This is a genomic window from Rhizobium sp. 01L419 (assembly GCF_056400025.1).
Genome location: NZ_JBFTSM010000027.1, coordinates 1 through 57671, shown reverse-complemented (window position 1 = coordinate 57671; position 57671 = coordinate 1). Strand labels below are relative to the sequence as shown.

Below are 57671 nucleotides of genomic sequence, written 5' to 3'. Positions count from 1 at the left end.
GTGAACACGTGTTCAAGAATATCCGCCAGCCGGTTCAGGTCTACACGGTTACCTTCGAGAAGCCGAGTTCCACCCGCTTCGTCGCACAGAACCGCAACACCTGCTTCATCGCTGTCCTGCCGTTTACCAACATGAGCGGTGATGCCGATCAGGATTATTTCTCCGACGGCATCACGGAGGACATCATCACCGATCTTTCCAAGATCTCCAGCCTGCATGTGGTGCCGCGCAACACCGTCTTCACCTATAAGGGCACGTCGGTGAGAGTGAAGCAGCTCGCCCAGGAGCTCGGCGTGCGTTATATGCTGGAAGGCAGCGTCCGCATTGCCGGCAAGCGTGTGCGCATTTCCGGCCAGCTGATCGACACGACAAACGGCGATCATCTCTGGGCCGAACGCTATGACCGTGACCTCACCGATATCTTCGCCATCCAGGACGAAATCACCAACGCGATCGTCGGCCAGCTGAAGGTGCGGCTCCTGCCGGAAGAGCGCAAGGCGATCGCCGCCGAGCCAACCGCCAATGTCGAGGCCTATACCTATTACCTGAGAGGCCGGCAGCTCTCTCACACCTGGACCAAGTCCTATCTGCAACTTGCCCGGCGCATGTTCTACAAGGCCGTCGAGCTCGATCCGGATTATGGCCGCGCCTATGCCGGCATCGCCGATTGCGATGCTGCAATCCGCGACTGGGCGCCGGACGACGTGCCCCTGGAGCGCATTCTCGCAATGAGCGCCAAAGCCCTGGAACTCGATCCCGACCTTGCCGAGGCCCATGCCTCCCGCGGCCTGGCGCTCCACCAGAACGGCGAGGACGACGAGGCCACGGCATCCTTCGAACGCGCACTTGCGCTTGATCCCAATCTCTATGAAGCAAATTTCCACTATGCCCGCATTTTCTTCATGCATGGGGATTTCGCCGAGGCAGTGCATTATTTTACCCGCGCCGCCGAAATCCGCCCCGACGATTACGTATCGCCGATCCATCTGATGTCCTCCTACCACTCTCTCGGACGGACGGTGGACAAGGACAGCTGGGCGCGCATAGGCATTGCGAGAGCCGAGCGCGCGCTCAATCAGAACCCGGAAAACTCCGGTCCCGCCCATCGCGGCGCCCTTGCCCTTGCCCATCTCGGCGACGCCGGGCGCGCCTGCGATTGGGCCGCACGGGCAATTGCCATCGATCCCGATGATATCGTCGCCCAGTATAACCTCGCCTGCGTCCATTCCGTACTGGGCCATGTGGAGCGCGCAATCGATATTCTGGAAGGTTTGCTGCCCCGCAGCTCGGTCTACCACATCAAGTGGTTCACCCATGATTCCGACTTGGACAACCTGCGTCGGCATCCGCGCTTCCAGACGCTCGTAACCGACGCAATCAAAGGGCGGGAGCGGATCGAAGCATAGGGGGGTCCGATAGAGGGAGAACCTCTTCCGGCCTCCTGGCCACCTGCTCTCTTACGGCACGGTCGTGTCCAGAGCGGCCTCGACGATGCCGCCGCGTCGCCTTGCGCGGCAGCCCGACCGTAAAGAACAAGCTCGCCAACTCTATTGACGGGAGCAAAAGCTCTGCGCGGACCGAACCTGTGCTCCCGGTTGATTGGCAGCCTCCTGGGATAACGGGCAAACCGCATTCTTCGCCATCGCCGCCTACACCAAGGTCCAGTTTGCTGTCTCTGCCACTCTGATAGTTCTGCGGGTTGAGAAGCTTAGAGCGAGGCCTAGCTTCCTTTTACCATCGACCCCGAAAACCCAAAAGCGTAGGAGCCTTTCGATGAAGTCCAAGGTAGCTGATGTACTGACAGAGGTGCTGCATGCAGCCGGGGTGAAGCGGATATATGGCGTAGTCGGCGACAGTCTGAACGGGCTTACGGAAGCGCTCAGAAAGAGGGGCGACATCGAGTGGATTCACACCCGCCATGAAGAGACAGCCGCCTTCGCAGCGGGGGCCGAAGCCCATCTTAGCGGCGAACTGGCCGTTTGCGCCGGAAGCTGCGGCCCGGGCAACCTGCACCTCATCAACGGTCTGTTCGACTGCCACCGCTCGCGCGTGCCCGTCCTTGCCATTGCCGCGCAGATACCTTCAGCCGAGATCGGCAGAGGCTACTTCCAGGAAACGCATCCCGAGCAACTTTTCCGGGAATGCAGCCACTACTGCGAGCTTGTAAGCCATCCGGAACAATTGCCGGCAGTGATCGAAACGGCTATTCGCACGGCCATCGGAAAGCGCGGCGTTGCAGTCGTGGTCATTTCGGGCGACGTGGCATTGACTGATTTCACGGCGAAGATTTCGACAGCGGCCGCACTCACGCTGTCCCAGCCGAACGTCGTGCCGGCGAACGATCAGATCGATCGACTGTCGGAACTGCTCAACAACAGTTCGAAAGTCACCCTTCTGTGCGGACGCGGCTGCGAAGGGGCGCATGACGAATTGATCGCCTTTGCAGATCGGCTGAAGGCGCCTGTTGTCCACGCGCTCGGCGGCAAGGAACATGTCGAGTGGGACAATCCCTTCGATGTCGGCATGACCGGCCTGATCGGCTTTTCTTCGGGGTACAAGGCCATGCTGGAATGTGACACGCTTGTCATGCTCGGCACCGATTTCCCATATCGGCAGTTTTACCCAACCGACGCCAAGATCGTACAGGTGGACATTCGACCGGAAAATCTCGGCCGCAGGGCCTCGCTGGATCTCGCAATCGTCGGCGACGTCAAATCGACACTGGCGGCAACGCTGCCGAAGCTGACGGAGCGAACGGACCGGGATCATCTGGATGCCTGCCTTGCCGCCTATAAGAAGGCGCGGGAAGGCCTCGACGACCTCGCCACCGGCAGAGAGGGCGGCAAGATTCATCCGCAATATGTGGCACGCCTTCTGAGCGAACATGCCTCCGACGATGCCGTTTTCACCTTCGATGTCGGGACCCCAACGATCTGGGCTGCACGTTACCTGAAAATGAACGGAAAGCGTCGCCTGATCGGATCCCTGGTTCATGGGTCGATGGCCAACGCCCTTCCTCAGGCGATAGGGGCACAGGCAACATACAAGGAGCGCCAGATCATCAGCATGTCCGGCGATGGCGGCTTTGCCATGTTGATGGGTGACTTCCTGACGCTCGTTCAGCAGAATCTGCCGGTGAAGGTCGTTGTCTTCAACAATTCTGTTCTCGGATTCGTGGCGATGGAAATGAAGGCTTCCGGCTTCCTCGAGACCGGCACCGAACTCAAGAATCCAGATTTTGCGGCGGTTGCTCGCGCGGCCGGAGTCCATGGCGTTCGCGTGGAAGATCCCGCCGAGCTTGACGGTGCCATCAGGGAAATCCTGGCGCATCCCGGCCCGGCACTGCTCGACGTCGTTACGAACACGCAGGAATTATCGATGCCGCCCAGGATCGAAGCAGCGCAGGTGAAGGGTTTCGGCCTCTGGGCCATTCGCGCGGTAATGAACGGCCGGGGAGACGAACTCGTGGACCTCACGGTCTCCAATTTCCTGTCTCGGTGACGGCGGACGCAGCCTTTCATAATCGGTCGGTAACAGGATAACCGACCGCGGGAGGAGCCCTCACCGGCGGCTTTGACCCCAACCGACATGTTGCAGAAGCTGATTGAACTTGGTTCAATTTAGATAAGCATCGCGCCAATCATTGCCAGAGCCGATCGTCGCGCCGGCCTCGTTGAATAAATGGACGAAAGGCTCGCGTATGACGATCGGGATCCGTTCGCCGGAGGCTGCCCGGCTGATGCCGCGCAGTGCCAGGGTGAAACCATTTCCGGCCGCCGTCTCGGCGTGGATGATCGTTTCCGAACCGAGGATTTCGGTGTCGCCGACCACGATTTGCAGGCTGCCTTCGCCAATTTCGCAATGTTCGGGCCTTATGCCGAACGTTACCGGGGCTCCATCAGGCAGATCGACCGGGCGACCGGGCAAGGGAATATGGGTGCCGTCCTCAAGCGAAACGCCCAACATGTCACCGATGCGCGCGATCCGGCCGGCAAGAAGGTTCATTGGCGGTGCGCCAAGAAAGCGGGCGACGAAAAGGTTTGCCGGGCGTGCATAAAGCTCGATCGGCGGGCCGACCTGTTCGATGCGGCCTTCGTTGAGCACGACGATCTGGTCGGCCATGGTCATTGCTTCAACCTGATCATGCGTGACGTAGACCATTGTCGATTTCAGCCGCCGATGAAGGCTGATCAGTTCCCCGCGCATCTTCACACGCAGCTCGGCATCGAGATTGGAGAGCGGTTCGTCGAAGAGAAAAGCCTTCGGTTCCTTGACGATGGCGCGGCCGATCGCAACACGCTGGCTCTGGCCGCCGGAAAGCTGGCTCGGGCGACGCGTCATAAGGTGCTCGATCTGCAGAATACTGGCCGCCTTGGCAACGCGGGCGGTGATTTCCTGCCTGGCGAGCTTCTGGTTCTCCAGGCCAAATTTAAGGTTCTGCTCGACGTTCATATGCGGATAGAGCGCATAGGACTGGAAGACCATCGCCATGCCCCGTGCGGACGGCAGAAGATGGTCGCAGCGCTGGCCGTCGATGCGGACTTCGCCCGACGTTACTTCCTCCAGCCCGGCCATCATGCGCAAAAGGGTCGACTTGCCGCAACCCGAAGGCCCGACAAAGACGGTGAAAGAGCCGTCGGCGATCTTCAGGTCGATGCCGTGGATAACTTCGAGACTTTGAAAGGCTTTTCGGACTGCCTTGAGTTCAATGCCGGCCATTACGCCACCGTTCCGAGTTCAATCGACTGGCCCGCCTCGACAGGCTTCCTCTCGGCAAGACGGTGTTTCAGCCCGTCCACCGAGATTTCAGCGGCGTTGAGGCTGCCTCCGAGCACCGCGAGACTGAGGCCATCGCCCTTGCGGGTCAATGTGCCGAATGCGCTGCCGGCCGACCAGAATAGACGATAGTCGCCTTGCACTTTCGGTGTGAAGACAAGTGTGCCGGCGACGAAATCGGCACGCAGGCCGGAGAAGGCGTTGACCAGCTGCCAGGCAGACATCGAGCGCGCATAGTAGGAGCCGCATTCGATGTCGTTCCAGGGATTGCGGCGGGAGCCATCATGGCGGTTGCGGGCACCGCAGACGATATCCATGCCCTCCTCGATGAGACCATGCATGATGAGGTGGGAGGCAGCCATATATTCAATGCCGGTCCAGACCTCCTCGGCATAGGGGGCCGCCACCATTGGCTGGCGGATGCCTTCAGGATAGGTTGCGATCAACAGCCCCGCCTCATCCTCATAGGCATAATTGCGGCAGGGATTGAAGTGATCTTCCAGCGTCGGGCGGAAGTTGTTCTTGTGCACGGATTTCAACGCGGTCCTCACCTTGTCGGCATCGAGGAAACCGCCGATGCCGGCAACCTCGGCATGCCATTGGCCGAGGATCTGGTCGGAGATGCAGCCCTCGCCCATCTGGTATTTGAGCTCCTGGAACTCCTCCGACCAGTAGGTTTCCATGAAACCGTCGGCAAGCACGCCGGCGGTGCGGCCGACATCGAAGGGCGTCAGCACGCCCTTGTCGGAGAGATCGATCTTCTGGATGAACCAGCGCCCGTTGAAGAGTTCGGAATTGATATAGGCCGCACCGGCTTTGCCCATGCGCGCCGTCTTTTCCGACAGCGCCGTATCGCCGAGGACCGCCGCCATTTCGGAGACGCCGAGCAGGGCTGCCACATACATGGAGGCGAGCCAGGAATTCGGGCCGAACAACTCCATATCGAGGGTCTGATGCTGGCGGCCGGACAGGATGCCGCTCTGATCGGGATCCCAACGATCGGGATTTTCGGGCGACCATGCATATTCGATGGCTCGTTTGACGTTCGGCCAGTAGCGGCGCAGCCATTCGGTATCGCCGCAAAGCTTCCAGTCCCGATAGGTCTTGATGATCGCGCCGAAATGCCCGTCTGCGCAGGGGCCGATGATGTCGAAACCTGAGCCGAGCGGCAGCTTCTGGCGGAAGGTCAGCCCGCCGGTCGGCAACTGGTTGTAGCTGAATTCGGTCTCGCGCAGCGTCCGCTCAATCGCCGGGAAAAGATGCGAGACCGCCTGCTGGTAATTCCAGACATGTGTGCAGGTGCCTTCGCAGGAGCCATCCTGCGTATGCTGGCCTTCCCAGGCCCAGAGCGCGCCATTTTCCAACCGGATGCAGGTGGCCGTGCGCAACAATGCAAGCGTCGCGCTCGCAGCATCCTTGACCTCCGCCGGCAGCGTCGTGTCGAACAATCCATCGCGGAAGGCGGCGGTTGCCGCACTCAATGCATCCCATCGCGTCAGCGCCTCAAAAGCACTTGCAGTCGAATCCGCCCATTGTGTCGCATAATAGTTCGTCCAGCTCGGCGTCGGCCGATCGGGAATGAGGCCGTCCGGCTTATCGCGATAGGCCCAGTAGACATCGCCCTGCGGGAAGTTCCAGGTAATGACGAAGCGCACCTTCCTGCGCGCACCGGGTGCCAGGATGAAGCGGGCGCCAAGCGTGGCATGTTCCGGCTGCAGGCTCATGTGCCGGGAGGCGCGCGGCTCGTCGTAATGCCGCTTCGGCAGACGACCAGGTCTTGCAAACTCCTTCCAGTAAACTGAGAGATCGTCGAACCACTGGCCACGATAATGATGGTCGGTGTGGTCGACGTCGTCTGCGTCCGTTGCGATCGTCAGATCGCCGCGTTGCGTCGCCGGCAATGTGGTATCGGACGAGGTCAGATGCAGGCTGCTGATCCCGCCTTCCTGCCTGAAGCTATGGATGCCGCTGTTCGAACCGTAATTGCCGAGCGTGCCGGCAAGCGTGTAGGTCAGTTCGTCCGCCGTATCATTGACGATTTCGAATTCGAACATCGCAACCGGCATCGAGGAATCGCGATCATTGTGCGGAATGAAGGGGCTCAGCGCCGAAAGCCTGACGCCACCCGGGAAACGCTCGTCCTTGAAGACCAGATCGGCTGTCGGAAAACGCCCGTAAAAATCGACCTCGTGGAAATGCGGCACGCCGACCAAAGTCTGGCGGTTAGCGCCGTGGCCGAAGCCATCAAACATCTTGCGCAGACCCGGCGCCCCGGAAGGGTTCAGATCGTAAGGCCCATTGAGCACACGGGCATCGACCAGTTCTCCGCCCCTTTCGGCCTTGATGGCAAAATGCGAGTAGCCGTTATAGCCCTGCAGCGCTGGGCGGTTGCGGATCGACCAATCGATCAGCCGGCCACTGCCGGAGATCGACAGGCCGCCGGAGCCGATGCCGCCGAGCGGAAAGGCGATATGGCGCGTGCGCTCGCCCTTATAGGCAAAGCGAGGTTCGATGGAGGCGAGATCATCCCACATGAAATCAATGTCCCTGAGGTTAGTTTTTGATGCCGCTCATCGTGATGCCTTCGATCACGAATTTCTGGGCGAGGAGAAAGAGGAGAACGACGGGCAGGATCGACATGCTCATGGCCGCCATCACCACCGAGAGGTTGCCGGAGGCCATGTAGCCGCGCAGCACGTCCATCGCGACCGGCAGCGTCAGCGATTCATTCGAGCTCAAGAGCACCTTGGCCTGGAAATAATAGTTCCAGGTCTGGGTGAAGGTGATGATGCCGAGGGCTGAAAGCGCCGGGCGAAGCTGCGGCAGCGATATCCGCCAGAAGATCTTGACATAACCCGCACCATCCATCAGTGCCGCTTCCTCCAGCGCCTTCGGCTGGCTGAGCATGAATTGCCGCACCAGGAAGATGCCGAAACTGGAGGTGAGATACATGAGCGCCAGCCCGATCGGCCGGTCGAGCAAGCCAAGCCGCGCATAGCCGAGATAGATCGGCAGGATCGTCACCTGAGCTGGAAACATCAGTCCGATAAGCAGGACAAAGAACAATGTATCGCGTCCGCGGAAGTTCAGCCTCGCGAACGCGAAGGCAGCAAGCGTGCAGGTCACCATCTGGCCGACGGTGACGATGACGGCGATCATGACCGAGTTGAAGTAGATCTCCAGGAACGGCACGCGCGAGGCCAGCACCTGCCGGTAGTTGGTGAGATCGAAATTCGGCGGCAGGAAGCTTGGCGGTAGCTTGTAGGCATCCGAAACCGGGCGGAACGACATCGAAAACAGCCATAGGAAGGGCAGCAGCATGCCGATCGCCATCGCCACCATGGTGGCGATGATCGCCCAGTCGATCCAGCGCCGGGCAGCGCGCGTCTGCATCATATTGTTCATTGCTGCACCCATTTGCGCGAGAGGATCTGCTGGATGGCGGTGATGACGAGGATGATCACGGTCATGACGACGGAGATCGAGGCGGCATAGCCGATCTGGAAACTGCCGAAGCCCTCCTCGACGATCTGGATCGACAGCGAGCGCGTGGCGTCACCCGGCCCGCCCTGTGTCAGGATGACGATCGATTCGAACACCTGCAGCGCGCCGATCGAGGCGTAGACGATGCAGAAGAAGACGACCGGCGAGATATAGGGCAGCGTGATGCGGAAGAACTGGCGCCATGCGGGCGTTCCGTCCATCACCGCTGCCTCCAGAATGCTCTTCGGCACGCCCTGGAGGGCAGCGATGAAGATGACCATGAAGAAGCCGGTATTCTTCCAGACGTCCATGATGATGATCGAGGTCATCGCCTGGCCGGCATCGGTCAGCCATCGCACACCCGGAAGGCCGATCAGCCGCAGGTAATAATTGATGACGCCGAGATCATCGCCATAGAAGTAGGTCCAGACGATCGAGACGAAAGCGGCGGCGATGATGACGGGCAAGAAGAAGGCGAGCCGGAAGAAATAAAGCAGCCAGCCCGGCATGGCGCGGTTCAGCGCCAGCGCCAGTAAAAGCCCGATCGAAACGTTGAAAGTGACGGCAAAGAGAGCGAAACGCAATGTGTTCCAGAGAATCTGAAGCGAGCGCTGGTCGGTAAAGAAGCGGATGAAATTGTCGAAACCGACCCATTGCGAACCGAGCATCGGATCGTAGTAGGCGAAGGCGAGGATCGTCGTGACGATCACAGGCGCGATCACGAAGGTCAGGTAAAGCACCGTTGCCGGCAGCACGAAGAGATAGCCGGTTGTTGCCTGTGCGCGGCTGAGCTGCGATGGCTGGCGTCTTTGAATGGTCGAGGTCATGGCATCTGGCTCGAATAGACGGACATGGTTTGTCAGCCGTCGCACGCGGGATGGCAGATGCCTTTGATGGCAACATGCCACCCGGCCGCGACGGCGGGAGGGCTATCGTGAGAACCTTGGATCGATCAGCCGCCCATGCGCTTCTTCAGCCGCTGGAAGGAGGCGTTGAGCTCGGCATCTGCCTGCTTCACGCCGTCGGCGATCGAGACCTCGCCTGCCATCATCGCGGTGTAGTAGCGGATGAAGATCTTCTCGACCTCCTGGAAATTGGCAGGCGACGGCACGGCCTTGGTGTTCGGCAGCGTCTGGTAGTAGAGCGCAGCACTTGGCGGGAAGCTGAGGAATCCCGGCGTCTCGGCGGCCGACTTGCGGCCGGGAACGCCACCACCCTTTTCGCCCTCCTCCTTCTGCGTTTCCTCGCTCGTCAGCTCGAGAATCAGCGCCTTGGCAAGGTCAGGCTCTTTGCTTGTCTTGGCGACAGCGTAGCCGCCGAAGCCGATCACGGTCGTGTCCCTCTCCTTGCTCGGAGGAACGGCGACATCCATGTTGAGCTTGTTGTTCTTGGCACTCTGGACGATCCAGTGGCCGCGGCTGATCATCGCCACCTGGCCGGCCATGAACTGGTTGTCCATCATATCCTTGCCGGGGATTGGCGAGACGCCGTCGACATGGATGAGGTCATGGAGGAATTGCAGGCTTTCGGCGACCTTGGGATCCAGCATGTTGGATGCCGTCCACTCGTCGTTGATGGCGCCGGTGCCATTCGAGAAGAACCATGGCTGGACGAAGAAGTTCTGGTTCGGCACCTCATAACCGAACTGGGTGACATTGCCCGACGCATCCTTGACCGTCAGCTTCTTGGCGACATCGCGGAATTCGTCCCAGGTCCATTTGCCGTCCTTCGGATAGGCAACACCCGCCTTGTCGAACAGATCCCTGTTGTAGTTGATCATGATGTTGTTCCAGCCGATCGGGATATAGTTGATATCCCCCTTGTAGCTCGACTGCTTGAAGAGGCTCGGAGCGAAGTCCGAAAAACCGGGATTGGCGGCGACAAAATCGTTGAGCGGCAGGAAGAGAGAGCGCGACGAGAAGCTCTGGAAAGTCTCGATCGCCGTGCCATAGACATCGGCCTGCTGGCCGGAGTTGAACTGGCTGAAGACCTTGGTGACATAGTCGCCCCAGCCCGTCGAAATCGGATCAACGGAAAGCTCGACCTTGACGTTGGGATACTTCTTGTTGAAACGCGCAATGGCGTTGGTCATGGCGGATAGCTCGGCCTCACCGCCGAAGCCCTGCATCTTCAAGGTCGCCGTGACATCGGATTGCGCAAAGGCGCGGCCGAGACTTGCGCCGACGGCAAGAGCGGCAGACGAAATCAGCAGCGAACGCCGCGATAACTCATGCATGTGATCCTCCCTTTGCGCCTCCTCCGGCGCGTTCCCAATTGTCCCGGCCTCCACCGGTCGAAACGTTTCGTATTCTTCCGCAGAAAAATCGCGGACCCAGATCCCTCCCGGTCCCGCGAGCTGTCATTTGCCTAGTCGAAACGTTTCGTATAAGAGCATCAGAACGGCCCGATGGCAAGAGGGTCCGAGAAAAAGCTCGGGAGGATGGGATGGCCACCATCAAGGATGTGGCGAAACGGGCGGGTGTCGCCATATCGACGGCATCGGCCGCGCTCAACCGGTCAGCCCCTGTGAGCGACGAGGTGATCGCCAAGGTCGAGGCGGCCGTTCGCGACATCGGTTATATCCCACATGCCGGCGCACGCAGCCTGCGCATGGGCCAGTCGCGGCTCATCGGCCTGATCCTGCCCGATATCACCAATCCGCATTTCGCCAAGGTCGCCAAGGTCGTCGAGTCCGCTTGCCTCAATGCCGGTTACATGGCAGCGGTCTATTCGACGAGCGAGGATCATGACCGCGAGCAGCAGATCCTGACCATGATGCGCATGCAACGCGTCGAAGGGCTCATCATCATTCCGACGCGCTCGGATGCCGAGCATGGCGCCCGCATGGTCGACAAGATCCATGTGCCGACGATCCTCCTCGACAGCTTCATCGAAGGCTTGCCCTATGACGTGATCAAGCTTGACAATATCGCCGCAGGCCGCATCGCCACGGAACATCTGATCGGCCTTGGTCACAGACGGATCGCCGTTACCGCCGGACGCAACAACATCGTCACAGGGGAAGATCGTCTTCAAGGCTATATGCAGGCCCATGCCGCCCACGGCCTGCCGGTCGATCCCGGTCTGTTGCTTCAGGGGCGTTTCGACCAGGCGCTGGCGCATGACAGCACAAGCAGGCGCATGCGCGAGCCGGATCCGCCGACGGCGATTTTCGCGCTGTCGAACATGATGACGCTCGGTGTCCTTAACGCGCTGCACGAAATGGGTTTCAGAGTGCCTGATGACGTCTCGGTCATCGGGATAGACGATTTCGATTTTGCAAATATCATGAACCCACCGCCGACAGTCGTTGCGGCTCCGGTGCTAGAGATGGCCCAAAAGGCGATCTCCACACTTCTCAGCGAGATCTCCGACAAAACGCCGCCAAGTGCTGCGCGGACGATCTTTTCCCCAAACCTGATCCTTCGAAAATCCTGCACGGCACCCGCAGCCGAGCGGGCCGACGCATGACCTGAGAAGCAACAGCCGATTGGCATTGGCGCGACGTCGCATACGATTGCGCCGCTTCATAAAAGCATCATGCGCATTTGCAATGAGAAACATCGAACTGCCCGCCATCCTCACTCATCACATGGATTATCTTCATGAAATTGTCCTCGGCCGCCGCCCGCCTGTCACCAACCGCCTCGCCCCGCCTCCTCGTACTCGCCGAAACAGCCCTCAAAGCAGGAGAAACGGCCCGCAATGCGCTCAGACGACGCACGGCCGCCGAGATGGTCCACAAGGCGCCGCGCGACTACCAGACGGAAATCGATGTCGCAGTCGAGCGGATCATCGTCGATGAGATGATGAGCGCATTCCCGACCTATGCGATCAAGGGCGAGGAAGAGGTCGGCAACCGCCAGGGTGGCACGGATGCGCCGGTCATCTATATCGACCCGATCGACGGCACGACCAATTTCGCCTGGGGCATCCCGCATTTCGGCATGACGATCTCGATCGCCGAGGCCGACCGCATCGTCGCCGGCGTCGTCTATGACGCCATGCAGGACGAACTCTTCAGTGCGGAGGCCGGCGGCGGAGCCTGGCTGAACGGCGAACTCATCCATTGCGCCGAGGTCGCCGATATCCAGAACGTGCTCGTGGGCGCCGGTCTGCCGATCCCCGGTCAGGTCAAGGCAGTCTCGGAAGAGCTTTATTTCAATACGATCAGGCGCCTCATGGCCAATACAGCCGGCGTGCGTCGTCTCGGTTCGGCAGCGCTTTCAATCGCCTATGTCGCCTGTGGCCGGTTGGATGGCTTTTTCGAGGACGGCCTGTCAGTCCATGACTTCGGCGCCTCGGCGCTGATGGTCGAGGAAGCGGGCGGCATCGTCACGCGCTTTTCCGGTGCTGCCATCAGCGGCAAAGGCGATATCCTCGCGGCAAGCAAGGCACTTTATCCCTGGCTACAGGAAGGCTTTCAGCCGAAGGCCTGAGGCATTCAGGCCGTAAAGAGCGGTTGCACGGATGCAGCCGCTTCGGCAGATGCTGACTGATGGATCAGGGCATTATCGCGGAAGGCGAAGAAGCCGGAGCAGCTGGGAGCAACGACCATCCCTGCCCTGATCATATCGGTCGGCGCAACCATTGCCTTCAGCCTGATGCCATCGGCAAGGTCGATATCGACGATCTTGTGCATGCCGAAATCGGTAACGCGATGGACGATCGCATCTGCCGGCCGGCTGGCGGGACGCACCGTCAAGGCTTCCGGACGCATTGCGAGCGTCACTGGACCATCCGCAACGGGAACGGAAAAGCTAAAAAGCGGGTGCGTACAGACGCCGTTGCGGATCTCGCTCTCAACGAAATTCATCGAGCCGATGAAGCCGGCGACGAAAGCCGTCCGCGGCTCGCGATAGATGACGCTCGGCGGCGCGACCTGCTCCGTGCGGCCGTCGCGCATGACGACGATGCGGTCGGCAAGCGCCAGGGCTTCATCCTGACCGTGGGTGACGAACAATGTCGTGATACCAAGCCGCTGCTGGATGTCGCGCACCTCCTCCCGCAGTCGCTCGCGCAGATGCTGGTCGAGACTGGCGAAAGGCTCGTCGAGCAGCAGGATCTTCGGCTCGAGGACGAGCGAGCGGGCAAGTGCGACACGCTGCTGCTGCCCCCCGGAAAGCTGCGTCACTGCACGGCGCCCGTAATCGGCAAGGCCGACGAGGGCAAGGGCGTCCTCGACGCGCTGGCGGATTTCGGCCTTCGGCAGGCGCCGCAGCTTAAGGCCAAAGGCGATGTTGTTGAAGACATCCATATGGGTCCAGAGAGCATGACTCTGGAACACCATGCCGGTCGGGCGCCGCTCCGGCGGCAGGTTCGTCACATCCCTGGCGTCGATACGAATGCTGCCTTCGCTCGGCCGCTCGAAGCCACCGATCATGCGAAGCAACGTCGATTTGCCGGAACCCGATGGGCCGAGCAGGCAGACGAGTTCGCCGTCACCGACCTCGAGCGAGAAGTCTCGGACGGCAAAGGTGTGGCCGAAACTCTTCGAAACGCCTTCAATCACCAGATGCGCCATTCTTGAAACCCTTTCTGTCGGCGCTCAGGCGCCGAAGCCTCGCGCGAAGGCGCCGGTGCCGACGACGCGGCGCGCGAACATCAATGCCGCAAAGGACGGCACCCACAGCATGACGGAGAGGACCGCGCCATATTGCACGACGATCTGGTTGTTGATGAAGCTGATCATCAGCACCGGCATGGTGCGGATCTCCGGCGCTCCGATCAGCCATGCGCCCTCCGTCTCATAGAAAGTACCGACGAAGGTCAGGAGCAGGGCCGCGGATATGGTCGGCGCGGCCTGCGGCAAGGTGATCGACCAGAAGACGCGAAGCGGCGTTGCGCCGGCATCGCGTGCAGCCTCCTCCATGCGCCGATCGACATTCTGGAAGGCGGCTACCGGGATCCAGATCATCAACATCAGTGTGCCGACGAGTTGGATCAGGACCACGCCCCAGAAGGTACTGATCAACCCCATTTGCAGGAAGATGCCGGCGATCGCCACCAGCAGGCCGAATTTCGGAAAGGCATGCGAGGCGAGAAACGAGAGGAACAGGATATTGCGCCCGGGAAAGCGCATTCTTGCGAAGGCGTAGGCTGCCGGAAGGCAGATGATCGCCGAAAGCACTGTCACGGTCGCAGTCAGGCGCAGGCTGAGGAACAACGCATCCCAGACATCCTTGCGGGCCAGCGTCTGCGACCAGAAACGCAGGCCGAACTGTTGGGGAATGACCGAAGGATAGCGCCAGATTTCGGTGAAGGCCCAAGTGGCGACGACCAGCAGCGGCAACGCGATGAACAGCGTCAGCAGCAGCGAAAGAGCGAGGCCCGTCCAATCGAATTTCAAGGCAGTCGACTGGCGCATCATCGGCCCTCGCGATTGCGGGCGATCGACCAGACGTAGAAGGCGCCGAAGAGAAGGCAGAAGCCGAAGGTGATGACCGCCTGCGTCAGCGCACTCAGCGGATCGTTCATGTCGGCAAAGGTGCGCTGCATGAAAGGCCCCATCATCTCCGGTGAGGCTGGACCGAGGACATAGGGCAGCGTGAAGGCCGAGAATATGCCGAGAACGGCGAAGGAGGCGGTCACCAGAAGCGAATTTCCCATGCGCGGCAGAATGATCGAGATGAAGACCCTAAAAGGCGTTGCACCGACATCGCGGGCCGCCTCGATGGAGCTGTTGGAAACAGACGTAAGGCCGGCCGTCAGCATCAGCACGGTCAAAGGCAGATTGTCCCACACGAGACCAATGACCGGTCCCCAGGGGGTCAGATAAGGGCTCGGCAGCTTCGGCAGGCCGATGGCATTGAGCAGGATGTCGACCGTCCCGTTCGGCCCGATCGTGCGGATCAGGGCGTAGGACAGGATGATCGAGGGCACGAACATCGGAAAGATCGCCATGCCCTGAACATAGGCGGCGAGGCGACCGCCGGAAAAGCGCAGGTAAAGCGCAATCGGAAGTCCGATCGCAAGCAGCAGCAGGCCGCACACCAAGGTCGTCCAGAGCGTCAGCCAGAGATTGTTCAGGCTGTAACCATCGGTGAAGAAGAAATGGTAGGAGGCGAGTGAAAACTCGGTCGTCCCGTCCGGCTGGCGGATGAAGACGGTGGTAGCGACTGCCGAGAGGATTGGAAAGATAATCAGCCAGCCGACCAGAAAGACCGGCATGCCGACCAGGAGGAGCCCGTAAAGGCTCCCCCTGCCGAGAGGCTGAGCGCGGCGCGCGACCGCAGGCTGCAAGGCATCCATTGCCATCAGGTGCGGCTGATTCCGGGAGCGACGTTGCGGTACCAGCCGTCGTTGATCGCCTTTTCCCAATCGCCGCCCGGGAAGGTCGGGATGGTCGCCGGGATGACGTCGGCATATTTCTTGCGCAGGTCTTGGGAAATGTGATCCCAGGAAACGCCCGGGAAACCGCCGATCTCGGTAATAATGGCTTCCTGCATCTCGCTCGTCAGCATGAAAGCCGCGAGCTTGAGGGCGGCGTCCTTGTTGGCGCCGTTCGTGAAGATCGTCATGGCCGAGAAGCCGCCGCAGAGCGCAAGGTCGGAGAGCTGTACGAGACCGGTCGTCTCGGGCAGGACGCCCTGCGAGATCGCCTGCAGGACCTGGTCGGACCAGACGGGAGCCATGGTGACGACGCCCTGAGCGAGCAGCTGGATCGACTGCGTGTTGCCGGCGGTATAGGCGCCCTTCTGATAGAGCGACGGCGCGAGATCGTTGAGGATCTGCCATGCCGGTGTCAGCGTCTGGCTGGCATAGTCGGCAGTGAAATTGTCGATCTTGAACTTCTTCGGATCGCGGCCGTTGGCTTCATGGATGGCGCGGCGGACGAAATTGCCGCCCGAGCCACCCTTGTCCGGACGGTTGTAGATGAACTGGCCGGGATTGGCCTTGATCCAGGCGGTCAGTTGTTCCCAGGTCTTCGGCGCATCCTTCGGATCGAGCTTGGTCTTGTCATAGGCAAGCAGAACCTGCGAGCCGCGATAGGGCAGCCCGTAGGGCGTGTCGAAAGCGAGAGGATTGACCCGGTCGAAGCCCTGGACATTCTCGGCGGAGAATTTCACCCAGAGACCGGCATCGATGCCGCCGGCCGGGAGGCGCGGATCGAACTGTTCGAAGAGGTCGGCCTGCGGATCGGTCTTGGTCTGCAATGCCGCAAGCGCGCGGTCGGCGATGGCGCGAAGGCCGTTATTGTCGCCGGCATCGGTGATCTTGAGCGCCGCTTCCGGATGAGCCTTTTCGAAAGCCGGACGGATGATGTTGTTCCAGAGGTCGACGATATTGGAATCCGAGCCGCTGTAGAGGTCAATCGTGCCTGCGGCGGCCGAGGCGAAGCGCGGAAGGGCCAGAAGGCCCGCAGCCGCCGACGATGTGATCAGAAATTCGCGCCTATTCATATCCTGTCTCCCTTCGCTGTCGAGGCAAACGCCCCTGATGAGTTCAGAGACTTGCTAGTCCTGGCGCGTAACATCGGAATGACAGAAGGGAGGAAAATGCACACGTGTGCCAAGCCCAGCAGACAGGTCTCTCCGTCCACCGAATGGCAGGCTAAAGCCCGACTGCGTGAAGCTGTAGAACCGCAAGACCGTCATGCGCAATTTGTCGTGGCGGCGACGCCTTGTCAGACTGCGGTGGCCCTCGAATGAGGACCACCTATTTCGATGTCGTCAGCGTACGGATTTGAAAGCCGCTCTCACTTCCTCGGCGAAGATCTGCGGCTGCTCCCAGGCGGCAAAATGCCCGCCCTTTTCGACCTGATGATAGTAGGTCAGCGAGGGATAGGCCTGCTTGGCCCAGCTTTCAGGCGCGCGATAGATCTCCTTCGGAAATACCGTGATACCGACCGGGACTTTGATGTCTTTCGTCTTCTGCGCCTCTGCACTGAAGTTGTTGTTGTTGTTTTCCCAGTAGAACCGCGACGACGATGCGCCGGTGTTCGTCAACCAGTAGAGGGTGATATCGTTCAGCATCTCGTCCTTGGAGAAGACCCGTTCAGGAACGCCGCCACTGTCACTCCATTGAGCGAACTTCTCGTAGATCCAGGACGCCAGGCCAGACGGCGAGTCGGCGAGCGAGTAACCGATTGTCTGCGGCCGGGTCACCATCATGGCGCCATAGGCAGCGTTCCGTCCGAAGAAGGTGCTCAAAGAGTTATAGGCTTCTCGCTCCGGTGGCGACAGTTCTGCAGGGGCCGCGTCTCCGCTGTTGATGGCCTTCATGAGCTCGCCTGGAACCGTCGCAGGCATATTGAGATGAATTGCCAGCAAGCCCTTCGGCGCCTGGCGCGCCAACGCGTCGGAAATCACCGAACCATGATCCCCGCCTTGGGAAACATAGTGGTCATAACCGAGCCGCTTCATCAGGACGTCCCAAGCGCGGGCGACCCGGTCCGGACCCCAGCCCTGATCGACTGGACGTCCGGAAAATCCGTAGCCCGGTATCGAGGGGATGACGACGTCGAACGCATCTTCTGGCCGGCCACCATACGCGGTCGGGTCGGTGAGAGGTCCGATTGTCTTGATGAATTCAAACATCGATCCGGGCCAACCATGGGTCAGAACGATGGGCAGAGCGTTGGGGTGGCGTGAACGGACATGGATGAACTGGATGTCGACACCGTCGATCGTCGTGACGAACTCCGGCAGCGCATTCAGTTCCGCCTCAGCCCTGCGCCAGTCGTACTGGGTACCCCAATAGCGAACCAGCTCCTGGACCTGTGATAGCTGGATACCCTGGGAGGTGTCGTCGACCGTCTCCTTGTCCGGCCATCGGGTGTCAGCGATGCGTTTGTGCAGGTCGTCGAGTTGCGACTGCGGAACGTGGATCTGGAATGGGCGGACGCTTTCGTCTGTGCTCGTCGCCTTCGCGCCAACACTCGACGTAAGATCGGCGGCATAGGCCGGAAAAACATAGGCTGCCGGAACGAACAGCAGAGAACCAAATGCTATGGCGATTGCTCGATCCGCGATGCGACGCCGATCTGTAACATTGTCGGTCTTTGTCATGAAACACTCTCCTTCGATTTCTGCCGCAGTCGCGGCGCCCGTTAACGAAGAGCGGTTTCAAGGATTGACGTGTCCGGCATATTTCGAAAATCGAACGAAGTGTATCAGCGTGTAGGGGTGACGCGCCGGGACGCAAAATTGGCAGATTGCCGATGGTTCTCTCCGGGCATATTCTGCCGGAGTTCCGCGGTCGGCTGCATCTGGCGGGAGCGCCTCCGGCATCCCACCAAACAGCGAAAGCACGGCGGCTTGTCGTCACGAAGATTCTGGCCGCAAAAGCAGGTTGGAGATCCCTTTGGAAGATCGAACAATTCGAAAGAGATTGGAGCGCCATTGGGAGGCGTCTGACGCAAACGATTTCGACGTCGAACATGAAATCTATCACGAGGATGCCTTGCTGGATTATCCGCAATCTGGAGAGCGGATTCACGGCCGACGCAACATTCAAGAAAGCCGGTTCGTCCAGCCAAATAAAAAGCGGTTTACAGTCCGGCGAAGTGTCGGCAGCGGAGATCTCTGGGTCACCGAATTCACACTCACTTATGACGGTAAGCCCTCTTATGCCGTCAGCATCATGGAATTCCGCGACGGTTTGGTGGTCCGTGAGACGCAATATTTCTCAGATAGCTTCGAGCCATCATCCTCGCGGGCACATCTTATAGAGCGGATGACGAAATAGACCTAACCCGGATAGGACAATGTGCATCAACTGTCGACGTAAGCATTGGCGTGTCGTTGGGGCCGGGAAAGTGGCTGTGTTCGTCCAGTAGCTGAGTGTGCGGAAAGCGCGACCCGGATTTGTGGCGCGCGCTTCCCTAGCGCTTTCAAGGCAAGCCTGTCATTTCAACGGAACCGATCAGGGATAGGCTGTCGATCCATCCGGCTTGCGGGTGATTTTCCGCTCCCAATGAATGTAGTCTTCGGTCTGCAATGCCTTTTCATCGATTTCCAGACCCCAACCCGGACGGTCCGGCCGCAATTCCATATGGCCATCGACCGGCATATACGGATCGGCCGCCCATGGCGCGTGGACATGGGGCTTGAACTCCAGGACCTTGAAGTTCGGCTGTGCGGCGCAGAAGTGAATGTTGACCGCGGTCGCGAGCGGCCCCATCGGGTTATGCGGCGCGACGGTTACATAGTGGGCCTCAGCGATCGTTGCGATCCTGCGCATTTCCGTTACACCACCAACGACGCATATGTCGGGCTGGATGATGTCGGCGCCACGGGCCGACAACAGGGAAAGGAACTCGAAGCGATTATAGAGCGATTCCCCCGTGGCCAGCGGGACGGAAACCTTCGACTTCAGTTCGGCCCATGCCGGAATGTGTTCCGGCCGGATCGGCTCTTCGTAGAAGAGCGGATCGTTTGGCGCGATCGCCGCCGCAAGCTGAACAGCTTGATAGGGCTCGAAGATCTTCGCATGGGCATCGAATGCGAATTCGAAATGCGACGGCGTGATCTCGCGTATCCTGGCGAACCAGTCTCCGGTTTCCTTTACAAGCTCGCCCCAGCGGCCGGCATGCAGGTCGCGGCGGAAGGGGCTGAGCTTGAAAGCCGTGTAGCCGTATTTCTCGTTCAGTTCCAGGGTCTGGTCCTGCGCCGTCTGCGGGTCGGGGGCAGTATAGACGCCGCAATAGACCCGCACCCGATCGCGGACGTTGCCGCCAAGCAGCATATAGACCGGAAGGCCTGCGGCCTTGCCGGCGATATCCCAGAGCGCGTGATCGATCGCCGAAATGGCCGCAAGTCCGAGGGCGCCCGGCGGAAAACGGCATTGCTGATTGAGCTTCAGCACAAGGAATTCCACTCGGCGGGGGTCCTCCCCTTCGATCTGGTGGAAGAGATAGTCGAAAAGCGGCGGGAGCGCCCAGTCGGGGCCGTGATTGTAACATTCCCCCCAACCGGAAATGCCTTCGCTCGTCTCGATTTTCAGAAGCAGCCGCGGCCGGTCGTCGACGCGCTGCATGTAGGTCTTGAAGCCGGTAATATGCATGACGTTCTTTCTCAGGCGGCGCGGTTCTTGCCGCTCACATTGTCAACGATTGCGCGCAGTTCGGCGCGTTCCGCGTCCGTCAGGCATTCGACGCCGGGAAGGCGAACAGGGCCGACATCGGTACCGAGCATGCCAAGCGCCTCCTTGACGACGGTGACATTGGCGCCGTTCAGATATTTGGTGCGCAGCACTTCGAAACCGGCGATATCGTCGATCAAGGCACGCGCAGCGGCGTAGTCGCCGGCTTCCAGTGCCTGATGAATGGCATGCGAGCGCTCAGGGAAAACGTTGACGAGCCCAGAGGTAAAGCCGCGAGCACCCATGGCGTAGAAGGCCGGTGCCCAGCCTTCTGCCAGACCGCAAACCCAAATCGCCGGCGCATCCTTCGTCGAACGGATGACTTCAGCGAGCAACATCAGGTTTCCGGAGGCAAACTTGATGCCGGCAATATTGGGATGCAGGGCAAGCTTGCGGAAATCGGCGACTGAGAAAGTGTCGCTGCGGACATAGGCAATGACCGGAACAGTGGATGCCTCGGCGAGCTCCAGGAAATACTTCGCCTGATAGCTCGGGCCGGCAAAGGGGTCCATCGGGTGGTGGCCCATGATCGCGTCGGCGCCCTCGGCAATTGCATAACGGGCCAGAGCTTTGGCGTCCGTCAGCGAGCGACCAACAGCGGCACTGATAAGAGCCTTGCCATCCGCTGCCTTGATCGTGGCAGCATGGACCATCTTTACTTCATCCATCGTCAACGTGAAGAATTCGCCGGTATTGCCGGCGGCCATCAGATTGTGAACCCGGGCGGAGGCGAGGCGCGCGATCAATGCGGAAAGCTTGCCGAGGTCGATGCTGCCATCCGTCTTGTAGGGGGTCACAGGCACCCCGGAGATACCCGTTAAGGCCTTGCGAATCTTGTCCATTGCCACGGTCACGTCAAATGTCCTCTTTCTTCCTGAATACGATGGTGAGGTAGGTTTCGCCGGAGCGGACGACGTGATCGCGCATCACCCGCTCAGCCTTGTCGCTGTCGTTCGAAACGATCGCAGCGGCAATGGCAGAGTGTTCGGCCAGCGCCTTGTCGCGCTCCTTGTTGTCGGAATGAATGATGCGCCGAATGCTCGCATCGTAGAATTGCTGACGCTCGATCATGCGCGACAGGTATTGGCAGCGCGAGGCGATGTGGATCTGCTCGTGAAAGGTCTCATTCAAGGCGATGAGATCGTCCGCCGCGCCATCGGCCGTGGCCGCTTTCATCAATGCGACCGTATCCCTGAGCTTCGCAGCTTCTTCCTCGGTGATCCGCTTGGCGGCGAGATGCGCGATCATCGATTCCAGTGCGGCGCGCGCCAGGATCATTTCCTCCGCCCATCCGGCGTTGAACCGGATCAGCACTCCGCGGCGCGGCAGTGTTTCAACCAGTCCTTCGGTTTCGAGCTGCCGGAGCGCCTCTTTGATCGGAGTAGTGGAAACACCGAGCTGCTCGGCGAGCTGGCGTTCGTTCACACGTTCGTCGGCACGAAAGCGGCCGGATAGGATCGCCGCCCTGAGCGTCTTGTGAACGTGATCACGAAGGGTCGTCAGGAACCGCGGGTCGATCTTCTCTATACGGTCGTCGCCCGCTGCGCCCTCCACCTTATTTTTCATAAGCCGAAAATTCCCCCGTTGACGACAAAACCGTTTTGTGAGATCTGATATACCAGATTTCAGATCGATGTCGATATCAAAATTCGCTCTGATGTGATTGCAGAGATACCCGGGAGGAAGAAAATGAAGATCCAAAGACGCGGACTGTTGATCTCGTCGGCGCTTGTTGCCGCGAGCCTGATGATGCCGTTGGCAGCAGCTGCAGCCACCCCAAAGGACCAGCTGGTTATTGCAACGAACATGTCATCGATGCGTGGCCTCGATCCGAACGAAATCAATCAGTTGGAAGCTGCTGAAATAGTCGCGAACCTTTATGAGCGGCTGATCGTGCTGCCGGCTGACGATATTACCAAGCCGGCTCCGGGTGTCGCCGAGAGCTGGAGCGTCTCGCCCGACGGCAAGACCTTCACCTTCAAAATCCGCTCCGGCATTACCTTCCATTCCGGCAATCCGCTGACGGCGAAGGATGTCGAGTGGTCGCTGCGCCGCCTCGTCAAGCTTGGGCTTGCACCATCCGTAGACCTTCGCCAGTGGGGGTTTACCGACAAGAATGTCGACGATCTGATCAAGGCGAGCGACGACACCACCGTGATCCTCCAGACGCCCGAACTCTGGAACCCCAACTTGATCCTCTATTCGCTGGCGAGCTTCTCAACCTCTATCCTGGACAGCAAGTTCCTCGCCGAGCATGAAAAGAGCGGCGATTTGGGGCGCGAGTTCCTGCAGGCCAACGACGCGGGCTCCGGGCCCTATGCGCTGCGCACCTGGCGCGTCAACGACCTGTTGATCGCAGATGCCAACAAGGACTACTGGCAGGGTGCCCCGAAGATGCGCCGCGTCGTTCTGCGCCATATGCCGGAATCCTCCGGCCAGCGCCTGCAGCTTGAGGCAGGTGACGTCGATGTTGCGACCCGTCTGTCCTCCACCGATCTTGCAGCCGTCGAAACGGGCGGCAAGGCCGACATCCAGAAGACGCCTGGCTTCGGCTTCTATTACCTTGCTTTGAACCAGAAGGACGAGATCCTCTCCAATCCCAAGGTTCGCGAAGCCTTCCGCTATCTCATCGATTATGACGGCCTCGCCAACACCGTCATGAAATATTACGGCATCAGGCAGCAGACCATCATTCCGGCCGGCCTGCCGGGTGCGAGCGACGTCAATCCCTACAAGCTCGACATCGAAAAGGCCAAGCAACTGCTGACTGAAGCCGGCTATCCGAATGGCTTCTCGAAGGTCTATTACGCAACGCCAGTCACCCCGGAATATGAGGTTGCACAATCCCTGCAGGCCAACGCCGCCAAGGCTGGCATCAAGCTCGATCTTCAAGGGGGCGACCATATCGGCAAGTTCCGCACGCGCGAATTCGAAATCTTCTCGGCGCGATCCGGCGAACGCCTGCCGGATCCGCACGCGGTCCTCCAGTCTTATGCGACCAATGCGAATAATTCCGACGATGCCAAGCTTACGGGCCTGAACGCCTGGCGCACCGCCTGGGATGTGCCGAAGGACATCCAGGACATGGTAATTGCGGCCGCCCACGAGACCGATCAGCAAAAGCGTGCCGATCTCTATGCGAAGATCAACAAGGCCTACCTCGAATCGTCCCCGCCGCTGATCACCTCCTTCCTGCGCACCGATGCAAAGGCGGTTCGCAAGGAAGTGAAAGGCTACACCGGCCATTCGACATGGCTGACGCGCTGGGACACGGTCTCCAAGGGCGAATGACCTCCTCCAAGGGAGAATGACGTGAGCATCTCACAAACATCCTGGGCCACATCGGGCGGTGGAGCGGCTGCGCTCGACGCAGTGCGAAAGCTGGCGACATCCTTCAGCGTCATCCTGACGACGCTTCTTGGCCTGCTGGTCATCACCTTCGTCGTCGGGCGCATGGTCCCGGCTGATCCGGTCATTGCTGTTATCGGCGATCAGGCCGACCAGGCGACCTATGAACGGGTCTACAAGGAAATGGGGCTGGACCAGCCGCTCTATGCCCAATTCGCGACCTATCTCGGCAATGTCGCCCAGCTGAATTTCGGCCAGTCCCATGTGACCAAGAACCCCGTGGCAAGTGACCTTGCCCGGGTGTTCCCGGCGACACTGGAGCTTGCGACGCTGGCAACGATCATCGGCGCCGGCCTCGGTATTCCGCTCGGCATCATCTCCGCCGTCCGCAAGGGTACCTGGGTCGATCATCTTGCAAGGATCGTCGGATTGCTCGGGCATTCGACCCCAATCTTCTGGCTCGGCACCATCGTCATCCTGGTCTTCTACGCCAAGTTCGGGCTCATTCCTGGCAGTGGCCGGCTTGACGTCTACAATGAGGGCCTCGTCGAAGGGCCGACCAACTCCATTCTCGTCGATGCGATCATTGCCGGCGAATGGGAGGTTTTCCGCGATGCCTTGTTGCATGTCGCAGCCCCTGCCCTCATCCTCGGTTATGCGGCCATGGCCTATCTCAGCCGCATGAGCCGCAGCTTCATGCTGGAACAGCTTCGGCAGGAATATGTGCTGACGGCAAAGGCAAAGGGGCTCGGCCAGCGCGCCATCATCTGGCGCCATGCCTTCCGTAACATACGGGTTCAGCTTCTGACTATCATCGCGCTTGCCTATTGCGGCCTGCTGGACGGCACGGTTCTCATCGAGACCGTCTTTGCCTGGCCCGGCCTCGGGCAATATCTGACCTCGGCTCTCTTCTTCGCGGACATGAACGCGATCCTCGGCAGCGTGCTTCTGATCGGCATCATTTCGATCGTCATCAACCTGCTGTCCGATATCGCCTACCGCTTCCTCGATCCGCGTACCCGGTGACATCATGGCGACACGTTATTTCAACGATCTCCACAATTGGCTGATCAACGAGGAATTCACCTCGACACGGCAGGCGCGTTTCCACAAGGCCTACGTCCTATGGCTCAACCTTCTTGCCAATCCGCTGGCCTTTGGGGGGTTCCTCGTCGTGCTTGCACTGGTGCTCATCGCAGCCTTCGCGCCGCTGCTTGCCAACTACGACCCTATTGCCCAGGATTTGACGATGGCGCTGAAGCCACCGTCTGCCGCAAACTGGTTCGGAACGGATGAGTTCGGCCGCGACGTATACTCGCGCATCGTCTTTGGCGCACGCACAACGCTCTATATCAGCATTCTCGTAACGGTCATCGTTGCGCCGATCGGCTTTGTGATCGGTGCGGCGGCCGGCTATCTCGGCGGTTGGGTGGATGTCGTCCTGATGCGCATCACCGATATCTTCCTTTCCTTCCCAAGCCTCGTTCTGGCATTGGCATTTTCCGCAGCCCTCGGGCCAGGCATCGAAAATGCCGTCATCGCCATTGCGCTCACGGTCTGGCCACCGATCGCCCGACTGGCGCGAGCCGAGACGCTGACATTTCGTGCCGCCGACTTCGTCGTCGCTGCCGAACTGCAGGGCGCCGGCATGCGCCGCATCCTGCTGCATCACATCGTGCCGCTCTGCGCCCCTTCGATCATCATTCGACTAACGCTCAACATGTCGAGCGTCATCCTGACAGCCGCCGGCCTCGGCTTCCTCGGCCTTGGCGCCCAGCCGCCGATGCCTGAATGGGGCGCCATGGCTGCGTCGGGCCGGCAATATCTGCTCGACGCCTGGTGGCTGACGACGGTCCCCGGCATCGCAATCCTCGTGGTCAGCCTCGCCTTCAACCTGCTGGGCGACGGCCTGCGCGACATTATGGATCCCCGAAATGCCTGATCAATCCCAGCCGATCCTTTCGGTCAAAAACATGTCGGTCCAGTTCCCGACCCTTTCGGGCGTCGTCACGGCCGTGAAGAACGTCTCCTTCACTGTCGGGCGCGAGAAAGTCGGCATCATCGGCGAATCCGGCTCGGGAAAGAGCACCACCGGACGCGCCATCATGCGGCTGCAGCCGGCGACCGCAAAAGTGGTGGCCGACGAAATACGCTTCGAGGATATCGATCTCATGCGCGCCAGCGAGGCCGATATGCGCTCGATCCGCGGGCGGCGCATTTCGATGATCCTGCAGGACCCGAAATACTCGCTCAACCCGGTCATGACGGTCGGCGAGCAGATTGCCGAAACCGTCATTCTCCATGAGCGTGTCGGTCGCCGTGAGGCACGGGCACGCACACTCGCCATGCTGGAACGGGTCAACATTCGCGATCCGGAGCGAGTCTTCTACCTTTATCCGCACGAAGTCTCCGGCGGCATGGGACAGCGTATCATGATCTCGATGATGCTGATTTCCTCGCCGTCACTGATCATCGCCGACGAGCCGACCTCGGCTCTCGACGTGACGGTGCGCCAACAGGTCCTGTCGATCCTCGACGATCTGATCACCGAGCGCAACATCGGCCTGGTCTTCATCTCGCATGACCTCAACCTGGTGAAGAGCTTCTGCGATCGGGTGATCATCATGTATGCCGGGCGTATCGTCGAAGAGCTCGAAGCTGCAAAGCTTGAGGAGGCAACCCATCCCTATACGCGGGGTCTCCTCCAGGCGCTGCCGAGCCTCGATCATCCCCGAGACCGCCTTGAGGTCCTGAGGCGCGACCCAAGCTGGGCGGAGGCATGAACATGATGATCTCAGTCAAAAACCTCGCGGTTTCCTTCGGTCGCGGCCCTTCCGCCAAGCAAGTGGTCAAGGACGTCTCCTTCGACGTTGCTGCAGGCGAGACGTTCGGCCTCGTCGGTGAAAGCGGCTGCGGCAAATCCACTGTCCTGGGTGCGCTGGCCGGCAGGATCAAGGAGTGGGGCGGCTCGATCGCGATCGATGGAGAGGCAATCGCTGTCAAGCGCTCAAAATCGCAGCTTGCCAAGCAGCAGATGGTATTCCAGGACCCCTTCGGCTCGCTTCATCCGCGCCACACGATCGGCCGCACGCTTCTCGAACCACTCGAAATCCATGGCGTCGACCGGCGCAGGGAGCGCGTGGAACAGGTGCTGCGCGACGTCGGCCTGCCTGCCTCTTTCTACCATCGTTTCCCGCACCAGCTGTCGGGGGGGCAGCGCCAGCGCGTTGCAATCGCCCGCGCATTGATCCTCAAGCCCAGCGTGCTTCTCCTCGACGAGCCGACATCCGCACTCGACGTCTCCATCCAGGCCGAGATCCTCAATCTGCTGAAGGACCTGCGCGAAAGGGAAAAGCTGACCTACATTCTGGTCAGCCACGACATGGCTGTGATTGCTCATCTCTGTAATCGGGTCGCCGTCATGCAGGGCGGTATGTTCGTGGAAATCGCCTCGAGAGACGCTTTGCTCAGCGGAAATGTTGAACATCCCTATACGCGCACGCTTCTCGACGGCAGCAGGGGCTACCAACCCACGCGCCGCGCCGGATAGTGCGGGAATTTGCGGTACGCGACGACGTGAAAAGGGCAACCGTAGGAGCTTCAGCGGAAGTGGCCGAGTTTTGGGGTCAAGGGCTATCAAGGTGGCATGTCGGCCCCCTCATTTCGAATCCAAGTCTGAGCCCGATACTCTGATCGCCCAAGAGATCGCATAAGTCCGATCATCCCGGGATTTCATGATGCCGGCGGCCCTGTTCTCAGGGCACCGCTGCATTGATCGTCTTGCCGCATTGCAGCGACTCGCTAAGCTATTGATGTAGGCTTACGGGAGGTTGACTTGGCGGAAGGAGATTCGTCATGCACGAGCAGGTCGCGAGCGTTGCAAGTTACGGCGCCGAGCCGGGTTTGCGTTTCGCCGTGCTTCTTGACGGAAGCGGCGGTTGTCGCACCCTAGATATGGAGGCGGTGCGCCGATGGACGCCGGATGACGGCGTCGTCTGGCTGCATTTCGAGCGTGACCATCCGGCGGCTGCCGAATGGGTCACAACGAGAGGCGGATTCGATCCTCTGGTTGCCGACGCCCTGCTGCAGGAGGAATCGCGCCCGCGCGTCGAAAACATCGACGACGGACTGCTGATTATTCTTCGCGGCGTCTGTGCTGCGCCGCCCGAAGAAGCAAAAGCCGGGCCGGCCGAAATCGATCTCGTCCCCCTGCATGTATGGGCCGACGAGCGCAGGCTCGTGACCCTACGCGACAGCGGCCATTATATAACCGCCTTGCGCGATATCCGCCTTGCCCTCGACAAAGGCAAAGGCCCCAAACAGACGGGGGAACTGCTCGCTCTCGTCAGCGAAAAGCTGGTCCGCGACCTAGAGCCTGTGCTTGACACGATGGACGAAGAGGTCGACGAGCTGGACGAGCTGATCTTTCACGGCGAAGCCAGCGAAGTTCGCGAGCGGCTGAAGCAGCTTCGTCGCCGCTCCGTTCAACTTCGACGCTATCTTGCCCCTCAGCGCGACGCCTTGAACCGTATCGAACACGACGATGCGCCGTGGCTGAAGGAGCGTGACAAGCTGCGTTTCCGCGAGGTCATCGACAAGCTGATGCGCTTCATCGAATATCTCGACGCCATCCGCGACCGGACCGGCATTCTTCATGACGACCTGTCCACGGTCATCAGCGAGCGGATTGCCCGCAACTCCAACCGACTCGCCGCACTCGCCGCCCTGCTACTGCCGCCGAGCGTGGTGGCTGGTCTTTTCGGCATGAATGTCGGCGGCATCCCTGGTGTCAACGATACCTGGGCTTTCGTCATTATCGTTGCCTTCGTCGCGGTCACGTCGGTTGCGACGCTGATGGTCCTCAAGCGGATTAACTGGCTTTGAGTGGGTGAAGGCAAGGTTCCAGAGCCGACCTTTCGGCCGGCTTCGCTCTCCTTGTGTCCAGGCTGAGTTCGGATCGCTCAGATCCCGGCATACCACTCGTAGCCGCGGTCCTCCCAGTAGCCACCATTGCCGCCCCACAAGCCGGCAAAACTGTCGACGATCTCAATGCGCATGATGTACTTGGCCTGCTTGTAGCCGAGTTGTCGTTCGACGCGCAGACGCAATGGCGCTCCGTGTCCGACGGTCAGATCCTTTCCGTTCATCTGATAAGCGAGGATGGTCTGCGGATGGAATGCGTCGATAAGGTCGATGCTCTCATAGTAGCGGCCACTTCCATCAAGTGTCTTCTCCAACTCGTCCGCACAGTGGAAGACCGCAAATCGTGCGTTCGGTCTGAGCCCTACCGAGCTCAAGACAGAACCAAGCGGAACGCCGGTCCATTTCCCGATCGCGCTCCACCCCTCGACGCAGTCGTGACGGGTGATCTGAGTGCGCGCCGGACGCCTCTTAAGGTCAATGAGGGAAAATTCCTGGGGCCGGTCGACGAGACCGTCGATCTTCAATCGCCAGTTCGCGAAATTGCCTTCGGCGAACTCGGTATAGTCCTCGCCATCTGGCGCGCTCGTGCCGTTCACCCTGAAAGTCGGAGAAATGTCCGTCTCGGCAAACTCGCGGGCGAGAGCATCGCGTCCCTGCAGCAGCCTTTGTGCCTTCATCGTCAGATTTTCGGCCGAGCGGATAACGCTACCCAAAGCCGCATTTTGGTCCAGTATGTCGCAGCCCGAGAGCGTGAGTGCAGAGGCGCCGAGCGTGCTGCCGATCAGAAAACGCCTGCGGGTCAGGAAGCTACGCGTCATGTATGTGGACCTTTCTCTCGAATGGCATAGCGACCCGTGATCATCGAGCGCATGTTGTTCCAGGTTCCCGACAGTACGATCATCGCCACATGCACGAACACGAAGAGCACGAGAAGCGTTGCGGTCATGAAGTGGATCGTGCGCGCCGACTGGCGCCCGCCGAAAATGTCCACCAGGATCGGCACGACGGCATCAAAGCCGGGGGACATTGTCAGGCCGGTCAGCAACATCGTCGGCAGCAGAATGACGATCACAGCGAGGTAGGTGAGCTTTTGGAGCGCGTTGTAGTGCTTCGCTTGTTCCCCTTCCGGGAAGCGCAGACGCGCGTGGTCGAGGATTTCGTGCCATAGATGGCGCGGGGAAAGGTCTCTGCGCGCCGGGGCCAGGTCCCGTCGAAAATGGCCGGTCAGGACGCCGAAGCCGAGGTAAAAAATGCCGTTGACGAGAAATAGCCAGGCAAAGAAGAAATGCCAGCGGCGGCCGGTTGCGAGATCCTGAAACGGCGGGATGGTCGCCCAGGCCGGAAACGCCCGCGGCGTCGGATCTCCCTCGAAAGTCGAGACGCCCAGGACACCGGTCGTCGGCACCTCGACACCAGCGATCCGGACGAAACCGTGCATATCGTCGCCCTGTCCGCTTGAGCCGATCGTCAGTACAGATGGATCCCCGTCTGCACCATAGTGTCCCCAGTACAGTTCGGGATGAGCGTTGAAAATCTGCAATCCACTCAAGAGCAGCACGCTCAGGCAGATCACGTTCAGCCAATGCGTCAGCCGCGTGACCAGGGAATGACGATGGATCATTAGGGTCCGGGGATACTGCATATTGTCGTTGTCGGGACTGTCGCTCATGGATGCGGCCCTCCGGTCGGGCTGAATTGTTGCGTATTTGCGATGAACAGCTGGATGCCGCCGGTCGGCCAATGGGGCGGAAGCTGACCGGCGGCGACGTGGCTCACATGGGGGGCACCACGCCATTCTTGCCAACGATAACGCGATGCGCGACTGTCCCGCTCGAAGCCTTCTCGGCCGGGATAAACACGACTGCTCCTGCGACCAGGTCGTCCTTGGTTGCTGGGGCGATAGTCACGACCGGAGTACCGTCCGGAATGGAGATCTTCTTTTCCTTGCCGTGGTAGGACACGGTAACGGTCCGGCCGTCGACGTCCTTGACCGCATCGGCGACGGTAGCATTGGTCATGCTACTGTTCGGCTTGAGGTCCCAGCCGAAGCTTCCCTCGCCGGCTCCCCTGAGTGCAGGCGGAAAGATCAGAACTTCAAGAGCGCCGTCTCCACCCTGCTCCTTCGGCAGGGAGGCGATGCCCACATAGTCTCCGGGCTGGATGTCGGAGACCTTCGCGTTGGCGACACTGGCGACCTGCCAGCCGTCGGCAAGAGCGACGTCAACGGTTTCTCCCTCGCGCGTCTTCACCTTCAAGGTAGCATCGGTGAAGTTGACGACACTGCCCCGGATGTTGAGTTCGGCCTTTTTGTCTTCGGCCTGGGCAGAGACCGGCGAAACAAGCGTTGCTGGAACGCCAACCAAGCCGGCGACCATGATTACTGGAAGAAGTCTGCGCAACATTTGAGGTTCCTTACCTACTAGTTGGTAGTTTCTGCGACGCTGTTTTGCCACGCATGTTCCCCGTCGACGCGCCGCCCGGTCGCCGGGAATTAGATCACCGCGGCCGCAGCCGCTGAAGACTTGGCTCAAGAATCAGCTCAAAGACAGCAGGCGTTCCATAGGCTCGGGCCGACAGCATGGCACCGTGAACGGTGGCCATGAAAGCCTCTGCCTCTACGCGCGCCGGGCACGAGATCACCAGGGCTCCTTGCTGGTCACCACGCTCGATGACCGATGTCAGCCATCCTGAAAGATGTTGGAAATAGGCGCGCACTTCGACCGCGACCTCCGGAGGAAGGGCCGGCAGCTCGCTTGCAAGAAGCGCGCAGACACAAAACGGACGGCTTGCATCCCCGATGCATTGAGCCCAAAAACCGGCATAGGTCTTCAGCAGCTCAAGCGGATCGCTAAACTTGCTTTCGACCTCGGCCAAGCCAGTCACGGCGTTTGCGCGGTAGCGGGCGACAAGAGCACGCGCCAGATCGGCCTTGCTTGGAAAGTGATGATGGATGCTGGCCTTGCGGATCCCGACAACCGCAGCGATGTCGGCGTAGCTGAACCCGTTATAGCCACCTGATACGATCAGCTTTTCCGCACTGTTCAGGATCTCGTCATAGGTATTCGAAAGATTGCTCATACGCTTGTATCTACCTTCTAGTAGGAAGATCGTCAACTGCGTATTCCTTCCTAATTCCGGAAGGTGCTCCAAAGCTGATGAACGGCGGCAGAGAGCCGCTATAGCCGCATCGATCACGGTAACAAGCATGGCGGGCTGGTGATCTCCCGCGACCTTGGCTATCTGCTCGGGGAGGAGGCGCCCGATGAGAAAGGCTTCTATGTTTTTACCGGAAGCGACCGTTCAACGATTAATTTCGCAGATCTATCGGGCACTCCCTCAAGGGCTTGCCCGACATATTCTTTCTCGGGGTGCAAAAAACGTCGATGATAGTCAGGATCATTCGATGGCTGCAGCGCTACTGCCGCTTGGCTGCGAGAGGCTGACACCCGGCTGGACGAGAATCTTCCCGCCCTCCGTCGTCGTGGCTATGATTCCGTCGCTGTAGATTTTGACGGAAGCAATCGTACCTTTGACCGTACCGTCTGCGCTTTCGATGTAGCTGCCGATATAGCTGCCGGCCTGGGCAAGGTTGGAGCCCGCCAGCAGGGCATCCAGCTTCTGATTCGTCTGGATCGTCTGCTCGACCTGCGAGAAACTGGCGAGCTGCGCCAGTTGTTGACTGGCGTCCACGGGGTCGGTCGGATCCTGGTTCTTCAGTTGCGCGATCAGAAGCTGCAAAAAGTCGTCATAGTTCACCATCGCTTTCTGCTGGGCGGTAGCCGTGCTACCCGCCAGAGAGGAGCCGACGCCTGTGAGAGGATTTGTCGTCATAGTCGATCTCGGTTGTTTGGGGTTAAGGCTTAAAACGGCCCCTTCCAGTTGGCGATAATTACCTATTAGTAGGTAGGCTGAAAAAGTGTCTTCGGCATGAGATAGTGTTGGATAGGCTCAGTTGGTTGGCGCAAATGAACGACGCGCCAGTGCTTCGGATGATGCGTCAGAGAAGCGCACAATTATCTACCTTCTAGTAGGTTTAGTGTCAACGTGTGAGAAATGGTGCTGACTGCCCGGTGCTCCGCTTTCACGCGGTGCTCACGATGGGCAGGCAACGTCCGACACGGCCGGCCCATCAGCTGCCCGACCGTATAAGAGAACGCGCAATATCAATGATGTCATCGCATGGGCGATCGGATCTTCGTCGTTCCAGACGACATCGATCCGATCTTGAAGTCGATGCCGAACCGCCAGCGACGAGCGACCCTAACCAGAAGCTGTCGAAGCATCTCTCGCCATGTCTTCCGTCGGATCGTGCTCCTCGAGTCCTTGGCGAAATCGCACCACATGCCTGCTCGCGCATAATGTTTGGGCTAGCCGATCAGCCCAGGGAATCGACATTTTCAGGCGCATCCGCCACGAGCCGTCGGGGACGACAAGCCGGCTGCGTCCGCCAACCACTCACCGACGGCGAAGACCCAGTGCCCCTTGGGCGGCTTTCACAACTGCGTCGGTCGTGATGCCGAACTTCTTGTAAACGTCGTCGATCTTTCCCGACGCACCGAAGCTGTGCATGCCCACGAACCGTCCGTCGAGCCCGAGATATCTGTCCCAGCTATCCTGGACGGCCGCTTCGACAGCCACCCGTGCGGTTCCTTCTCCAAGAACCTCACGCCTATAGTCTGACGTCTGCGCCTCGAACAACAGGCGGCACGGCATGGAGACGACCGCGGTTGGAATGCCTTCCGCCTGGAGCCTCGTCCTCGCCTCGACGGCGAGATGCAATTCCGATCCGGTCGACATGATCGTCAGCTCTCGAGCGCCGCCCACGGCTTCAAGTAGAACGTATCCGCCCTTTGCCGACAGGTTGAGAGATCCCGGTTCCTTTCTCAGAAGCGGCATGGGCTGGCGGGACAGCGCGATCAGGGCTGCCTGCCGCGGGGCGTCGAGAATGGCCTGCCAGCATTCGGCCGTCTCGATCGGATCACCCGGGCGGAACACGGCAAGACCCGGGATAGCACGCAGGGCGGTCAGATGTTCGACCGGCTGATGGGTTGGGCCGTCCTCACCGAGACCGATCGAGTCATGCGTCATCACGAAGATCGAACGCACCTCCATCATCGCCGCCAACCGGATGGACGGTCGGGCATAATCAGAGAAGGTCAGGAAGGTGCCGCCATAGGGGATCAGCCCACCATGAAGGGCGATACCGTTGATGGCCGCAGCCATGCCGTGTTCACGCACGCCGTAGTGGACGTAGGATCCACTATACTTGCCGGGTTCGATGTCGACCATGGACTTGGCGCGCGTGTTGTTCGACGGTGTCAGGTCCGCCGATCCGCCAATGAGCTCAGGGAGGGCTTCGGCAAGGTGGTTGAGAACAATCCCGCTCGCTTGTCTGGTGGCAAGGTCCTTGTCAGCAGACAGAAGCTCCTGTTTTGCTGCCTCTATCGCTTTCGTCCAGTCGGCAGGCAGCTCCCCTTTCATACGGCGCTCGAAGTTCCGGCGAACATCGTCCTTCGCCGTCTGGACCCGAACAGCCCAGGCCATTCGGGCGTTGCGTCCCTTCGCGCCGATCTTTCGCCAGGCTTCCAGAAGGTCGGATGGGATCTCGAAGGGTGGCGCAGTCCAGCCGAGAAGCTTGCGGGCGCCGGCAATTTCCTCTTCGCCCGGAGCATCACTATGGGCCTTCTGCGTACCGGCGCGGGTGGGAAAGCCGAAGCCGATGATGGTTTTGCAGGCGATCAGGGACGGGCGATCGGTGACCCGCTGCGCTTCGACGATCGCGTTTCGGATGGCGTCGGTATCGTGTCCGTCGATTTCCTGGACATGCCAGTTCGACGCGCGGAACCGCGCCGGTTGATCGTCGGATTCCGCAAGACTTGTCGCGCCGTCGATCGATATCGAATTGTTGTCCCAGAACGCAATCAGCTTGCCGAGCTTCAAATGGCCGGCGAGCGATATAGCCTCCTGGCTGATGCCCTCCATGAGGCATCCGTCGCCGAGGAAGACATAGGTATGGTGGTTTGAAAGATCGTCACCGAACCTGGCGTTCATGATGCGCTCGGCAAGTGCGAAACCGACGGAATTGGCAATGCCCTGTCCGAGAGGACCCGTGGTCGTCTCAATGCCCGTGGCATGATGATATTCCGGATGCCCCGCCGTCCTGCTGCCGACCTGCCGGAAGTTCTTGATTTCCTCGATCGTCATATCCCGGTAGCCGGTCAGGTAAAGCAGGCTGTAGAGCAGCATCGAGCCGTGCCCGTTGGAGATCAGGAAACGATCCCGATCAAACCAGTAGGGGTCTTCTGCATCGAAATGCAGAAAATCGGAAAAGAGCACGGTGGCAATGTCGGCCATGCCCATCGGCATGCCGGGATGCCCGCTCTTGGCCTTCTCGACGGCGTCCATCGAGAGAAACCGGATGCAATTGGCCATGTCGCGCAGATGCCGGTCGCGAGGCGCCGGTACTGACTTAGGGGATTCCGTCATGATCGTTTCCTCGGGAACTGGTGAAGGACACGCCGAAACATAGGGCCCGACGTGGACCGGGCTACTGCGACATGTTGAAACTTTGACCGAAACGTCTCATCCAAGGATTACATCGCCGCCACGGCCGTTTCCGAGCTCCCGTTGAGACAGGCGCTATGCGTCCCGGTCCCGCTATACGCGCGATCGAGTTCCAAGCGATCGACAACGGGTTCGAGATGCACAGCGATAATATGCCGGATACGGATGCGGCTAACCTTGCTGCAGCCGCCAGGTCCGGATTTCAAATGGCATGATGTCGGCAGGTCCGGCACGTTCGATCGGCTCTTCGAGGATGTTCAGAGCCCCGGAAGCCTGCCACCCTGCGGGCAAGGCGAGTTTCAGGCGACCGCGCCTGCCTGCCGGCTCGTAGAGCCGCAGGATAAGGCCGTCTCCCTCCTCCGCCGGTTTCAGCCCCGAAAAGGCGACCGGTGTGCCCTCTACGCCCAGCGGCGACAGCGTGCCCGCCGCGAGACCGCTTGCCTCGATGGTGACGAGCGGCTGATTGAGATCGATCGCTTCCTCCAGAACACCCCCTTCATGCCAGGCGCCTGCATGCGGCAGCAGCGCATAGGTGAAGCTCTGCTCGCCTTCGTCGGCAAGCGGATCGGGATAGATCGGCGAGCGCACGAGGCTCATGCCGATGACATTGCCGCGCGCACTGTGGCCGTATTTGGCATCGTTGAGCAAAGCGACACCAAAGCCCGGTTCGCTGATATCGACAAACCGATGAGCGGCAGCCTCGAACATTGCCTGTTCCCAGGAAGTGTTCGTGTGCGTCTGGCGCTCGACGATGCCATAAGCGCATTCGAAGGTGGCAGTGCGTGAGCGCACGGCGACCGGGTTCAGCGTCCTCAGCAGTGTGCGACGGTCATGCCAATCGATCGTCGTCTCGATATCGAGCCTGCGCGCGTTGGCCGTCAGCACGTAAAGCTGCCTGACCGTCGAATCCCGGTACCGGTAAACGACACGGATCGCCGCACGATGTGCCCCCTGCTCAACAAGGGTGATGCTTTCAGGCTTGTCGAGGCGGACGGCCTTTTCGGCATAGTCGGCATCGACGTCCCAGGCATCCCAGTTGCGCGGCTTGTCGGCCGGATAGACCCAGAGTTGGTTTGCGGCACCCTCGATCGCCTCCCTGCCCGTTGCCTTGTGAACAAGGCTCGAAACGGCGCCGTCCTTGCCGATCACGACAGACAAATGCTCGTTTTCGAGGCTGTGCGCGCCGGCTTTCAGCGTACCGGCGGGCTTCAATGCCTTGCGGTCAAAGATCGCGACGGAAAGAGGTGCGACGGGATCGGCAGATGACACGACCGTTCCATCGGACAGCCGAGCAGTCAGTGGCCGCGGTGCGAGCGAAGGATTGACGGCAACCACCGCATCCGTCACCCCGCCTGCCGGAAGCTGGGCTGATAGCGCCTTCAAAGCCTTGGCCTGCTCCGCCTTGGCATTGCCGATGGCGCCGTCGAGTTCCTGTTCGGCATCGATATAGACTTCGCGGATGCTCGAACCCGGCAGAATATCGTGAAATTCGTTCTTGAGGACGACGCGCCAATCCGCTTCCAGGCTTTGCGGTTTGGCAGCACCCAGCAGATGGGCGAGCGAAGCGAGCGTTTCCGCCGTGATCAGCGCCCGTTCGGCCTGGCGGTGCTTGCGCTTGACGCCGCTTTGCGTCGTCAGCGTCGCGCGGTGGAGTTCGAGATAGATCTCGCCATCCCAGACTGGAAGCTCCTTTTCCGCTGCAGTCCGGTGGGCCTCTTCGTAAAAGCCCTTCACCGTACCCCAGCGCGCTTTGGGGATTGCCGGAAAGTCACGCAGTTGCACTTCGCGTTCCACCATCTCCGGGGTAACACCGCCGCCGCCATCCCCGTAGCCGACCGCCAGCAGCGACGTGTCGTGCTGCGTCTTGCCGCGGAAATTCTTCCAGGTCGGCACGAAGCAATCCGGCCGCACGAAACCATTATAGCCCTGCATGGGATTGTCGAACGTATGGGTCAGGACCTTGCTTCCATCCAGCCCCTTCCACCAGAAAAGGTCGGACGGAATATGATTGCTCTCGCTCCAGTTCACCTTGATCGTGAAGAAGCTGTCGATGCCTGCAAGCTGCAGGATCTGCGGCAAGGCACCTGAAAAGCCGAAGCAGTCCGGCAGCCAGCAGACCGTGTGGCGCAAGCCGAAGTGTTTCTCGAAATAGCGCTGCCCATAAAGCACCTGCCGTGCAAGGCTTTCACCGGTCGGCATGTTGGTGTCGGGTTCAACCCACATGCCGCCGACAGTTTCCCACTTGCCCTCGGCGACCTTCGTCTTGATCCGCTCGAGAAGTTCGGGATCATCCTCCTCCATCTGCGCATAATAATGAGCGGTCGATTGATTGAAGCGGAAGTCGTCCGACCGCTCCATCAGCGAGAGCGCGGTGCTGAAGGTGCGGCGCATCTTCCGACGCGTCTCGCCATAGGGCCAAAGCCAGGCGAGGTCGATATGGGCATGACCGGTCAGCAGCAGTTCGCCGTTCGGCGGAAAACGCTTCTGCAGCTCCTTCAGTCGTGCGATCAGCTGACCATAGGCGGCGCCCACCGAAGCACTCTGCGCTTCATTAAGGCCGGCCGGGTTTGCCTCAAGCTCTGGCAATTCCCAGATCTTCTGCTGCATCACAGCACCGGATGTGCGCGAAATATAGGCTGACGTGTCCGAAGGCCAGTCGAGGCTGCGCAGCGCCTGTTCGGCCACATCGAGCAGGTGCGGCACGACCTCATGGCTTTCGAGTACGTCAGCAGCCTCGCCGATTTGCCGTAACAGGAGGTGCAGTTTGTGGACCGGCTCGTCCAGCCAGATCAGCCGCGCTTTGTTCAGCTTCGGCGTCCTGTTCGGCTCTCCAAAGGGAAAGCGTGCAACGCTGTCAGTGGTGATCGAGAACTCTCTGCCTTTGATCGAGAATTCCTGATGATAGGGGTCAAGTCCGAACGTCTCGGTCTGGCCGCCCGGATAGCGCAACGTGATCAAGCTCTCACCGCCGAGATCGAGCTGCAGGCGAACCTCATCGATTGGCCAGTCGCGCGGCGCTGTAGCGGAAGCCGAAAAATGAACCGTTCCCTTGCTGTTCGGCCAGTCCTGATGATGGGCGATCGGCTCGCCGTTAAAGGTCCAGCCGTCGATCACGACGCTTTGCCTGTCGCGCCAGTGAGCAAGCTCGGCTGTACGCACCTTCAGACGATCGAGGCGTTGGGCAATGGTGAGAGACATGGCGGGTCCTATGGAAATATCGGCAACTGACGAGCGGGGAGAAAACATGTCGCGCCAAACAGGCCGCAAGCACCGCATCCCGTCTCCTCCAACCGAGGCGCGTGGCTAGCCTTAGATTAAGTAACTTTGTTTTCACGTCAAGCGCACAAGAAAATAAGTTGCGAGAGTTTTAGCTGTGATACAGAAGCATTCAGGTGCTTAGGGAAGACGGTTATGCGGTATCTTCGATCCGGGCCGCGGCGACGTCAGACAGAAGAAACGGCCGTTGCGCGGGGAAAAACAATTGGTCTGCGATCAGGGGAAATCGCCGACAGAAATATCCGCGTCATTCTGGAGGCGATCCGCCGGCACGGTCCGTTGACTCGTATGGAACTCGGCCAGCATTCCGGCCTCACCGGGCCAGGAATTACCAACATTCTGCGCCGCCTCAGTGATGGAGGATTGGTGACGTCGCACCGTCGCAATGGCGCCGGCAATAGCGCAACCGCTACCGAATTCGCCCTGCGGCCGGATGGTGCGTTTTCGATCGGTGTCAGGGTTCGCCGTAACCGGGGCGAAGCCGTCCTTATCGATCTCAGCGGCCAAGTTCATGATCGCGAATACTTTCCCCTCACCTCAACGACGAGAGTCCCCTCAATCCTTTCCGCCACCCAAGCCATCATCGGCAGACATGCGGGCCTGCCGATTATCGGCTTGGGGATCGGGGCAAACGACTGGAGCGCAGAGGAAAGCGATGAGCTCGACGCAGCATCGACGCTTGCCCGTAGCCATGTGGAGAACGAGTGCACTGCAAGCCTGCTAGCCGAGCGCACCATCGGCGCGCCTGCCCCCGAAGGCGGACTGGCAATGATCATCATCGACGATGATGTCCAGGCCGGCTTCCTCGTTCGCGGCATTCCTTATTCAGGCATGCATGGACGCGCGGGCAGTATCGGCGAGATGCTGACCGGCCCCGACAATGTCCGCCTGAACACCGTAGTCGGCTTCGCTGCCCTGCGTGCGCTGGTCAGCGATGACGAATTCGAGCGCCTTATTGCGGGTGAGGAACCCTCGTCCCCTCAGTTGACGCAGTGGATCCGCGATGCCGCAAGCCACCTGCTCGACCCGATTATAGCGATGGCCGGCTTCATTGCTCCCGGCGTCATCATGATTGGCAGCGATCTGCCACGAAGCGTTATCGAGGCACTGATCCACCAGCTCTCCGTCGAACGCCGCGACACATCCAAACGGCCCTTCCTGACGCCGTGGATTTCGCCGATGAAGCCGGCAAGCTTCAGCGGCGGCGGCGTGGCGCTGGGGGCGGCATTATTGCCTTTCCTCCACGCCTTGCTGCCTCCGATTTCCGCCTGACGCCCGGTTTGTCGGATCAGGCAAGTGCCTCGTCCGTGTGGCTGATATCCGAAGCTAGCGCCTTGTCGAGCACCTTCTGGATATTCGCCGCTCTACGGAACGAAGGTTCCTGGGTTCTACCCGACCGGACGGCCTGCACGAACCGCTGGTAATTTGTCTCCACCGGATCGAAGGGAATGTCGCGCCATGTTGCGGTGTGAACATCTTCGCCGAGGCAGGCGCGAAGCGTCGACTTTCCGGTATCGTAGATCATCTCGATCGAACCGGTCTCGCCATAGACCCTGAGACGCAACTGATCCATCTGACCAGCAGCGGTTCGGGTCGCCTGGATGGTGCCGATTGCACCGGTCGTGAAGTCGACGTTCATGGTAAAACTGTCATTCGCATCGAGATCATATTCGCCGATCCTGTCGTCCGGCGCCTTGTTGAAAGTTTTCAGCCGCGCGAAGACGTGGGCGACGTCGAGACCCGAACCGTAGGACGCGAAATCTACAATATGGATGCCGATATCGCCGAGCGCGCCGTTCGACCCGTGCTTCTTGCTGAGGCGCCACAGCCATTTGCTCTCGCTCTTCCAGTCGCCCCAATGGCGCCCGACAAGCCAGCTCTGCAGATGCGATGCCTCGACATGCCTGACCTCGCCGATCTCACCGGCAAGCACCATCTGCCGGCCCGTCTGCAAGGCGGGCGAATTGCGATAGGTGAAGTTGACCATGCCGACCTTGCCGGCTTTCTCGATGGCATCGGTCATTTCCATCGCCTTGATGGCGTCGGTCGCCAGCGGTTTTTCGCAAAACACATGCTTGCCCGCCGCAATCGCTTGAAGCGTTGTCGGGTGGTGGATGCGGTCGGGCGTGACGTTGGCAACGGCATCGAACTCGCCCCAGGCAAGGGCCTCCTCCAGCGTGCTGAAATGGTTGGAAATGCCGTGTTCCGAACAAAAGGCCGCCAGCCGCTCGGGCACGACATCGACGCCGCCCACGACGCTGACGCCGTCGATCGCCTTGAAATTTGCAGCGTGCTGGTTGGCCATTCCACCAGTGCCGAGAATGAGTAAGCGCATCTTCTCCTCCATAGATATCGGGGTCAGCCACCTCACGTAGCCGAGACAAAACCTCGCCTGCGCCATCTCGGACGGCCGCAACGGCTCGGAGTTCTGTGATCTGGAAATGCGGCTGCGGTCCGCTAACTGGTGTTGAATGTCGCCGGCATCTTAATCCTCCCAAGCTGCGGCTTGACATCAAATCAAAGTAACTTAATCTAATTAATGCAGCATGGAAATGAGGAGAGGTCAACCGACCACCAGGCTGTATCCGTTTAAAATGGGGAGGAGACCCATCATGAAGAGAGCGTTCATCAGCGCATTAGCGCTGAGCACAATGTTATTTTCAGTGCCTGCCGGATTTGCCCAGGAGCTCGCGACAAAGGACAGGATCGGTGCTGCCGATGCGCCGAAAACCCTCGTCGTCCGGCTCACGAACGACAGTCCCAATAACGCCGATCCGGCAATTGCCGAAGGCTATCAGAAACTCTTCGTCGATTTCATCAAGAAGCATCCCGACTGGAAGCTGCAAATGCAGTTCATGTCGGCAGACATCGGCACCGAACAGGCAAAGATGCTGGAGCAGGCCAAGGCCGGCAATGCGCCGGATTGCGCGGCGGTCGACTCCTTCGTGCTCTCGCAGTTCATGGTCAACCATGTGCTCGCCGATTTCACACCCTATTTCTCGAAGGAAGAGATCGCCGACCTGTTCCCCTTCATCCGCAGCGGCATCACCGACAAGGATCAGACGATCCGTGCGTGGTGGTGGGATACCGACCTTCGCGTCCTCTATCGCAACAAGTCCATCGTTGCCGATGCACCGCAGACCTGGGACGATCTGAAAAAGGCCGGGCTTTCCTCCGTTGAGCAGGGCATGGAAGGTATCCTCTTCAACGCCGGCCGCTACGAGGGGTCCACCTTCGACTGGCTGGCGAACTACTGGGCGCTCGGCGGCAAGCTCGTCGACGATTCCGGCAAGCCGGTCTTCGGTGAGGGCGAAAACAAGGAGAAATTCCTCAAAGCCTTGAACTACTACAAGGACCTCGTCGATTCCGGTGCAGCGCCGAAGCGCGTGACAACCATCGGCAACTATGACGACCTGAACGCCGCCGCGGCGGCCGGAACCACCGCGCTCTTCATCGGCGGCAACTGGCAATATGCCCAGCTGAAGGTCACGCTCGACGAGGAAGAGTTCAAGAACTGGACCTTCTCGCCGATCCCCGGCCCGACCGCCGATCAGCGCTCCACGGGTACCGGCGGATGGACGATCGCCTCGTTCAGCAAGGACAAGGACAAGGTGGAGATGTGCGCCAACCTTGCCCGCGAAGTCTATATGGGACCGGCAAACGCGCTGCAGCAGCAGCTGCCGACGCGCAAGTCGCTCTTCGACAAATATGATGTCTTCGCGACCGAAGCCAACAAGACTTTTGCCGGGGCTCTCGTCAACGGTCAGGCCCGTCCAGGCGCCCCGATCTATCCGGAAATCTCCAACCAGATCCAGATCATGATGGGCGACGTGCTCTCCGGGACCAAGAAGCCGGATGAGGCTCTGGACGCCGCGTTCAACGCGACGATGGAGGCTTACAAGCGTCTCTAACGATTGAGATCGCGGCGACGCCCGTGACGGGCGTCGCCGGTCGTGTCAAACCCGGACAGAGAAGCCCAATGAGCCCCATTGCCATCGAGGTTGCCAGCCCGCCTCACAGCAGATCGTTCATGCGCCGTTTTGCCGGGGCACCATTGCCCTGGATCATGCCCGTGATCATCGTCATCGGCATCTTCTATCTCTACCCTGTCATCGACGTGTTCCGTCTGTCGTTCACCAACGCAACGCTGATCGGTGACAATCCGGTCTATACGCTTGGCACGATTACGAACGCGCTGACTTCGCCACAGCTGCCCGACATCATGTGGGCAACCCTGATCTTCGTCGGCGGCAGCGTCATCGGCCAGCAGATACTGGGTCTTGCCGTTGCCGTCGTCGTCATCAGAGGCGAAAAGCGCGGCCTGTTCGGCACGACCATCCTGCGCACCACCGCACTCATCGCCTGGGTCGTGCCAGGCATTGCGGGCGGCATCATCTGGCAGATGCTGTTTTCCGAAGCCCCCTATGGCGCGCTGAACAGCATCTTGCGGCTCATGCACCTGCCTGTTGTCGCGTGGCTTTCCGATCCCGCGATCGCCCCATGGTCGGCGCTGATCTCAAATATCTGGCGCGGCACGGCCTTCTCGATGGTCGTCATGTACGCCGCCCTCAAAGCGATCGACCCCTCGCTCTATGAAGCGGCCGATGTCGACGGCGCAACGGGCTCACAACAATTCCTCTTCATCACCCTTCCCCAGTTGCGCGCGGCCATGCTCGTCAACATGATCCTCATAACCATCATGACGCTCAACACCTTCGACGCGATCATCACGCTGACGGGCGGCGGACCCGGGCGCGCCACCGAGGTCATCTCGCTCTATGTGTTCAATATTGTCTTCCGCAATTACGACCTTTCCGGCGGGAGTGTGCTCTCCGTACTGATGCTGATCATCAGCCTCGGACTTGCCTTTGTTTACGCATCGTTCCTGCCGAAGGAGGAAGAGCAATGAGCAGGCGCACCGGCACACGCTTCGGCGACTTCCTGAGCTACCTCTTCATGCTGGCGATGTTCGTCTTCTTCGCCGGTCCCCTCTCCTATCTCCTGTCGATGGCCTTGCGTGACAGACGCGAAATCTATCGCGGCGTAGCGCGCTACATCCCGCACAATCCGACCATCGACAATTTCGTTACCGTCCTCAACAACAGCTACTTCCCGATCTATCTGTGGAACGGCCTGAAGCTCGCAGCCTTCAGCGGTTTCGGCGTCCTGATCGTCGCCTTGCCCGCAGCTTACGCATTTTCCCGCTTCCAATTCAGGGGCAAGGGCCTGTCGATGATGGGGCTTCTTCTGTTCCAGATGATCTCACCGTTGGTCATCATGGTGCCGCTCTACCGCTACATGAACCGTCTCGGCCTGCTCGACACGCATTTTGCGGTCACGATGGTCTACATCGCTCTCGGCGTACCGCTCGCGACGTGGCTGTTGAAAAGCACAGTAGACAGCATTCCGCGCAGTCTCGACGAGGCGGCAATGATCGACGGATGCAACCGGTTTTCGGTGTTTTGGCGGATCATCTTGCCACTTTCGGCGCCGGGCATCGCTTCCGTCTTCATCATCACCGTAATTGCGGGCTGGTCGCAATTCCTCGTGCCTTTTCTTCTGCTCACGCAAAACAATCTGATGCCGATCGGCGTCGGGATCTTTAACTTCCGTGGCATGCAGACCGACTCGTCCATCCAGCTGCTCGCGGCCGCCTGCCTGATCTCCGTCGTGCCGGCGATCGTGGCGTTCCTGTCGCTCCAGCGGCTGATCCTCGGCGCCATGACCAGCGGCGCGGTGAAGGGGTAAGACCGGTTTGCGTATCCGTGGCTGACAGAGGATTTCGACCCATGAACCAAACGACCGGCGCCAGGCTGTCTCCCGACCTGACGGGGGCCAATGTCGAGGACGCGGGCGAGCACAACAGAGCCGTCGTGCTGCGTTGCATCCATCGGCAGGCACCAATTTCGCGCGCCGAGATCGCTCGACAGACCGGTTTTACGAAACCGGCGATCGCCCGGATCGTTGATCGCCTGCTCGACGAGGGCCTGATCATCGAAGCCCGCCGTCGGCATGGACTACGGGGCCAACCGGCAATCGAGCTCGAGATCAATCCCGACGCCTTCTTCGCGATCGGCATCAACATCGATCGCGATCACCTGACGATTGTCGCCGTCGATGCCGTCGGCAACGTACGCGCCCGCGTGCACCACGAAAAACGCTATGTGCGCCCGGCCGAATTCATGCAGCTAACGGCTGACGCGATATCGCATTTCCAGCGAAGCCGCCTGATCGACGACGCGCATCTGGCCGGCATCGGTCTTGCCATGCCGGACTGGCTCGGAGAGATCCCCTTCCTTGGCATGCCCGACGACTATTCGGAATGGATGGAATTCGACGTGCGCGCAGCACTCGAAAGCCTGACGCAGCATCCGGTCTTCATCGAAAATGAGACCAATGCCGCAGCGCTTGCAGAGCTCGACTACGGCCTCGGGGCGGAAAGCCGCAGCTTCTTTTATATCGCCATCAATGCCTGCCTGGGCGGAGGCCTTGTGCTCGATGGCAACGGCCATCGTGGCGCCATGGCGCTGAGCGGCGAAATCGGCTGGCTGCCGATTGCCGATGATCGGGACAAGGAAGCGCCGAAAGTCGATCTTCTCGGCGAGATGGTGACGATGTTTTTCCTCTACAAGTTTCTTGGCGAGCACGGCGTCCATGCAAGCCTGCCTCAAGACCTCCTGGCACTTGATGCACGCGGCAAAGCTCTGGTGTCGACGTGGCTGAAGGAAATGAGCGCGCATCTTGCAGTTGCGGTCAAGCATATCGGCATGATCGTCGATCCCGACGCCATCATCATCGGCGGCCGACTGCCGATCCGCATGATCGACGAGTTGCTGCGTTACGTTCACGAACATCTGACGGCCGGAGACACCACGTTGCCCTCACTGCATCGTGCCTCGATCGGCGAGGATGCTTCGGCGCTCGGTGCGGCAGCGATGCCGATGGGGGCAGCCCTGATGCTGGCATCTGCCGACGCAGTGCAACGCACCCGTTCGCCCCTCAAATTCATGGATCGCCTGAACAATTGAAACAGCCGGCAAGGCCGCTCGGAGGATTTTGATGAGGATTGGTTTTTACACGTCGACATTCAACGACCGGCCGCTTGAGGAAGTGGTGGATTTCGCAGCTTCTGCCGGTTTCGATGCGATCGAAATCGATGTCGGCGGCCATATCAAGACGCCGGAGAGGGTGCGGGCCGCCGTGGCACTTGCTCGCGACCATAATCTCTTCGTCTCCTCGATCATCTATTTCGGCAACCAACTCGATGCCAACACCGGCAAGCGCGGCGAGCTTCGCGCCCGTACGGAGGAATTTGCCCAGGCGATCGGCGAAGCAGGCGTGCCGATCTTCGTAATCTTTCCCGGACGCGACGAGGATGTCGACGACGAAGCCAACTACGATGATTTTGCCGAATTCGCCAACCGGCTGATCGCCAGGACGACGTCAAGCGGTCTTGTCTTCGCGATCGAAAACTGGCCAGGCCCCAAGGACAACTTCATCGGAACCACGCCGAAGGGCTGGCAGGAGCTCTTCCAACGGATACCCGACCGACGCTTCGGTCTCGAGTTCGATCCTTCACACCTCATCCGCATCGGCGTCGACCCCTATGCCGCAATGGACGCGGTCAAGGATCGCATCGCCATCCTCCACGCCAAGGATACTGCAATCGATACGGCCGCACAGCAGGCAGTCGGCTATCACGGCAAAGGCTGGTGGCAGTACAAACTGCCGGGCAAAGGCCTGCTCGACTGGCCACGCTTCCTGCGCCAGGCTCGCACCAACGGCTTCGACGGCAGCCTGTCGATCGAGCACGAGGACGCCGCCTACGGATGGCCGGGCAAGGATCTCGATGCACGAAAAGAGGGCGAACGCCTCGGCCTTGCCTACCTCAGAAACGTCTTGGACAAGCTTTGATAGCGACCTGGGAGGGAAAAAATGGCCCATGTTAGAGTGAACAATGCGCGCAAGGATTATGGTGCGTTCAAAGCCATCAAAGGCGTATCGGTCGATATCCGCGACGGCGAGTTCGTCGTTCTCGTCGGCCCCTCGGGCTGCGGCAAATCCACCCTGCTCAGAATGATCGCTGGTTTGGAAGACATCAGTTCGGGCGAGATCCAGATCGGCAAACATATTGTCAACGAGCTGGCGCCAAAGGATCGCGATATCGCAATGGTGTTCCAGAACTATGCCCTTTATCCACATATGACGGTCGCCAAGAATATGGGCTTCTCGTTGCGGCTGAAGCGCATGCCAAAGACGGAAATCGATCAGCGTGTCGGCAATGCCGCAAAGATCCTCGGCCTGGAAGCGCTTCTCGAACGGTTTCCGAAGCAGTTATCGGGCGGCCAGCGCCAGCGTGTTGCCATGGGCCGCGCGATCGTTCGAGACCCTGCCGTCTTCCTTTTCGACGAACCTCTGTCGAACCTCGATGCCAAGCTCCGCGTCCAGATGCGATCCGAGATCAAGGAATTGCATCAGCGGCTGAAAACGACGACGATCTATGTGACACACGATCAGATCGAGGCGATGACGATGGCGGACAAGATCGTCGTGATGAAGGACGGCGTGATCGAGCAGTCGGGCTCGCCGCTCGAACTCTACGACCGGCCGAACAACCTCTTCGTCGCCGGTTTCATCGGCTCTCCCGCCATGAACTTCATTAGGGGGAGCATGACGAACGATGGTTTCCGGACCGAAGACGGGCTCGTCCTGCCGAGCGAGCGACGCCCATCCGGCGCCGTCACCTACGGCATTCGCCCCGAGCACATCGCACTCGACCCCAACGGCATCGAGGTAACAACCGCCGTCGTCGAGCCCACAGGGTCCGAGACATTGGTGATTGCCCGTCTCGGCACGCAGACGATCAGCTGCGTCTTCCGGGAGCGGATCAGAGCAGCCCCCGGCGATATACTGCGGATCGCTCCGCTCCACGATGCCGTCCACCTGTTTGACGAAGGCGAGCAACGCATCACCGCAGGCGAACCGGTGCTGAACTAATTGCGTCCGACAAAACATAGACAACAAACCCTGATTTCGTCTGCCACCGCGAAGTCATCAAGGATCAGCGAGGGTGGCAAGCCGGGCTTCGATCTGTCTGGCTTGCCGGGCCAATTCGGCTCCGAAAACCTCGGCCAGTTGCGACGGCGGCCGATGGATCGGCCTCACGATGTTGACGGAAAACGGGATCGAGAACGACAACCGGCGAAGATGAATGCCGTTGCCGGCATAATCCAGGGCCGTCAGAGGGTTGACGATGGCCAGGCCAATTCCCTCCCGCACCATGGAGCAGACGGATACCGCGCTATGGGTCTCGATGACCATGTGCCGCATGATGCCGGCGTTTCGAAAAATCCGATCGATCTGTTGTCGGTAACTATCCGTCGCCGACAGGCTGACAAAGGATTGTCCTTCGAAATCGTCCGGTGAGAGAACAGCCTTTTCAAGAAGCGGGTGAGCGTCCGGCAGCACGCAGATCTCGTCGAGCGTCATGAGCGGGCTTACCGCCGTACCTTGAGGTGGATGGCCGACCTCCGTCAGGCCGAAGTCGTAGCGTTGTGCCGACAACCATTCCTCCAGCAGCGGCGACTCCTGCGGAACGATACTGATGCCCACGTTCGGGAACCGCTCGACAAAATGCCGGCAGGTCTGCGGCAAGAGCGATTGAGAAAAAACCGGCAGGCATAGGATGGAGAGCTGCCCCTGTTCGAACTGGCGCAGCGACGTCGCCGTGCTGATGATCCGGTCCAACCCGAAATAGGCGCGCTGCACTTCCTCGAACAATTGCAGAGCGTGCGCCGTCGGGCGAAGTCGGCCGCGCACACGCTCGAAAAGCTTGATCTGGATAAGATACTCGAACCGCGCCAGCTCCCGGCTGATCGTGGGTTGGGAGGTGGCCAACATGCCGGCCGCACCGGTGACGCTGCCGGTCGTCATGATAGCCCTGAAAACCTCGATATGCCGAAGGGTGACGGCCATGCCGACCTCATATCAGAATTGAATAGGATTTCCAAAAACTGATATTTTTCATATGCCCGCTTTTGTGGTCAACCCAGCAAGTGAAAACCGCATTGGCTGCGTGCGCGGCCCGCCATCTTTGGACAACCAGTGTCATGACCTTCATCTCTGCCGATCATCTCATCCCTCTCGCTCATGAGCATGGGACGCCCTTATGGGTGTACGACGCTCCGACGATCCGCAATCGGATAAGGCAGCTCGGCGGATTCGATGTGATCCGCTATGCACAGAAGGCGTGTTCCAACATCCACATCCTCTCCCTCATGCGTGAGGCGGGGGTGCATGTGGATTCTGTGTCCCTCGGCGAAATCGATCGCGCGCAGCGGGCCGGATTTTCCACCAGCGCGACCGCTGCTGGCGCCGCAGGCATCGTCTACACCGCCGATATTTTCGACCGCCCGACTTTGCGCCGCGTCGTCAACGACAAGGTCGAGGTGAATATCGGCTCCATCGACATGCTGCACCAGCTGGGGGAACTGTCGCCAGGTCACCGTGTCTGGCTTCGCGTGAACCCAGGCTTCGGCCACGGTCACAGCAACAAAACGAATACGGGAGGCGAAAACAGCAAGCACGGCATCTGGCATGCAGAGCTTACCCAAGCCGTCGAGCTGGTTCGGCGATATCGGCTGCATCTCGTCGGGCTTCATCTGCATATCGGCTCCGGCGTCGACTACCGCCATCTCGAGCGGGTCTGCCATGCGATGACCGGCTTGCTAATCGATCTGGATCACGATTTCGAGGCGATCTCCGCCGGTGGCGGCCTATCGGCTCCCTATCGTCACGGGGACAAGGCGATCGATACCGCGCATTATTTCAGCTTGTGGGATAGGGTGCGCAAGCAGGCAGAAAGCAAGCTCGGCCATGCCGTACGCCTGGAGATCGAGCCGGGACGCTTCCTCGTGGCAGAAGCCGGTCTGTTGCTGGCCGAGGTCCGCGCCACCAAACAGGTTGGCCGAAATCACTTCACCCTCGTCGACGCAGGTTTCAATGACCTGATGCGCCCCGCCCTCTATGGCAGCTATCACGAAATCTCGGTTCTCCCGCACGATGGCCGAAGCCTCAGCCCATCCGAGCTACGTCCCACTGTCGTAGCAGGCCCGCTCTGCGAATCGGGAGACGTATTCACGCAAGGGCCAGATGGTGTGGTGGAGACGCGGTCGCTCCCTCCTGCTCAGGTCGGCGATCTGCTCGTTTTCCATGGAGCTGGCGCCTACGGCGCCTCCATGTCGTCGAACTACAACAGCCGGCTTCACGCTGCCGAATATCTCCTGGACGGGGTAAACTCCCGGCTTATCCGTCGGCGCCAGACTACCGACGAGCTTTGCCAAATGGAATTGAGTGCGGGGCCTGCCGCGAAAGCGGCGTAAGCCCTGAAAACCCGGGAAGGATCATAAACGCCGAAGCCTTCGGCACCGGTACTGGAAGCCCATCGTCAGAGGTCGAGCACCAAATCGCCAGCGCTTTGATTGTGACCCTGACTGCTGATTTCGAGCTGCTTGGGGCCTGTTACCTCTTTGCGCTTCCTGGAACCCCTCTTCCTGCCTTTCGGAGGGAGCTCCCCTGACAATTCAAGGAGTTTTGCGGCAGGTGCCGCAGGTCCTGACATCGTCGTGGCAGCCTGCCCTTTCATCTTGTCGGGTTCGTTCTCAACGGCTGCGGTGGAAATGTCCGATAGCTCGATGTCGGATCGTATGTTGGCGTTCGACTTTGCAATTTTGATTGCTGGGGCAGCGTCCTGCTGCATCTTCGGCGCGAAACGGATCATGAATGCTCATCTTCCCATTGGTTCGCTTTTTGTTCTCATTGAAAAGCGTACTTGTCAACTGGCTTCCTTCCTGAACCTGCTCCGGCAGGAAGGGCCCAAAAGCCGTGCCGAGTTGGCAACAATCACGCAGCTCAGTCCGGCAGCCGTCACCTTCGTCGTCGGTGATCTCGTGGAGGAAGGCATCGTCGCCGAGGGAGAGGCGGTTTCCAGCTTCACCGGTCGTCGTCCCATCCCCGTGGAGATCAATTACGGGCACGGGCTGGCGATCGGCTTCAAGCTCATGGCCGATACAGTGGAATGCGTCGCGACCGACCTGGCGACGAGCCCTCTCGCCGCCATCAGGATCCCGATGCCGAGCCGCGCGCCGGATGATGTCGCAGACCTGCTGGCCGCAACGGTGCCGAGGCTCATCAGGCTTGCGGGACGCACGCATGCCAAGCTTACAGGCATCGGCATATCGATGCCGGGCGTCATCAACAACGAGCAGACGATGTGCATCAGAAGCCACCGCTTCGCTTGGGACAACGTTCCGCTGGCATCCCTTCTCGCCAATCGTGCGAATGTTCCCGTCTGGCTACGCCATCGCACAGCAGCTGTTCGGCCTCGGCCGGCAGCATCGCAACATGGCGGTGCTGGCGGTCGGCGTCGGCATCAGCTGCGCCCTCGTCATCGAGGGCAAGCTCTATCGCGGCGCCAATGGCGCAGCCGGCAAGTTCGGACATACGCTCTACGAGGAGAACGGCCGCCTCTGCGAATGCGGCAAGCGCGGCTGCCTGATGGCCTACCATTCCGAGGCCTCGATGTTGCGGCGCTGGCATGAGGCGACGGGTGGGGGCCAGGATCTGGGCACGCCCGAGTTGCGCCAGGCGCTTGCTGCAGAGGATCCGACGGCTGTCCGGATCGTCGAGGATTCAGGACGCAGTATCGGAACGGCTCTCGCCAATCTCGTCAACGTGACGGATCCGGAAGTGGACGTGGCGGGCGGAGAAGCTGTTTCACTCGGCGAACACTTTCTGGCGCCTCTGCAGGAGGCCTTGGCACTTAGAACCTTCAGGATGCCACCCCCCATTCTTCCCGATTGGGAGGACAATTCATGGGCACGCGGCGCCGCAGCGTTGGTAACGCAGAAGATGTTCGATTTCGAATCTGTCGGAGGCGTCACGAGACCCCTCCAGTCATTCGGATAGACGGCTTCCGTAGCGGGCGGCGACCGGGCCGAGAATGAATGATCTCACCCACGACGCCGGTCCCTGATGGGGCGGTCGACTAGGCAACGCTCACGCCGCATCATGCTCCAAGGCTGCCGACCCCGAGAGATCGAACTGCAATTCGGCAAGCTTGGAATATGCTCCGCCCTTGCGGATCAACGTGGCGTGCGTCCCCTCCTCGATCACCCGGCCGCCGTCGATCACCAGGATTCGATCCGCCTTGAGAACCGTGGCAAGCCGATGCGCGATGACAATCGTCGTGCGGTTGCACATCAATTCGTCGAGCCCCCTTTGCACCAGCATTTCGTTTTCGGCGTCGAGAGATGCCGTGGCCTCATCCAGCAAAAGGATCGGCGCGTTCTTCAGAACGGCACGGGCGATCGCAAGCCTTTGCCGCTGACCGCCCGACAGGGTGAGACCGCGCTCGCCGACCACGGTGCGATAGCCGTCCGCCAACTCGGAAATAAATCCGTGCGCCCTTGCCGTGGTCGCTGCAGCCGCGATCTCGTCCTCTGACGCGTCAGGTCTTCCGAGACTGATATTTTCTGCGACGGTCGTCGCGAAGATGGTCACATCTTGCGGCACGATAGCAATTTCCCCTCGAACTGCAGCGGTGGCGGCTGTGCGCACATCGCAGCCATCGAGCGAAATGTCGCCGGAATAAACCTTGTAGAAACCGAGCAGCAGCGAAAAGACCGTGCTCTTGCCCGAGCCGGAGGCACCCACAAGCGCGACTGTCTCGCCGGGCCGGACGCTCATCGACAGGCCCGCGAGGACTTGCCTGTCCGGAGCTCCCGGATAGGCAAAATGCAGATCCCGGATTTCGATCGCGCCTTTTGCGGGTTGGCCGAGCGGAGCGCGTGACACCGGGTCGCGCTCGCCGGCATCTTCATCGAGCAGTTCGAAAAGACGTTCGGCGGAACCTGCCGCCTGCGCCAGTTCACCCCAGACCTCAGATAGCGATCCGAGCGATCCGGCAGCAATGACGGAATAGAGCAGGAATTGGCTCAGGCTGCCCGCCGACAGCGTTCCGGATAGCAGATTGTGAGCGCCGATCCAGAGAACCCCGACGACGCTTCCGAAAATCAGCGCAATGGCAACAGCGGTCAGGAGCGCACGCGATCGGGCAGCAAAGACGGCACTGCGATAGGACGCCTCGACGTCATCAGCATATCTCTCGCTGGCCGCCGCCTCCCCGTTGAAGGCCTGCACCGTCCGACTTCCGGCGATCATCTCGCTGGCAAAGGCGGACGCGATCGCAAGAGCGTCCTGGGCTGCACGCGATTTTTTGCGAACCGAGCGGCCGAATAGGACAAGCGGCGCGACGACGAGCGGGATGGCACCCAAAATGATGGCGGAAAGTCCCGGGCTCGTGACGAACATCATCACCAGCGCACCGAGACACAGCAACGAATTGCGCAGGGCCACCGATGCGGCGAGGTTCAATGCGGACTTGATTTGCGCGGCATCCGCCGTCAGCCGCGATGCGATGTCGCCGGATTTGTTGGCGTCAAAAAAGCTCGCCGGCAAACGCGTTACGTTGCGGAAGGTTTTCACACGCAGGTCGCTGACGATGCGCTCGCCAAGCGTCGTAACGAAATAATATCGGCAAGCGCTTGTGACGGCGAGTGCGACAGCAAGCGCAAGAAGCATCAGGAAATAGCTGTTGACGAAGCCACCGTCGGACTGTCCGAAACCGTGGTCGATCATCCGGCGGACGGCCATCGGCAGTGCAAGCGAGATCATAGCCGCCGCCGCCAGCGAAACGAGCACCAATAGCAGCAAGCCCCGGTGAGGCCGCAACAGGGGCAGCAACCGGACGAGGCCGGAGACATCAGGCCTCTTTTTTCCGGACCGCGGTCGGGAGCCTGCAGTCACGTCGGTGGGAGGAGCGGCAGATCGGTCGTGCGCGGCAATCATCAAGGTGAGGGTCTCCTGGACTGGAATGCCTCCTTTTTGGCACTGGCGCGGCGACAGTCTTTGACCGCGATCAATTACCGGTCGGTTCCGCCGAAGCCTTCCCGCGGCAGAAGGTCCCACCAGTATGTCGCGATAAGCCCTGCTGCACCCCACAGCCGGGCCTGGATCGTGATAGCGGACGGGCGAAACGACAGGCGCATGACCGCCCCACCGGTCGCAGTTTCATCCGGGTCAAATAAACCGACGGTGCTAGACGCTAGAGCGGGCCATGACCTACGTCAGACGCATCAAAGATATCATCACCGGGCTAGCGCAGCCCGCCAGATTCCTGGAACTGGCCGATCGGGCCCTGGCTGGACTTTCGATCATCACTGTTCTCTGTTTCGCTGTTGGACTTTATCTGAGTTTTGTTTCCGATGGCGATTACCAGCAGGGTGACACCGTCAGGATCATGTATGTCCATGTGCCCGCAGCATGGATGGCGATGCTCTGCTATACGGTGATGACCGCAAACGCCATCGGCTCCCTGGTATGGCGCCATCCACTTGCCGATGTCGCTGCGCGCGCCGCCGCACCCATCGGCGCCGCCTTTACCTTCGTGTCGCTCGTCACAGGCGCGATCTGGGGCAAGCCGATGTGGGGAACCTGGTGGGTGTGGGACGCACGCCTGACCTCGATGTTTGTGCTTTTCCTGATGTATCTCGGTCTATTGGCGATCAACCGTGCAATCGACGAGCCGACGCGCGCCGCTCGTGTTACGGCGGTCCTCGTTCTCGTGGGCTTCGTCAACATTCCGATCATCAAGTTCTCGGTCGACTGGTGGAACACATTGCATCAGCCGGCCAGCGTGCTCAGGCTGGATGGCCCTGCTCTGGACATCGAATTCCTTCGCCCGCTCCTGACCATGGGCCTTGCCTTCACAGCACTCTTTTTCACCCTCCACATGGCCTCGATCAGGAACGAGATCTGGCGGCGAAGACTCATGTCGCATCATCGCTTGGCCGCACGGGCCGCAATGCAAAGGGAGAATTGAATGACACATCAGGACTACGTGCTGGCAGCCTATACGGTCGCATTCACCGTCATGATCACCATCAGCGCGATGACCTGGTTTCGCGGCCGTACCTATCGCCGGCAGGTCGAGACGCTGGCGAAAATCAGGCATCGCACGCGGCGCGAGGTCCGCTAGGTGCGCCACTATCTTCTGGCCGCCGTGCCGCTGCTCGTCTTTGTGGCAATTGCCGGAGCCGCTGGGCGCATGCTTTATCGGCAGGCGGTAGAAGGATATTCGCCCTCCGCCCTCCCTACCGCACTGATCGGTCAGGCACATCCTGCGATCGATCTGCCGCCGCTTGCCGGGTTACAGTCTCCCGGACTTCAGGATAGCGGGCTTTCCGGCCAGGTCGCGATCGTCAACGTGTTCGCATCCTGGTGCATCCCCTGCCGGCAGGAACATGCCGCGCTCATGCAGCTATCGAAGGACACGCGCATCAAGCTGATAGGCATCAATTACAAGGATAACAGCAGCAACGCTCTGGCCTTCTTGCGCGACAACGGGAACCCCTACGCAGCCGTCGGCGTCGATCCGACCGGCAGGGAGGCGATCAACTGGGGGGGTCTACGGCGTGCCGGAGACCTTCGTCGTCGGGCGCGACGGCCGCATCCTGTTCAAACAGGTCGGCCCGCTCGACGAAAAGGCCCTGTCGGCAGGCATCGGTCCCGCTCTCGACAGGGCACTGGCTGCCGGCAACTGACCCGAAGCCCTCGTCTAAAGCTGGCTCGGCGACTTCACCTCAAGCCTGTTGCGACCGCTTGTCCGGATCTGAATCTGCCGCAAGCTGCAATCGATCAAGGCAGCCTCCCGATCCGAGATTCTCGACGAGCGCCAGTACGGCACGGCGCTGCAAGTCGGTTTCCACATTTCCTTCGAGTGTGATCTGCCCGTTATGGACGGAGACGCGGATCCTCTGCGACGTCAGGCCGAGATCGTATTTCAGGCGTGCGCGAACCGCGAGCAGGATCGCGCCATCCTCGCGCGGCAACCTGAGGGTCGGCGCATCTGTTATCAGAGCGAGGATATCGCGCCGGCTGACGATCCCCGCGAGCCGGCCGGCCTCAACGATCGGAATACGCTTGATGCGATGGACCTCAAGGCTTTCGGCAATATCGGAAACCTCGCTGTCCGGGGTGGCGACGATAACGTCGCGTGACATGATATCCCTGACGGACCAGCCATTGCCGCGAATGTAGCGGTCAAGATCGACGTCGGAGGTAATTTCCGTGTTACGCGCGATGCGCGGCGCAAGCCGGATCTCCCGACGCAGCAATAGATCGCCTTCAGTCAGAATCCCACAGACCCGCCCTTCGTCGTCAACGACAGGCAGCCCGCTGATATTGTTTTGCATCATCACCGCAACGGCATGGCGGATCCCTGCCACAGGGCTGATCGATACCACATTGCTCGTCATAATATCCCTGGCCTGCATGCGTGCACCTCCCTTTCCGGAAACATCTGGTACCATGAGAGTAGGATGGCTTGGACGAACCGACCTTGACCTCCGTCAAAGTCGCGGTGTCGGATCCAGCAACTCCGCGAGCCTTGCCTGCTCTTCGACGGTGAGCTTGCTGCCGGTGGGCTTGCCGGCCCGCTTGCGGGCAAAGACGAGAAGCGAGATGCCGCCGGCGAGGATCAGCAGGACTGGCGCACCCCAGAGCAGCAGCGTGCGCACACTGACGCGCGGCTTCAGCAGCACGAACTCGCCGTAGCGCGAGACGATGTAGTTCAGCACCTGCTCGTCGCTATCGCCATCGGTGATGCGCTCGCGCACGAGAAGACGCAGGTCCTTGGCAAGATCGGCATTGGAATCGTCGATCGACTGGTTCTGGCAGACCATGCAGCGCAGTTCGGAAGACAGTGTTCGGGCGCGGGCTTCGAGAGCGGGGTCGGAGAGCACTTCGTCCGGATTGACGGCGAAGGCCGGGGCGGCCGCCGTCATGAGCGCCAGGACGAGGAGGAAACGCCTGATCATTCCGCCGGCTCCATGGCCGGGGCTGCCGGCTTGGCCGGTTTCGCCTTGCGGCTTGGCGCCCCGACACGCAGGCGCCGGTCGGTCAGCGAGACGACGCCGCCGAGCGCCATGATCAAGGTCCCGCCCCAGATGCAGAGAATGAACGGCTTCCACCAGATGCGCACGACGATGCCGCCGTCATGGGTGGCGTCACCGAGCGAGACATAGAGTTGGCTGAGGCCGAAGGTCAGGATGCCGGCTTCCGTCGTCGGCATCTGCCTTGCGGTATAAAGCCGCTTGGCCGACCAGACATCGGCAGTCTCGGCACCGCCGCGGCGGATCGAGAAGTGGCCGCGGTCCTCGGTATAGTTCGGGCCGACAGCCGGCTGCATGCCGTCGAAGACAATGCTGTAACCGCCGGCATCCGTCGACTGGCTCTGCTTCATCTCGACCACATGCTCGGTCTGGAAGGTGGTGACTGCGACGATGCCGAGCACGGTGACACCAAGCCCGGCATGGGCCAATGCCGTACCGAAGGCAGAGCGCGGCAGGCCCGACAGCCTTCGCCAGGCGATATCGGCCTTCACCTTGCCGATACCGGCGCGATACCAGAGATCGGCGCCAGCCCCCAGGATCAGGAACAGGCCGGCGGCAAGGCCGAGCACGGCCATGACAGGGCCGCCATGCTGGAGATAGAAGAAGACGAGGGCTGCGATGAGCGCGAGAGCGGCCACGACGTAAAGCCGCTGCATTGCGCCAAGCAGATCGCCGCGCTTCCAGGCCAGCAGCGGCCCGAAGGGCACGACGACCAGAAGCGGCGCCATCAGCAGGCCGAAGGTCAGGTTGAAGAAGGGCGGGCCGACGGAGATCTTGTCGCCGGTCAGTGTTTCCAGGACCAGCGGATAGAGCGTGCCTGTTAGTACCGTGCCGCAGGCAACCGTCAGGATCAGGTTGTTGACGACGAGCGCGCCCTCGCGCGAGATCGGCGCAAACAGCCCGCCCGCCGACAGAAGCGGCGCGCGGAAGGCAAAGAGCGCCAGCGCGCCGCCGATGAAGATCAAGAGGATGCAGAGGATGAAGACGCCGCGGCTCGGGTCGCTCGCAAAGGCATGGACCGAGGTCAAGACGCCGGAGCGCACCAGGAAGGTGCCCATCAGCGACAGCGAGAAGGTGAGGATGGCGAGCAGCACCGTCCAGATCTTCAAGGCCTCGCGCTTTTCCATGACGAGGGCGGAGTGCAGGAGCGCGGTGCCGGCAAGCCAGGGCATGAAGGAGGCATTCTCCACCGGATCCCAGAACCAC

48 protein-coding genes and 2 pseudogenes (1 of these 50 running past the window's edge) are annotated in these 57671 nt (G+C 60.3%); 23 read left to right on the top strand and 27 right to left on the bottom strand.

Going from position 1 to position 57671, the window contains the following annotated elements:
• A protein-coding gene (locus AC1DUP_RS33915) for a TPR end-of-group domain-containing protein (protein WP_477836892.1) crosses the window boundary here: on the top strand, positions 1 to 1406 show its 3' portion. 454 nt of this gene lie to the left of the window's left edge; the window shows 1406 of its 1860 coding nt (coding positions 455-1860); the start codon falls outside the window, past its left edge; the stop codon is at positions 1404 to 1406.
• Between the two features lie 367 nt (positions 1407 to 1773).
• Complete coding sequence (gene poxB, locus AC1DUP_RS33910) at positions 1774 to 3501, top strand: ubiquinone-dependent pyruvate dehydrogenase (RefSeq protein ID WP_477836883.1); 1728 nt, start codon at positions 1774 to 1776, stop codon at positions 3499 to 3501.
• A gap of 114 nt (positions 3502 to 3615) precedes the next feature.
• On the opposite strand, the gene AC1DUP_RS33905 is transcribed toward poxB, so the two are convergent.
• The 5 genes from AC1DUP_RS33905 to AC1DUP_RS33885 all read right to left on the bottom strand — a co-directional run bounded on the left by AC1DUP_RS33905 (position 3616) and on the right by AC1DUP_RS33885 (position 10495).
• Complete coding sequence (locus AC1DUP_RS33905) at positions 3616 to 4719, bottom strand: sn-glycerol-3-phosphate ABC transporter ATP-binding protein UgpC (RefSeq protein ID WP_115036837.1); 1104 nt, start codon at positions 4717 to 4719, stop codon at positions 3616 to 3618.
• The gene (locus AC1DUP_RS33900; protein ID WP_477836881.1) at positions 4719 to 7310 is read right to left on the bottom strand and encodes a GH116 family glycosyl-hydrolase; all 2592 of its coding nucleotides are present in this window, start codon (positions 7308 to 7310) and stop codon (positions 4719 to 4721) included. The genes AC1DUP_RS33905 and AC1DUP_RS33900 overlap by 1 nt, the downstream gene beginning before the upstream one ends.
• A 19-nt stretch (positions 7311 to 7329) precedes the next feature.
• The gene (locus AC1DUP_RS33895) at positions 7330 to 8181 is read right to left on the bottom strand and encodes a carbohydrate ABC transporter permease (protein ID WP_115036786.1); all 852 of its coding nucleotides are present in this window, start codon (positions 8179 to 8181) and stop codon (positions 7330 to 7332) included.
• Positions 8178 to 9086, bottom strand: coding sequence for a carbohydrate ABC transporter permease (locus tag AC1DUP_RS33890; RefSeq protein WP_477836879.1), 909 nt, complete (start codon positions 9084 to 9086; stop codon positions 8178 to 8180). The genes AC1DUP_RS33895 and AC1DUP_RS33890 overlap by 4 nt, the downstream gene beginning before the upstream one ends.
• A gap of 125 nt (positions 9087 to 9211) precedes the next feature.
• On the bottom strand, positions 9212 to 10495 hold the full coding sequence (locus tag AC1DUP_RS33885) for an ABC transporter substrate-binding protein (RefSeq protein ID WP_115036784.1): 1284 nt from the start codon (positions 10493 to 10495) through the stop codon (positions 9212 to 9214).
• A 209-nt stretch (positions 10496 to 10704) separates the two neighbouring features.
• Between AC1DUP_RS33885 and AC1DUP_RS33880 the strand changes: the two genes are divergently transcribed.
• Together AC1DUP_RS33880 and AC1DUP_RS33875 are read left to right on the top strand one after the other, a co-directional pair.
• Complete coding sequence (locus tag AC1DUP_RS33880; RefSeq protein WP_113508010.1) at positions 10705 to 11730, top strand: LacI family DNA-binding transcriptional regulator; 1026 nt, start codon at positions 10705 to 10707, stop codon at positions 11728 to 11730.
• 134 nt (positions 11731 to 11864) lie between these two features.
• A complete protein-coding gene (locus AC1DUP_RS33875; protein WP_113312047.1) occupies positions 11865 to 12698 on the top strand; it encodes an inositol monophosphatase family protein in 834 nt (277 codons plus the stop codon).
• Positions 12699 to 12703: 5 nt separating this feature from the next.
• Here the strand turns inward: AC1DUP_RS33875 and AC1DUP_RS33870 are convergent, their stop codons facing one another.
• The 5 genes from AC1DUP_RS33870 to AC1DUP_RS33850 form a co-directional block, all read right to left on the bottom strand.
• Entirely contained in the window at positions 12704 to 13783 is a 1080-nt protein-coding gene (locus AC1DUP_RS33870; RefSeq protein WP_113312048.1) for an ABC transporter ATP-binding protein, read from the bottom strand.
• Between the two features lie 24 nt (positions 13784 to 13807).
• Positions 13808 to 14629 carry an ABC transporter permease subunit gene (locus AC1DUP_RS33865; protein WP_113312049.1) on the bottom strand — a complete coding sequence of 274 codons (822 nt, stop codon included), beginning with the start codon at positions 14627 to 14629 and terminating at the stop codon, positions 13808 to 13810.
• The gene (locus AC1DUP_RS33860; RefSeq protein ID WP_113299524.1) at positions 14626 to 15516 is read right to left on the bottom strand and encodes an ABC transporter permease subunit; all 891 of its coding nucleotides are present in this window, start codon (positions 15514 to 15516) and stop codon (positions 14626 to 14628) included. Before AC1DUP_RS33860 ends, AC1DUP_RS33865 begins: the two co-directional genes overlap by 4 nt.
• Positions 15516 to 16661 carry an extracellular solute-binding protein gene (locus AC1DUP_RS33855; protein ID WP_113312050.1) on the bottom strand — a complete coding sequence of 382 codons (1146 nt, stop codon included), beginning with the start codon at positions 16659 to 16661 and terminating at the stop codon, positions 15516 to 15518. Before AC1DUP_RS33855 ends, AC1DUP_RS33860 begins: the two co-directional genes overlap by 1 nt.
• A gap of 270 nt (positions 16662 to 16931) precedes the next feature.
• Positions 16932 to 18269 carry an epoxide hydrolase family protein gene (locus AC1DUP_RS33850; RefSeq protein ID WP_113312051.1) on the bottom strand — a complete coding sequence of 446 codons (1338 nt, stop codon included), beginning with the start codon at positions 18267 to 18269 and terminating at the stop codon, positions 16932 to 16934.
• A 295-nt stretch (positions 18270 to 18564) separates the two neighbouring features.
• On the opposite strand from AC1DUP_RS33850, the gene AC1DUP_RS33845 reads away from it, so the two are divergent.
• On the top strand, positions 18565 to 18948 hold the full coding sequence (locus AC1DUP_RS33845; RefSeq protein ID WP_113312052.1) for a nuclear transport factor 2 family protein: 384 nt from the start codon (positions 18565 to 18567) through the stop codon (positions 18946 to 18948).
• 177 nt (positions 18949 to 19125) lie between these two features.
• Here AC1DUP_RS33845 and AC1DUP_RS33840 read toward each other — a convergent pair whose 3' ends face one another.
• From AC1DUP_RS33840 to AC1DUP_RS33830, 3 genes are read right to left on the bottom strand one after another with little or no spacing between them, the layout of a single operon-like run.
• A complete protein-coding gene (locus AC1DUP_RS33840) occupies positions 19126 to 20265 on the bottom strand; it encodes a mandelate racemase/muconate lactonizing enzyme family protein (protein WP_113299520.1) in 1140 nt (379 codons plus the stop codon).
• An 11-nt stretch (positions 20266 to 20276) separates the two neighbouring features.
• Entirely contained in the window at positions 20277 to 21185 is a 909-nt protein-coding gene (locus AC1DUP_RS33835; protein WP_113312053.1) for a dihydrodipicolinate synthase family protein, read from the bottom strand.
• A gap of 13 nt (positions 21186 to 21198) precedes the next feature.
• Positions 21199 to 21909, bottom strand: coding sequence for a GntR family transcriptional regulator (locus AC1DUP_RS33830; RefSeq protein WP_113312054.1), 711 nt, complete (start codon positions 21907 to 21909; stop codon positions 21199 to 21201).
• A gap of 123 nt (positions 21910 to 22032) precedes the next feature.
• Here AC1DUP_RS33830 and AC1DUP_RS33825 point away from each other — a divergent pair, with 123 nt between their 5' ends.
• The 6 genes from AC1DUP_RS33825 (at position 22033) to AC1DUP_RS33800 (ending at position 28575) form a co-directional block, all read left to right on the top strand.
• Positions 22033 to 23634 (top strand): ABC transporter substrate-binding protein, encoded by a 1602-nt coding sequence (locus tag AC1DUP_RS33825; RefSeq protein WP_113312055.1) that lies wholly within the window; start codon positions 22033 to 22035, stop codon positions 23632 to 23634.
• A gap of 21 nt (positions 23635 to 23655) precedes the next feature.
• Complete coding sequence (locus AC1DUP_RS33820; RefSeq protein WP_113312056.1) at positions 23656 to 24717, top strand: ABC transporter permease; 1062 nt, start codon at positions 23656 to 23658, stop codon at positions 24715 to 24717.
• A 4-nt stretch (positions 24718 to 24721) separates the two neighbouring features.
• Entirely contained in the window at positions 24722 to 25633 is a 912-nt protein-coding gene (locus AC1DUP_RS33815; RefSeq protein ID WP_477836875.1) for an ABC transporter permease, read from the top strand.
• Complete coding sequence (locus AC1DUP_RS33810) at positions 25626 to 26474, top strand: ABC transporter ATP-binding protein (protein WP_113312057.1); 849 nt, start codon at positions 25626 to 25628, stop codon at positions 26472 to 26474. The genes AC1DUP_RS33815 and AC1DUP_RS33810 overlap by 8 nt, the downstream gene beginning before the upstream one ends.
• A gap of 2 nt (positions 26475 to 26476) precedes the next feature.
• Entirely contained in the window at positions 26477 to 27241 is a 765-nt protein-coding gene (locus tag AC1DUP_RS33805) for an ABC transporter ATP-binding protein (RefSeq protein WP_113312058.1), read from the top strand.
• 305 nt (positions 27242 to 27546) lie between these two features.
• Positions 27547 to 28575 (top strand): zinc transporter ZntB, encoded by a 1029-nt coding sequence (locus AC1DUP_RS33800; RefSeq protein ID WP_113312059.1) that lies wholly within the window; start codon positions 27547 to 27549, stop codon positions 28573 to 28575.
• 77 nt (positions 28576 to 28652) lie between these two features.
• Here AC1DUP_RS33800 and AC1DUP_RS33795 read toward each other — a convergent pair whose 3' ends face one another.
• From AC1DUP_RS33795 to AC1DUP_RS33765, 7 genes are all read right to left on the bottom strand, one after another.
• Entirely contained in the window at positions 28653 to 29432 is a 780-nt protein-coding gene (locus tag AC1DUP_RS33795) for a molybdopterin-binding protein (protein WP_113312060.1), read from the bottom strand.
• Positions 29429 to 30283, bottom strand: coding sequence for a cytochrome b/b6 domain-containing protein (locus AC1DUP_RS33790; protein WP_113312061.1), 855 nt, complete (start codon positions 30281 to 30283; stop codon positions 29429 to 29431). The genes AC1DUP_RS33795 and AC1DUP_RS33790 overlap by 4 nt, the downstream gene beginning before the upstream one ends.
• Before the next feature lie 103 nt (positions 30284 to 30386).
• Positions 30387 to 30989: a hypothetical protein gene (locus tag AC1DUP_RS33785; protein ID WP_477836889.1), complete on the bottom strand. Its 603-nt coding sequence runs from the start codon at positions 30987 to 30989 to the stop codon at positions 30387 to 30389.
• Positions 30990 to 31110: 121 nt separating this feature from the next.
• Entirely contained in the window at positions 31111 to 31692 is a 582-nt protein-coding gene (locus AC1DUP_RS33780) for a TetR/AcrR family transcriptional regulator (protein ID WP_113299508.1), read from the bottom strand.
• A 318-nt stretch (positions 31693 to 32010) separates the two neighbouring features.
• Positions 32011 to 32445 (bottom strand): flagellar hook assembly protein FlgD, encoded by a 435-nt coding sequence (flgD, locus tag AC1DUP_RS33775; RefSeq protein WP_113312063.1) that lies wholly within the window; start codon positions 32443 to 32445, stop codon positions 32011 to 32013.
• A gap of 624 nt (positions 32446 to 33069) precedes the next feature.
• Positions 33070 to 35100, bottom strand: a complete 2031-nt coding sequence (tkt, locus tag AC1DUP_RS33770; RefSeq protein ID WP_113312064.1) for a transketolase — start codon at positions 35098 to 35100, stop codon at positions 33070 to 33072.
• 249 nt (positions 35101 to 35349) lie between these two features.
• On the bottom strand, positions 35350 to 38376 hold the full coding sequence (locus tag AC1DUP_RS33765) for an alpha-mannosidase (protein ID WP_113312065.1): 3027 nt from the start codon (positions 38374 to 38376) through the stop codon (positions 35350 to 35352).
• 213 nt (positions 38377 to 38589) lie between these two features.
• On the opposite strand from AC1DUP_RS33765, the gene AC1DUP_RS33760 reads away from it, so the two are divergent.
• Positions 38590 to 39726 carry an ROK family transcriptional regulator gene (locus tag AC1DUP_RS33760; RefSeq protein WP_477836874.1) on the top strand — a complete coding sequence of 379 codons (1137 nt, stop codon included), beginning with the start codon at positions 38590 to 38592 and terminating at the stop codon, positions 39724 to 39726.
• A gap of 16 nt (positions 39727 to 39742) precedes the next feature.
• On the opposite strand, the gene AC1DUP_RS33755 is transcribed toward AC1DUP_RS33760, so the two are convergent.
• Complete coding sequence (locus AC1DUP_RS33755; RefSeq protein WP_113299503.1) at positions 39743 to 40789, bottom strand: Gfo/Idh/MocA family protein; 1047 nt, start codon at positions 40787 to 40789, stop codon at positions 39743 to 39745.
• A 277-nt stretch (positions 40790 to 41066) separates the two neighbouring features.
• Here AC1DUP_RS33755 and AC1DUP_RS33750 point away from each other — a divergent pair, with 277 nt between their 5' ends.
• The 6 genes from AC1DUP_RS33750 to AC1DUP_RS33725 all read left to right on the top strand — a co-directional run bounded on the left by AC1DUP_RS33750 (position 41067) and on the right by AC1DUP_RS33725 (position 47451).
• Positions 41067 to 42365 (top strand): extracellular solute-binding protein, encoded by a 1299-nt coding sequence (locus tag AC1DUP_RS33750; protein WP_477836873.1) that lies wholly within the window; start codon positions 41067 to 41069, stop codon positions 42363 to 42365.
• 68 nt (positions 42366 to 42433) lie between these two features.
• Entirely contained in the window at positions 42434 to 43363 is a 930-nt protein-coding gene (locus AC1DUP_RS33745; protein ID WP_113299501.1) for a carbohydrate ABC transporter permease, read from the top strand.
• Complete coding sequence (locus AC1DUP_RS33740) at positions 43360 to 44202, top strand: carbohydrate ABC transporter permease (protein WP_477836872.1); 843 nt, start codon at positions 43360 to 43362, stop codon at positions 44200 to 44202. Before AC1DUP_RS33745 ends, AC1DUP_RS33740 begins: the two co-directional genes overlap by 4 nt.
• 41 nt (positions 44203 to 44243) lie before the next feature.
• Positions 44244 to 45482 carry an ROK family transcriptional regulator gene (locus AC1DUP_RS33735; protein WP_113312069.1) on the top strand — a complete coding sequence of 413 codons (1239 nt, stop codon included), beginning with the start codon at positions 44244 to 44246 and terminating at the stop codon, positions 45480 to 45482.
• Positions 45483 to 45513: 31 nt separating this feature from the next.
• The gene (locus tag AC1DUP_RS33730; RefSeq protein WP_477836871.1) at positions 45514 to 46368 is read left to right on the top strand and encodes a sugar phosphate isomerase/epimerase family protein; all 855 of its coding nucleotides are present in this window, start codon (positions 45514 to 45516) and stop codon (positions 46366 to 46368) included.
• 21 nt (positions 46369 to 46389) lie between these two features.
• On the top strand, positions 46390 to 47451 hold the full coding sequence (locus AC1DUP_RS33725; protein WP_113299497.1) for a sn-glycerol-3-phosphate ABC transporter ATP-binding protein UgpC: 1062 nt from the start codon (positions 46390 to 46392) through the stop codon (positions 47449 to 47451).
• Positions 47452 to 47508: 57 nt separating this feature from the next.
• Here AC1DUP_RS33725 and AC1DUP_RS33720 read toward each other — a convergent pair whose 3' ends face one another.
• Positions 47509 to 48429: a LysR family transcriptional regulator gene (locus tag AC1DUP_RS33720; protein ID WP_477836870.1), complete on the bottom strand. Its 921-nt coding sequence runs from the start codon at positions 48427 to 48429 to the stop codon at positions 47509 to 47511.
• A gap of 80 nt (positions 48430 to 48509) precedes the next feature.
• On the opposite strand from AC1DUP_RS33720, the gene lysA reads away from it, so the two are divergent.
• A complete protein-coding gene (lysA, locus tag AC1DUP_RS33715; protein WP_477836869.1) occupies positions 48510 to 49835 on the top strand; it encodes a diaminopimelate decarboxylase in 1326 nt (441 codons plus the stop codon).
• A gap of 65 nt (positions 49836 to 49900) precedes the next feature.
• Here lysA and AC1DUP_RS33710 read toward each other — a convergent pair whose 3' ends face one another.
• Positions 49901 to 50233: a hypothetical protein gene (locus AC1DUP_RS33710; protein WP_477836868.1), complete on the bottom strand. Its 333-nt coding sequence runs from the start codon at positions 50231 to 50233 to the stop codon at positions 49901 to 49903.
• A 16-nt stretch (positions 50234 to 50249) separates the two neighbouring features.
• On the opposite strand from AC1DUP_RS33710, the pseudogene AC1DUP_RS33705 reads away from it, so the two are divergent.
• A pseudogene (locus tag AC1DUP_RS33705) lies at positions 50250 to 51420 on the top strand (ROK family protein).
• Positions 51421 to 51510: 90 nt separating this feature from the next.
• Here AC1DUP_RS33705 and AC1DUP_RS33700 read toward each other — a convergent pair.
• Positions 51511 to 53361 (bottom strand): ABC transporter transmembrane domain-containing protein, encoded by a 1851-nt coding sequence (locus tag AC1DUP_RS33700; RefSeq protein WP_477836867.1) that lies wholly within the window; start codon positions 53359 to 53361, stop codon positions 51511 to 51513.
• A 268-nt stretch (positions 53362 to 53629) separates the two neighbouring features.
• Here AC1DUP_RS33700 and AC1DUP_RS33695 point away from each other — a divergent pair, with 268 nt between their 5' ends.
• The 3 genes and pseudogenes from AC1DUP_RS33695 (at position 53630) to AC1DUP_RS33685 (ending at position 55115) form a co-directional block, all read left to right on the top strand.
• Positions 53630 to 54394, top strand: a complete 765-nt coding sequence (locus AC1DUP_RS33695) for a heme ABC transporter permease (RefSeq protein WP_477836866.1) — start codon at positions 53630 to 53632, stop codon at positions 54392 to 54394.
• Positions 54395 to 54550 carry a heme exporter protein CcmD gene (locus AC1DUP_RS33690; protein WP_477836865.1) on the top strand — a complete coding sequence of 52 codons (156 nt, stop codon included), beginning with the start codon at positions 54395 to 54397 and terminating at the stop codon, positions 54548 to 54550.
• 69 nt (positions 54551 to 54619) lie between these two features.
• Positions 54620 to 55115 (top strand): annotated as a pseudogene (locus tag AC1DUP_RS33685) (DsbE family thiol:disulfide interchange protein).
• A 39-nt stretch (positions 55116 to 55154) separates the two neighbouring features.
• Here AC1DUP_RS33685 and AC1DUP_RS33680 read toward each other — a convergent pair.
• The 3 genes from AC1DUP_RS33680 to AC1DUP_RS33670 form a co-directional block, all read right to left on the bottom strand.
• On the bottom strand, positions 55155 to 55847 hold the full coding sequence (locus tag AC1DUP_RS33680) for a CBS domain-containing protein (RefSeq protein WP_477836864.1): 693 nt from the start codon (positions 55845 to 55847) through the stop codon (positions 55155 to 55157).
• A gap of 75 nt (positions 55848 to 55922) precedes the next feature.
• On the bottom strand, positions 55923 to 56390 hold the full coding sequence (locus AC1DUP_RS33675) for a cytochrome c-type biogenesis protein (RefSeq protein WP_477836863.1): 468 nt from the start codon (positions 56388 to 56390) through the stop codon (positions 55923 to 55925).
• Positions 56387 to 57671, bottom strand: a 1285-nt coding sequence (locus AC1DUP_RS33670; protein WP_477836862.1) for a heme lyase CcmF/NrfE family subunit, incomplete at its 5' end; no start/stop codon positions are given. The genes AC1DUP_RS33670 and AC1DUP_RS33675, both read right to left, overlap by 4 nt.

Excerpts from the sequence above, each read along its gene's own strand:
- poxB (WP_477836883.1), top strand. The coding sequence starts at position 1,774 with ATGAAGTCCAAGGTAGCTGATGTACTGACAGAGGTGCTGCATGCAGCC.
- AC1DUP_RS33905 (WP_115036837.1), bottom strand. The coding sequence starts at position 4,719 with ATGGCCGGCATTGAACTCAAGGCAGTCCGAAAAGCCTTTCAAAGTCTC.
- AC1DUP_RS33900 (WP_477836881.1), bottom strand. The coding sequence starts at position 7,310 with ATGTGGGATGATCTCGCCTCCATCGAACCTCGCTTTGCCTATAAGGGC.
- AC1DUP_RS33895 (WP_115036786.1), bottom strand. The coding sequence starts at position 8,181 with ATGAACAATATGATGCAGACGCGCGCTGCCCGGCGCTGGATCGACTGG.
- AC1DUP_RS33890 (WP_477836879.1), bottom strand. The coding sequence starts at position 9,086 with ATGACCTCGACCATTCAAAGACGCCAGCCATCGCAGCTCAGCCGCGCA.
- AC1DUP_RS33885 (WP_115036784.1), bottom strand. The coding sequence starts at position 10,495 with ATGCATGAGTTATCGCGGCGTTCGCTGCTGATTTCGTCTGCCGCTCTT.
- AC1DUP_RS33880 (WP_113508010.1), top strand. The coding sequence starts at position 10,705 with ATGGCCACCATCAAGGATGTGGCGAAACGGGCGGGTGTCGCCATATCG.
- AC1DUP_RS33875 (WP_113312047.1), top strand. The coding sequence starts at position 11,865 with ATGAAATTGTCCTCGGCCGCCGCCCGCCTGTCACCAACCGCCTCGCCC.
- AC1DUP_RS33870 (WP_113312048.1), bottom strand. The coding sequence starts at position 13,783 with ATGGCGCATCTGGTGATTGAAGGCGTTTCGAAGAGTTTCGGCCACACC.
- AC1DUP_RS33865 (WP_113312049.1), bottom strand. The coding sequence starts at position 14,629 with ATGATGCGCCAGTCGACTGCCTTGAAATTCGATTGGACGGGCCTCGCT.
- AC1DUP_RS33860 (WP_113299524.1), bottom strand. The coding sequence starts at position 15,516 with ATGGCAATGGATGCCTTGCAGCCTGCGGTCGCGCGCCGCGCTCAGCCT.
- AC1DUP_RS33855 (WP_113312050.1), bottom strand. The coding sequence starts at position 16,661 with ATGAATAGGCGCGAATTTCTGATCACATCGTCGGCGGCTGCGGGCCTT.
- AC1DUP_RS33850 (WP_113312051.1), bottom strand. The coding sequence starts at position 18,269 with ATGACAAAGACCGACAATGTTACAGATCGGCGTCGCATCGCGGATCGA.
- AC1DUP_RS33840 (WP_113299520.1), bottom strand. The coding sequence starts at position 20,265 with ATGCATATTACCGGCTTCAAGACCTACATGCAGCGCGTCGACGACCGG.
- AC1DUP_RS33835 (WP_113312053.1), bottom strand. The coding sequence starts at position 21,185 with ATGGACAAGATTCGCAAGGCCTTAACGGGTATCTCCGGGGTGCCTGTG.
- AC1DUP_RS33830 (WP_113312054.1), bottom strand. The coding sequence starts at position 21,909 with ATGAAAAATAAGGTGGAGGGCGCAGCGGGCGACGACCGTATAGAGAAG.
- AC1DUP_RS33825 (WP_113312055.1), top strand. The coding sequence starts at position 22,033 with ATGAAGATCCAAAGACGCGGACTGTTGATCTCGTCGGCGCTTGTTGCC.
- AC1DUP_RS33815 (WP_477836875.1), top strand. The coding sequence starts at position 24,722 with ATGGCGACACGTTATTTCAACGATCTCCACAATTGGCTGATCAACGAG.
- AC1DUP_RS33810 (WP_113312057.1), top strand. The coding sequence starts at position 25,626 with ATGCCTGATCAATCCCAGCCGATCCTTTCGGTCAAAAACATGTCGGTC.
- AC1DUP_RS33805 (WP_113312058.1), top strand. The coding sequence starts at position 26,477 with ATGATGATCTCAGTCAAAAACCTCGCGGTTTCCTTCGGTCGCGGCCCT.
- AC1DUP_RS33800 (WP_113312059.1), top strand. The coding sequence starts at position 27,547 with ATGCACGAGCAGGTCGCGAGCGTTGCAAGTTACGGCGCCGAGCCGGGT.
- AC1DUP_RS33795 (WP_113312060.1), bottom strand. The coding sequence starts at position 29,432 with ATGACGCGTAGCTTCCTGACCCGCAGGCGTTTTCTGATCGGCAGCACG.
- AC1DUP_RS33790 (WP_113312061.1), bottom strand. The coding sequence starts at position 30,283 with ATGAGCGACAGTCCCGACAACGACAATATGCAGTATCCCCGGACCCTA.
- AC1DUP_RS33785 (WP_477836889.1), bottom strand. The coding sequence starts at position 30,989 with ATGGTCGCCGGCTTGGTTGGCGTTCCAGCAACGCTTGTTTCGCCGGTC.
- AC1DUP_RS33780 (WP_113299508.1), bottom strand. The coding sequence starts at position 31,692 with ATGAGCAATCTTTCGAATACCTATGACGAGATCCTGAACAGTGCGGAA.
- flgD (WP_113312063.1), bottom strand. The coding sequence starts at position 32,445 with ATGACGACAAATCCTCTCACAGGCGTCGGCTCCTCTCTGGCGGGTAGC.
- tkt (WP_113312064.1), bottom strand. The coding sequence starts at position 35,100 with ATGACGGAATCCCCTAAGTCAGTACCGGCGCCTCGCGACCGGCATCTG.
- AC1DUP_RS33765 (WP_113312065.1), bottom strand. The coding sequence starts at position 38,376 with ATGTCTCTCACCATTGCCCAACGCCTCGATCGTCTGAAGGTGCGTACA.
- AC1DUP_RS33760 (WP_477836874.1), top strand. The coding sequence starts at position 38,590 with ATGCGGTATCTTCGATCCGGGCCGCGGCGACGTCAGACAGAAGAAACG.
- AC1DUP_RS33755 (WP_113299503.1), bottom strand. The coding sequence starts at position 40,789 with ATGCGCTTACTCATTCTCGGCACTGGTGGAATGGCCAACCAGCACGCT.
- AC1DUP_RS33750 (WP_477836873.1), top strand. The coding sequence starts at position 41,067 with ATGAAGAGAGCGTTCATCAGCGCATTAGCGCTGAGCACAATGTTATTT.
- AC1DUP_RS33745 (WP_113299501.1), top strand. The coding sequence starts at position 42,434 with ATGAGCCCCATTGCCATCGAGGTTGCCAGCCCGCCTCACAGCAGATCG.
- AC1DUP_RS33740 (WP_477836872.1), top strand. The coding sequence starts at position 43,360 with ATGAGCAGGCGCACCGGCACACGCTTCGGCGACTTCCTGAGCTACCTC.
- AC1DUP_RS33735 (WP_113312069.1), top strand. The coding sequence starts at position 44,244 with ATGAACCAAACGACCGGCGCCAGGCTGTCTCCCGACCTGACGGGGGCC.
- AC1DUP_RS33730 (WP_477836871.1), top strand. The coding sequence starts at position 45,514 with ATGAGGATTGGTTTTTACACGTCGACATTCAACGACCGGCCGCTTGAG.
- AC1DUP_RS33725 (WP_113299497.1), top strand. The coding sequence starts at position 46,390 with ATGGCCCATGTTAGAGTGAACAATGCGCGCAAGGATTATGGTGCGTTC.
- AC1DUP_RS33720 (WP_477836870.1), bottom strand. The coding sequence starts at position 48,429 with ATGGCCGTCACCCTTCGGCATATCGAGGTTTTCAGGGCTATCATGACG.
- AC1DUP_RS33710 (WP_477836868.1), bottom strand. The coding sequence starts at position 50,233 with ATGATCCGTTTCGCGCCGAAGATGCAGCAGGACGCTGCCCCAGCAATC.
- AC1DUP_RS33700 (WP_477836867.1), bottom strand. The coding sequence starts at position 53,361 with ATGATTGCCGCGCACGACCGATCTGCCGCTCCTCCCACCGACGTGACT.
- AC1DUP_RS33695 (WP_477836866.1), top strand. The coding sequence starts at position 53,630 with ATGACCTACGTCAGACGCATCAAAGATATCATCACCGGGCTAGCGCAG.
- AC1DUP_RS33690 (WP_477836865.1), top strand. The coding sequence starts at position 54,395 with ATGACACATCAGGACTACGTGCTGGCAGCCTATACGGTCGCATTCACC.
- AC1DUP_RS33680 (WP_477836864.1), bottom strand. The coding sequence starts at position 55,847 with ATGCAGGCCAGGGATATTATGACGAGCAATGTGGTATCGATCAGCCCT.
- AC1DUP_RS33675 (WP_477836863.1), bottom strand. The coding sequence starts at position 56,390 with ATGATCAGGCGTTTCCTCCTCGTCCTGGCGCTCATGACGGCGGCCGCC.